This window comes from Streptomyces sp. KR80 (assembly GCF_052245555.1).
Classification (GTDB): Bacteria; Actinomycetota; Actinomycetes; order Streptomycetales; family Streptomycetaceae; genus Streptomyces.
The window spans coordinates 56,879-112,651 of record NZ_JBQQCD010000006.1; the positions used below are offsets into that span (position 1 = coordinate 56,879).

The window sequence follows — 55,773 nt, forward strand, 5'->3', positions numbered from 1 at the left end:
GACGCGGAGCTGATGAACGCCAAGCTCCTCAATGTGGAGTACGCGCTCGACTCGGCGCGCAATGCCATGGAAATCCACGCCGCCTGCGGGCTCTACACCGACCGCCCCATCGAACGCTATCTGCGCGACGCCTTCCACATCTTCGCCCCAGCCGGGACCTCGGACATCCAGCTCCTGCGCCTCGGCGAGTTGGCCATGGGAACGGCCAAGGGACAGTGGTCCGAGCGCCTCGCCGATCTCGTGCAGCTGGAGCCGGCCGGGCAGCCCGCGTAAGACCGAAGGAGTCGCGGGCACAGCACCGTGCCCGCGACTCCCTCACCGTGGCACCACACCCACGGCGACCACAGGACCGCGCCAACGCTCAGGCGCCCCTGGGACCTTCCCTGTCCGGAGGGGAACTCCCCACGCTTCAGATCAGCGCCGGAGTCCCAGATCCCGCTGATTGATCCCCTCGACCAGCTGGGCCGCCATCGACTTGATGGTCTCCAGACCCTGCCGCCCCCACGGCCGGGGCTCCTGGTCCACGACGCAGATCGTGCCGATCGCCATGCCCGTGTGGTCGATCAGCGGCGCACCGAGATAGGACCGGATGCCGATCTCGTCCACGACCGGATTCCCCGCGAACCGCGGATAGTCGCACACGTCCTCCAGAACCAGCGCCTTGCGCCGGACGATGACATGCGGGCAGTAGCCGTGATCCCGGGACATCACCCGGCCCGGCTGCGCCTGCTGCGGATCCAGCTCCACACCGGACTGGCCCTCGCCCGGTGTGTAGAGCCCCGCGAAGTACTGGCGGTTCTCGTCGATGAAGTTGACCATCGCGTACGGCGCCCCGGTGATTCGGGCCAGCTCCCGCGCGAAGTCGTCGAACTCCGGGACAGGGGTGTCTCCTATCCCGAGCTCGCGCAGCCTGGCTACCCGGGCCGGTGCGTCGCTGTCCTCGGGTGTGAGGAGCAGATAGCTCGTCGGGTCGAACTGCGTGTAGGGGATGGGGGCGGACATGGGAGCTCCGTTCGACAGCGGATTCGGTTGCGCCGACCGGTGGCCTGCGCAGCGGGGCGGGTTACGCCACCGGCGTGCCGGGGGCAGAACTGAGCAGGTGCTGTACCAGTGCCACCAGCACCTGGGTGCCGGAGTTGCACTGCCGTGCGTCACACATCACGACGGGCACATCGGGTTTGAGGTCTATGGCCGCGCGGACCTCCTCGGCGTCGTAGTGGAACGCCCCGTCGAACTCGTTGACCGCCACGATGAAGCCGATACCACGCCGCTCGAAGAAGTCAACGGCCGCGAAACAGTGGTCCAGCCGACGGGTGTCCGCGAGGATGACGGCGCCGAGCGCGCCGTTGGACAGCTCGTCCCACATGAACCAGAACCGTTCCTGACCCGGCGTGCCGAACAGATAGAGCACGTGGTTCCGGTCCAGGGTGATCCGCCCGAAGTCCATCGCCACCGTGGTGGTCGTCTTGTCCTCGACGCCCTCCAGGCTGTCCGTACGAGCACTCACCTGGGTGAGTAACTCCTCGGTGCTCAGCGGATCGATTTCGCTCACCGCGCCGACGAAGGTGGTCTTGCCCACCCCGAAGCCGCCGGCTATGAGGATCTTCAGGGCGGTGGGAAAGGGGTCAGAGCCGTTTGCGAAGACCATGCAGCACCGCCTCCAGGAGGTCTCGGTCGGAAGGGGACGCCGTCGCGACGGGCCGCGGCGCACGGGTGGTGAGCGCGCCGCAGTCCACGAGATCGGACAGCAGGACTTTGGTGACAACGGCGGGGAGCCGGACGTGGGCGGCCACTTCGGCCACCGACATCGGCCCGCCGCACAGTCCCAGGACCTGGGCGTGGTCCGGGCCGAGGTCGTTCTTCGGCTGGCTGCCGGTCGACATCACCATGGTGAGAAGGTCGAAGTGCGCCGTGGGACGGGTGCGCCCATTGCTGACCGTGTACGGCCTGACTAATCGTCCGGCCGCGTCGTCCAGCCACATCCCGTCCCGCGCTTCCCCCATCCTCTACAGCCCTGTGTCGTGCGGGGCGCCGGGCGTTCGCGGGGCGCCCACCGCCTGGCGGGCGGGCGTGCCGAGGTACGGGCGGACGCTCTTGACCAGCATGGCCATCTCGTAGCCGAGCACGGCCGCATCCGCCTCGCGTTCGGCCAGGACGGCCAGGCAGGCGCCGGACCCGGCGGTGGAGACGAACAGCAGCGTGGTGTCGAGTTCCACGACCACCTGCCGTACCTCTCCGCCGTCGCCGAAGCGCATTCCGGCGCTGCGGGCGAGGGAGTACAGGCCGGAGGCCAGGGCTGCCATGTGGTCGGCAGCATCGGTCTCAAGGCCGTGTACGGCCTTGACCAGTCCGTCGGAGGACAGCAACAGCGCGTTGCGGGTGTGAGGTACGCGCTGGACGAGGCCGGTCAGGAGCCAGGACAAATCCGTGGTCTGGCCGGTACGCATGTCGCTCACCATGGGGGCGATCTTCTCCTTGGGGGTGAGGTGTAAGAGCCTGCGGTTAGCGAGAGCTGTCGGCGGGACTCTCGTCGGGTGTGTCCGGAGTTTCGGCCCGATCGACGCCCCGCCGGAACGCAGCCATCAGATCCGGGTCGTGTTCCGACTCCTGCTCGTCCCCCGTCGTTCGAGTGCGAACGGTCGGTTCGTCCCGGAGCTCCGGGACGATGTGCTCCTGGCGCCGCCGGCGCGGCAGTTCGGGTCGCTCCCCTCGAGCGTCGGCAGGGTGGGCGGGGACGCCGTCGCGGGGGGCGAGTAGCTCCCCGGGACCGATGGATGTCCGCGCCGGTTCCGCTGCGCGCGCGTGCTGCTGGGGTATCGGGGCGGGCATGGCGAGCGGCTGCTGTGCTGCCGCGGGCGGCTGCACCGCGCGGCGCTCCGGGTGCTGCGCGGAGGCCACGGCGGCAGGCTGGGGGCCGGGCACCGCGGCGGGCTGCGGCTGAGCGGTGCGCTGGGCCGGGGACGGGTCCTCGTCGCCGAGCAGCCCGTGCGGCACTACGAGAACGGCCTGGACGCCGCCGTAGATGTTGCTCTGCAGCTGGACGACGATGCCGTGGCGGCGGGCCAGGGCGGAGACCACGAACAGACCGATGCGCCCGTCCTGCAGCAGTTGGGCGACGTCGATGTGGTCGGGGTCGGACAGCAGCGCGTTCATCCGCATCTGGTCCTGCCGGGGCATGCCGAGACCGCGGTCCTCAACCTCGATGGCAAGTCCCGCCGACACCCGCTGCGCCCGCAGCAGCACCTGGGTCTGGGGGGCGGAGAACACCGTCGCGTTCTCGACGAGTTCGGCCAGCAGGTGGATGACGTCCGCGACCGCGTGGCCGCGTAGCGTGCCCTCGATCGGCGGCACGAGCTTGACCCGCGAGTACTGCTCGACCTCGGCGATCGAGGAGCGCAGCACCTCTGTCATGGTGACCGGACGGCTCCACTGGCGGCGGGAGATGGCGCCGCCGAGCACCGCCAGGTTCTCGGCGTGCCGCCGGATGCGGGTCGCGAGGTGGTCCACATGGAACAGACCCTTGAGCAGATCCGGGTCCTCCACCTCGTTCTCCAACTCGTCGAGGAGCTCGATCTCGCGGTGGACCAGGGACTGCAGCCGCCGAGCGAGATTGACGAAGACCTCGACCTTCTCCTCGCTGCCTGCGGAACTGCCCCGGAGGAGCTGTGCCGCCTGGACCAGGGCGGCCTCGGCCTGGTGCTGTGCCTGCGTGAGCTCGTGGTTGAGCAGGTCCAGGGCGTCGCCCCCGGGAGGGGGAAGCGGGGCGGGCGGCCGCGACGGGATCCGCTCTCCCTGGCCCAGCCGCCGCAACAGATCGTGGAGCTCCGACTGACCGCGGGCGGCGGCCCGGCGCAGGGCCGCGTACCGCCGCGCCATGATGCGCGCCTCGGCGTCGCCCGCCGCGGCGCCACCCAGCAGGGCGCCGAGCCCGAGGACGGCGGCTCCGACCAGGACTCCCCAGGTCGTACCGTCCGCGTGGCCCTCCTGGGACCGCAGGATGAAGATCATGACGGCGAACGACAGCACCGAGACGAGCAGCCCGGGGAGCAAGGCGAGGCGTATCAGCCGGCGCCTGGTCGCGGTGTCGGCTGCCGACTCGTGGCCCGGTAACCTGCCGTGCCTCTTCCCCGACGGCGCCGCGGCATACCGTCCGGGCTCCGGGTGCGCGGCATAGGTAGGGGGTTCAGGCATCGGAGTCCTCTCCAATCAGCCAGTACGGACACGGCGGCGCGCACCGCAGGCTAGCCGTCAACACACGTACATGAACGGGTAGTTGTTGGCTTCGCTACCCTACGCCACCCTCATTAGGGGGACGTAATCGCACAGGGATCTGGGGTGCATCGAATTTCGGTTCGCGGGTCTGCCCACCGGACGGCGGGTCGACGACCGCCGGAGCGGTCGAGCCGTGCGGTGTGGGGTGCAGGTCAGGAGGGTACTCGTTGCCGGTCCTGACCGGGGAGGGTTCGACATGGATCACGATCAGTTGTGCGAGCTCGGCCAGCAGCTTCGCGTGGACGCCGTACGGGCCGCCGATGCCGCCGGTTCCGGTCACCCCACGTCGTCGATGTCGGCGGCGGATCTGGTGGCCGTCCTGCTGGCGAACCATCTGCGCTACTCCTTCGACCGGCCGGACCACCCCGGCAACGACCATCTGGTCTTCTCCAAGGGCCATGCATCACCGCTGCTCTACGCCCTCTACAAGGCCGCGGGCGCGGTCCCCGACGACGAACTGCTCGAATTCCGCAAGCACGGCAGCCGGCTGGAGGGGCATCCGACCCCCTGCCTTCCCTGGGTCGACACGGCCACCGGCTCCCTCGGACAGGGGCTCCCGGTCGGTGTCGGCCTGGCCCTGGCCGGCAAACGGCTCGATCACCTGCCGTACCACGTCTGGGTGCTGTGCGGGGACAGCGAGATGGCCGAGGGCTCGGTGTGGGAGGCGGTGGAGCACGCCGGACACGAGCGGCTGGACAACCTCACCGCCGTGATCGACGTCAACCGGCTCGGCCAGCGCGGTCCCACCCGCCACGAGTGGGACCTGGGCGCCTATGCCCGGCGGATCCAGGCCTTCGGATGGCACACCGTCGAGATCGACGGCCATGACGTCGACGCGATCGACGAGGCCTACGCCGAGGCCCGGTCCACGGCGCTGCGGCCCACTGCGATCATCGCCCGCACGGTGAAGGGCCGGGGCGTCGCGGCGGTGGAGGACCGCGAGGGCTTCCACGGCAAGCCGTTGCCGGACGCCGCGGAGGCCGTCGCCGAGCTGGGCGGCATCCGCGATCTGCGCGTCGAACCGCACGCCCCGCCCCAGGTCCGTGACCCCCGGCGCGTCATGAGCGTTCTCGAGCTGCCGCGCTTCGACATCGGGAGCAAGGCCGCGACGCGTACGGCGTTCGGGCAGGCGCTGGCGGCCCTCGGTGCGGCGCGCGGCGATGTGGTGGTCCTCGACGGCGAAGTCGGGGACTCCACCCGGTCCGAGTTCTTCGCCAAGGACCACCCCGACCGGTATCTCGAGTGCTACATCGCCGAGCAGCAGCTCGTCGCCGCCGCGGTGGGTGTGCAGGTGCGCGGCTGGGTGCCGTACGTCGCCACCTTCGCCGCGTTCCTCACCCGCGCCCACGACTTTCTGCGCATGGCCTCGGTGAGCCGCGCCCACCTCGTGGTGGTCGGCTCGCACGGAGGAGTGTCCATCGGCGAGGACGGGCCGTCCCAGATGGGGCTGGAGGACCTAGCGCTCTTCCGTGCCGTGCACGGCAGCACCGTGCTCTACCCGTGCGACGCCAACCAGACCGCCCGGCTGACCGCCGCACTGGCCGATCGGCCGGGGATCGGCTATCTCCGCACCACCCGCGGCGACACCCCGGTCATCTACGGGCCCGATGAGGAGTTCCCGATCGGTGGCAGCAGGCTGCTGCGCTCGTCGGAGGAGGACCGGGTCACCCTGGTCGCCGCCGGGGTGACCGTCCACGAGGCGCTGGCCGCGGCGGGGCGGCTCGCCGAGGAGGGGCTGCCGGCCCGGGTGATCGACCTGTACTCGCTCAAACCGGCGGACACCACGGCGCTTCGCAGGGCCGCCGAGGTCACGGGATGCGTGGTCACCGTCGAGGACCACCACCCCGAGGGCGGGCTGGGCGACGCGGTGGCCGAGGCCTTCGCCGACGGCCGGCCCGCGCCCCGGACGACCCGGCTCGCCGTGCGGACGATGCCGGCCTCGGCCACCCCTGACCAGCAGCTGCACGCGGCAGACATCGACGCGGACGCCATCGTGGCGGCCGCCCGTCGCTTGGTCAGGACGGCGGCCTGAGCGCGGGCGCCGGCCGGGCCTACCGCCGGGCTGGCGGGAAGTCAGGTCTGTGGAGCCGGTGTAAGACCGATGGGCGGCACACCGTCCCTCGCCGTTAGTTCGGGTCGGCGATCGGCTGTGAAGCAGAAAGCTCAACCCGCGAGGGGAATCTCCCTGCTTCAGCCGGGAGGGAAGTCAACGGGTCAGGTAGCCGACCAGGAAGAACACGGCGAACAAGAGGACCAGGACCACCAGCGCGATCAACGGCCCGGGTCCCCAGCCCTTGACCGGGTTGTACGTCTCCCGCGGTCCCGCACCGGAGAGGCTGTCCTCGCCCGGTGGGGTCTCCCCGGGCGGCACACCCACCGGTTCGGGCCGCTCGGGCGCCTCGCCCGGTTCGGGCGAGCCTGGCACCTCGCCTGGCTCGGGCCTGCCGGGTGCCTCACCTGGTTCCGGCCGACCGGTCGCACCGCTGGGCTCCGACGGACCGGGAGTGGGTCCGGGCTTCGGCTCCGGTTCCGGCCCCCGTTCCGGATACTTGTCGGTCATGGCTGCCGAGTGCGCCCCGGACACCGTTTTCACACCTCACGGGCCACGGAATTTCGGCAGCGGGGCGCCTCCCTGGGGGTACCCCCACCCAGCGGTAGCTAGGGGAGGCAGCTGGGGGAGTACCCCCAGGGGGAGCACGGGCGCCCGGCCGCGGGGCAGGTGTCGAGGGGCCGCCGACGGGACACCCGGCTGGTGGCGGGCGGAATCCGCACTCATCCGAGGCGGTGGTGATCATGCGCTACGACGAGCTGACCGGACAGGTGCAGATCCGGGCACAGCTGCCCGACCGGCAGGCGGCGGAGCGGGCCGTACGGGCCACCCTCGAGACGCTCGCCGAGCGGATCCCCGGCGGCCTGGCCGATCACCTGGCGGCGCAGCTGCCCATTGAGGCGGGGGAGGCGCTCCGCCGGATCACCGTTGCCCACGAGGGCTCGCCGCAGCAGCGCGCGTACTGGCGCGACCACGGTGAACGGTTCGACATCACGGGCTTCGCGGGGCGGATCGCCTGGCGCGCAGGTGTCTCCGAGGAGGTCGCGCTGCAGGATGCGGCGGTCATGTTCGAGGTGCTGGACGCCGCGGTGAGTCCCGGACTGATGCACCGGCTCCACCGCGCGCTGCCCAGTGACATCCGGGCGCTGCTGCCGGAGGAGCGGGCCACCGAGGAAGCGGGCGAGGAGACGACGGGCTGAGGACGGGCTGAGCGAGCGCCCAAGGCGGGCACGGCTCGGCGGGCGCGCGACGCGCAGCCTTAGCGGCCCCGCCGTCGCATGCGCTCATTCCTGCGCCGGTGCTGTACGACCGTCAGGTCCGCCAGGGCCAGCAGGGACATCACGGCGCACACGATCGCGACCGCCCCCAGCGCACCGGAACTGGGAGAGCTGCCCGCATCGGACCGGGCCGCCCACCACGCGAAGAGCACCGCCCCCGCCAGGAACAGCGGTGTGTAGATCGCCGACAGCAGCAGCCTCAGCCCGAGCGCGCTGCGCGCGGTCATCGGCTCCGTGCCGGTGCGCGGGCGGCGGCGACCGGAGAGGCCGGAGCGCGACCGGGGCGCGGGAGAATGAGAGTCCTCCTGCCCACCGGCACCACCCGGGACGGGGTAGCGGCCGTCGTCACTCATGGTGGCCTCCTCCGGAGGGGCGGACCGACACCACCTCACCTGCTGCTTCCAGGGTAGGTCCGCGGTCTTCGGGCACGCCGCCACCCAGCCTGGCGTCTCCTCGCCGCCCGCTCAGCCGGTGGGCGGCGGCGCGTCCTGAGGGCCCGTGCCCCACCCGGACGGCTCGGCGCCGACGCGGAACGCCAGGTTGCGCCCGGCCCGGATGTCCTCGGTCGTGATCCACGTCTTCGCCAGGTCCCGTCCGCCGAGCGTCACCGACCGCACATGGCGGCGCGTGCTGTTCGTTCCCGGTGCCGAGATCCGGAAGCGGCCGCTCGGGTACCACCGGCGATCCAGCGCGACATCCACCTGCTCGAACACGGGCGTGGACAGACCCCAGACGTCCGTGCCCGGGAAGACCGGGAACACGCCCATCGAGGACAGCACCATCCACGACGACATGGTCCCCAGATCGTCGTTGCCCGTGACGCCGTCGGGAGCATCGGTGAACAGCGTGAGCGCCGCGTGCACGACATCGGTCGTCTTCCCGGGATGCCCGGTGGACAGATAGGTGTACGGGGCGATGAGGTCCGGCTCATTCTGCGGGTTGTACTTGTCGGCGTTGTAGTAGTCGTACGGGCCGGCCACCCACACCTCGCGCGCGGTGCCCTCCGGGTCCTTGCGCAGCCGCTCGTACGCGAAGAAGGAGTCCAGCCGCCGCTCCGTCGCCTCCCGGCCGCCGATGAGGGAGATCAGCCCCGGCATATCCTGCGGCACCAGCCACATGTACTGCCAGGACGTGCCCTCGTGGAATCCCGTGCCCTGCGCCGGGTCGGGTGATTCGGTGAACGCGCCCTGGGCGTCCCGGGCCCGGAAGAAGCCCGTGGCGGGGTCGAAGATCCTGCGGTAGTTCCGGGCCCGGGCCGCGTACCGCTCGGCGTCGTCCCGATGGCCCAGCTCCCGTGCCATCTCCGCCAGCCCCGCGTCGGCCAGCGCGTACTCCAAGGTCGCGGAGGCGCCGTGGTGGAAGTCGGAGTCACCGGGCTTGTCCTTGGGGCGTCCCGGCAGGTGGGGGACGTAACCGTGCTCGAGGTACTGGCGGTTGCCCTCCCGGCCCACGTACGGGGAGTCGGCGGGCGGCACGCCGTCGGCGTTCTTCCGCAGCACTCGGTAGGTCTCCTCCTCATGGCCCGCCAGCAGCCCCTGGCGGTAGGCGCCGGTCAGGAACGGCGTCACGGGGTCGCCGGTCATGATGTTCGTCTCGGCGGTGGCGTAGGCCCACTTGGGCAGCCAGCCGCCCTGCTCGTCGACCGTGAGCAGGGACAGCGCCATGTCCCGCGACTCCTGGGGCGCGAGCAGGGCCAGCAGCTGGGCCTGGGTCCGGTACGTGTCCCACAGCGACCAGTTCTGGTAGTACGTGAAGCCCCGGGCCCGGTGCATCTTCCGGTCCCAGCCGGTGTAGCGGCCGTCCGTGTCCTGGCCGACGTTGGGGTGCAGCAGCGCCCGGTAGAGCGCCGAGTAGAACGTACGCCGTCGCTGCTCGCTCCCGCCGCGCACCCGGATCCGGCCGAGCCGCCGCTCCCACGCCCGGCGTGCGGCCTCGGCCGTCTCGTCGAAGGAGCCCCTCCCCTCGGCGGCGAGGTTCCGCGCCGCACCGTCCGGGTCGACGTAGCTGATCGCGGTCACGGCCTCGACGTCCCGGTCGCCCCGGGTCGTGTCGAACCGGACGTACGCCCCGCGGCGGCCGGCGCCCACGGAGGAGCCGCTGCCCGCGCTCACCCGGTCGCCGTTCCATGTGCCGTGGGAGGTGAACGGGCGGTCGAACCGGGTGATGGTGTGGACCGTGTACGGCCCGCTCTCCTGGCAGAAGCCGCTGCCGGTGACCGTGGCGGCGACGGTGCGGTCGTCCAGAACGCGCACCCGGCTTTCGGTGACCCGGTGCAGCGCCTGACCGGCGTTGAGCAGGACGTTGGCCTTGTCGGTGGCCGGGAAGGTGTACCGCTGCCGGCCGGTGCGCCGGGTCGCCGTCAACTCGGCGGTGATGCCGCCGTAGTCGGCGAGCTGGACCTTGTAGTAGCCGGGGGAGGCGGTCTCCCGGTCGTGGCTGAAGGCCGCCGCGTAAGCCGCGTTGTCGGTCCTGGCGATGTCCCCCGTGGTGGGCATGATGGGCAGGTCGCCACCGATCGCGCAGCCCACGCCCGCCAGGTGGACGGCCGAGAACCCGCGGATCCGCGAGTCGTCCCAGTCGTAGCCCGTGGTGTGTCCCGTGTCGGGGGAGAGCTGGACCATGCCGAACGGAACGGCGGCGCCCGGGAACGTATTGCCCTCGTTGCGCGTGCCGATGAAGGGGTTGACGAGGCTCGTCAGCGCGGCCGGGCCGGTGTGCTCCATGCGCTCCGCGGCGGCGGGTGCGGCGGTGCTTCCGCCGAGCGTGCCGGCGAGCAGGACCCCTGTCATGGCCGCCCGGAGCGGGACGCGCCCGGGTGCGCGTCCGCCGCGCTCGATGCCTGCCATATGCGGTCTCCATCCGACAGGACGGATAAAGAGGGCGACGTTGTCTTCAAGCCGTGCCAGGCTGGCTGTCCCCGAGGTCGAAGTCAAGGACCGGGACCTGGTCGGACCTGGCCGGAAGACCGCCGCGAGCGGTTCAGTGCGGTCGTACGGGGAACCCGGCGCGCGAAGCGTTCCCGCCGACTCTGGGAAAGGACCATGAGCCGACCCCGCATCGTGATCGTCGGAGCCGGATTCGCCGGTTACCGGACCGCGCGCACGCTGTCCCGGCTGGCCCGTGGCGCGGCCGAGATCGTGCTGATCAATCCCAACGACTACTTCCTTTACGTGCCGTTGCTGCCCGAGGTGGCGACCGGCGTCCTGGAGCCCCGCCGGGCGACCGTGTCGCTCACCGGCACCCTGCCCGAGGTCCGCCTCGTCCTCGGCGAAGTGCACCGGATCGACCTCGACCGGCGCCGGGTCGGCCTCACCGACCCCGAAGGCAGCCCACATGACCTCGGGTACGACCGGCTGGTCCTGGCGGCCGGCAGCGTCAACAAGCTGCTGCCCGTGCCCGGTGTCACCGAGCACGCGCACGGCTTCCGCAGCCTGCCCGAGGCTCTGTACCTGCGCGACCACATCACCCGTCAGCTGGAGCTGGCCGCTGCCACGGACGACCCCGGCGAGCGCGCCGAGCGCTGTACCTTCGTCGTGGTCGGGGCCGGCTACACCGGCACCGAAGTCGCCGCCCACGGCAAGCTGTTCACCGACGAACTCGCCCGGCAGAATTCGGTCCTCCGCGACCGGGAACCGCCGCGCTGGTTGCTGCTCGACCTCGCCCCCCGGGTCCTCCCCGAACTCGCCGAGCACATGTCCCACACCGCCACCCGCGTCCTCGTCCGGCGCGGCGTGGAGGTGGGCACAGGCACCTCGGTGGAGGAGGCGGCCAAGGAGGGCGTCCACCTCACCGACGGCCGGTTCGTCCCCACCCGCTCCCTGATCTGGTGTGTCGGGGTGCGGCCCGATCCGCTCGTCGCCGACCTGGGGCTGCCCACGGAGCAGGGGCGGCTGATTGTCGACGAGTACCTCGCCGTCCCGGGGCATCCGGAGGTACTGGCCTGCGGGGACGCCGCGGCGGTGCCCGATCTGTCACAGCCCGGCCGGATCACGCCGATGACCGCCCAGCACGCCTGGCGCCAGGGCAGGAGGGCCGCCTGCAACATCGCCGCCTCGTACGGGCAGGGCGAGCGGCGCCCGTACCTCGCTCGCGACCTCGGCTTCGCTGTCGATCTCGGCGGGTTCCAGGCCGCGGCGAACCCACGGGGGATTCCGCTCTCCGGTCCGGCCGCGAAGGCGGTGACCCGCGGCTACCACCTGTTGGCCATGCCCGGGAACCGGGTGCGGACCGGTGCGGACTGGGTGCTGGACGCGGTACTGCCCCGCCAGGCGGCGCACCTCGGGCTGGTCCCCGCCCACGCGGTGCCTTTGGAGAACACGGCGCCGGAGACGCCGGTGCTGCGCGACCGGTAGCGGGGCAGCACCGGTAGCGGTGATCGGTGCGGCAGCGTCGGGCAGTTCCGCGCGACGGGGCGCGGAGCGTGCGGTGCCGGGGCAGACTGGGGGCATGCCGGAGCTGCCGGAGGTCGAAGCCCTCACCGGATTTCTTGACCGAACCCTGGTCGGGCGGCCGGTTGCGCGCGTCGTACCGGTCGCCGTGAGCGTCCTCAAGACCTACGATCCGCCGGTCACCGCGCTCGAGGGACTGACGTTCACCGCCGCCGCCCGGCACGGCAAGTTCCTCGACCTCACCGCCGACGGGCTGCATCTGGTCATTCACCTCGCCCGGGCCGGCTGGCTGCAGTGGAAGGACAGCCTGCCGGCGGCCCCGCCCCGTCCGGGCAAGGGGCCGCTCGCTCTGCGTTTGCGGCTCGCGGGGCCCGAGGGAGCCGGATTCGACCTGACCGAGGCGGGCACGCAGAAGCGCCTCGCGGTGTACGTGGTGCGCGATGTGGCCGAGGTGCCCGGCATCGCGCGGCTCGGCCCGGACCCGCTGGCGGACGACTTCACCCCCGAGGTCTTCGCGGGCCTGCTGCGCGACGAGCGCCGTCAGATCAAGGGTGTGCTGCGGGACCAGAGCGTGATCGCGGGGATCGGGAACGCCTACTCGGACGAGATTCTGCACGCGGCACGCATGTCGCCGTACAAGCTCGCGGCGAGCCTCACCGAGGAGGAGACCGGGCGGCTGTACGAGGCACTGGGTGCCACGCTGCGTGAGGCCGTCGAGCGGTCCCGCGGGCTCGCGACCGGGAAGCTGAAGGCCGAGAAGAAGAGCGGGCTGCGGGTGCACGGCCGCACGGGACAGCCGTGCCCCGTCTGTGGGGACACGATCCGCGAGGTGTCCTTCAGCGATTCGTCACTGCAGTACTGCCCCACCTGCCAGACAGGCGGGAAACCCCTCGCGGACCGTCGGTTGTCCCGGCTGCTGAAGTAGCTCCGCGGCCTCCGGACAGGACCTAGACCTGCGGCTCCCTCTCACCCTGGGCCGCCTCGGCCTTCGCCAGCTCCGACCGCCGGTAGGAGTAGCCGAAGTAGATGACGAGCCCGACCACGAACCACACCGCGAACCGCAGCCAGGTCTCCCAGTGCAGATACGTGATCAGCCAGATCGATGCGACGACGCCCACCGCCGGGAGGAACGGCATCCAGGGGCAGTGGAACTGGCGCGGCAGGTCGGGGCGCCGATAGCGCAGCACGATCACCGAGGTGCACACCACGGCGAAGGCGAGCAGAATCCCGATGTTGGTGAGCTCCGCGGCCTCCCCGATCTTCACGAAACCGGCGATCCCGGCGGATGCCACGCCCACGATCCAGGTCACACGCGTCGGCACGCGCCGGGTCGGGTGCGTCTTGGCGAACCAGTGCGGCAGCAGCCCGTCGCGGCTCATCGAGAACCACACCCGCGTCACCCCGAGCATGAAGGTGAACATCACCGTGAGGATGCCGATGATCGCGCCGACCGCGATCACATCCGCGATCCCGCTCAGTCCCACCGACTGGAAGGCCGTCGAGAAGCCGCTCTCCTTGTCGATGTCCGTGTAGTGCTGCATCCCGGTCAGCACAAGACAGGCCAGTACGTACAGCACCATCGAGATGGCGAGCGAATAGATGATCGCCTTGGGCATGTGCCGCTGCGCGTCCTTGGACTCCTCGGCCGCGGTGCTCATGGCGTCGTAGCCGAAGACCGCGAAGAAGACCACGGCCGCGCCCGTGAACGCGCCTCCGACGCCGTACGGGAAGAAGGGGCTGTAGTTGCTGGTCTTCACGTGGAAGAAGCCCACGACGATGACCAGCAGCACCACCAGGACCTTCAGGACCACCACGGCCGTCTCGAATCGGGCGGCGTTCTTGATGCCGAGGTTGAGCAGATAGGCGACGAAGAGACAGAGGATGACCGCGATGAGGTCCACTCTGTGGCCTTCGCCCGTGCCCGGCGCACCGAGCATCCAGGTGGGCAGCTCGGCTCCCAGGTCGTTGAGCAGGAAGTTGAAGTACCCGGAGATGCCGATGGCGACGACCGCGACGATGGCCGTGTACTCCAGCAGCAGGTCCCAGCCGATGAACCAGCCGCCCAGTTCACCCAGCACCGCATAGCCGTAGGTGTATGCGGATCCGGCCTTCGGGATCAGGCCCGCGAACTCCGCGTACGAGAAGGCGGCCGCCGCGCTCGCGACGCCCGCGATGAGGAACGACACCAGGACGGCCGGTCCGGCCGTGCCGTTCGCGACCGTGCCGGCCAGGGCGAAGATGCCGGCTCCGATGATCCCGCCGATACCGATGGCGGTGAGCTGCCACAGGCCCAGGGTGCGGGTGAGCTGCTCGTTCGCGGCCCCCTCGGGCTCCTGGATGTGCTCGATCGGCTTGCGGCGCAGTACGCCGCGTCCCTGCCCCAGACTCCGTCCCGGGGGATCCCCACTCACGGTCATGGTGTGCTCCCTCCGTCGACGACAGACGGCGGCCCATGATGGCGTAGGTCACACAGCCGCGGAAGATGCCGTTCCGAAAAAGGGGGCAGACGTATCCGAAGGGGTACCTGAGTGAAATCTTATGGGTTCTTGAAGATCTCGCCCGAACGATGATCGGAATCGACCGGAGGAATAAGGTCAATGCCCGTCGACCGAGCGATCGGGTCGGCGGACCCCCCCCCACCCCCCGGAGGACGATCACCATGAGCCCCCGTCATCGCCGACGTCCGGCATCCCACCGGCGCCGATCCGGTCGCGCCACCGGACTGCCGATGCGGCGGCTGGCGCTGGCAGCGGGTGCGCTCACGGTCGTCGCAGGTGTCGGTGCCGGTGTAGCGGTGATGGATCCGGGGGTCGACGGCGCAGTGGTGGCCGAGGACGGACCCGCCTCGGACCGCGTCGCTTCCTCGGCGTCCCCCATGGCCGAGGACGCGACGCCCACCTCTGCCTCCCCGTCGGCGACGAAGCGTCCCTCCCCCCGGCGTACGAAGGCCTCCGCCAAGCCGAGTCCGCGGCGGACGGCCAAGAAGACGGAGTCGCGGACGCCCACGGCCACGCGCACGCCGACGGTCCCGCGGAGCGCTCCGGCGCCTACCCGGGCCCCGGCCGCCACGGGTGAAGCCGCACGCATCGTCCAACTCGTCAACCAGGAGCGGTCGAAGGCCGGCTGCAGCCCGCTGACCACCAACAAGAAGTTGACCGCGGCCGCTCAGAAGTACACCGATGTCATGGCCGACACGGGTGTGCTCTCCCACACCGGTCCCGACGGCTCGCAGGTGAGCGATCGTGTGGAGCGGGAGGGCTACGTCTGGTCCGCGGTCGGCGAGAACATAGCGCAGGGGCAGCCGGACGCCGAGGCCGTGATGGACGCCTGGATGAACAGCCAGGGTCACCGCGAGAACATACTCAACTGCAGCTTCCGGGAGATAGGCATCGGGGTCCACAAGGGCGACGGCGGCCCCTGGTGGACCCAGGACTTTGGCACCAGCCGATAGTCAGCTTCGGGCTCCCTGTCCGCGCATCGCCGCATTTCTGCTGATGTGCGCCGTTTCGCCCCATCGCCTCTCTACGGTTGCTCGGCAGGCGACTTCTGCGTCGGCGCCCTGTGCGAGGACACCTTCCGCCACGCGCGGCGCGCGCGCCGGGACGCGCGTCCCAAGCCCCGCTGCAGTTCTGGGGCCAGGCCGAGGGTCACGCGTACGTGCGCACCCCCCATCGGCCCGCGGTCGATCGCCACTTCTCCTCGTGTGGCGCGGGCCGCGCGGTGCGCAATGTCCAGGCCGAGACCGGTCGAACCACCCACGCTCACCCCCCGGGCGAGCGCACTGTCCGGATCCGCGATCCCGGGCCCTGCGTCGTCGACCACCAGCACCACCGCCTGAGCGGTCCGCTCCACGCGCACCGAAAAGTCCGTTTCCTGTGGGGTGTGTTGGAAGACGTTGCCGATCAGGGCGTCCACCACCGCCGCGAGATCGTCCTGCGCCAGGAGGACGGGGGTCGGCTCGGCGGTGGCGAGAAGCCGGCAGGACCGCCCCTGTTGCTTGGCCAGTACCGACCAGAACTCCACCCGGCCCCGTACGACCTCCGAGACCTCACAGCGCTCGTCCGGTCCCGCCCAGGCCGCGGCGCGACTGCCGGACTTCTCCGGCCCGGCGGTGACCCCGCCGAGCGGCCCGGTGGAGAGTGGTGTGCGCGCTGCCGAGATGATCGAGTCGAGCTCCGCCTCCAGGTGGGTGATCGCCGCCGTGATCCGCTCCGAGCCCGGCGTCGAACCCATCCGCTCGGCCTCCAGGCGCAGCGCGGTCATGGGGGTTCGCAGCCGGTGCGAGAGGTCGGCAACCAGCTCCCGCTCCATTGCCAGCAGTTGCGCGACCCGGTCCGCCATGGAGTTGAACGCGTTGCCCGCCTCCTGGAGCTCCGGTGGACCGGCCGGCTCGACCCGGACCTGCAGGTCGCCCGAGCCGAGGGCGTTCGAGGCCTGCGACAGGCTCCGCGAGGACCGTACGACGCGCGCGCCGAGCCGGTCCGCGACCACGACCGACCCGGCCACCAGCCCTACGGCCAGCAGCGACATCACGACCCAGGACAGGGTGACGCCCCGGTCGAGGTCCTTGCGCGGCACGAACGACTCGACGACCGCGACCCGGTTCTCCGCGAGGATCACGGGCTGGAGGAACAGCCAGCCGTCCCGAGTGTCGAGCGCCCGGGTCTCCCGGTCGCGCTCGGCCCGGTCCAGGGCGTCCGCAGGCGCGTGCTCGGCGCCGATGACATCCCCGTCCGGCAGGTGCACGCCCAGCCGGTCTCCGGAGTCCAGGCCGGAGACGGCCTGCTGCACATCCGAGGGGCGGGTGGTGAGCGCCAGCACGGGTGCCAGGGCGGCCGCTCGCTGCTCGGCCTCCGTCGTCGCACGACTCCGGGCCTCGGACTGGACAAGAAGGGCAAGTGGTATCAGAAAGGACAGTGCCACCATGGACGTCACCGCGAGCGCGACCCCCGCGAGGGCACGTCTCATCGCGGCGCCACCAGTTTGATGCCGATGCCCCGCACGGTGTGCAGATAGCGCGGCTGGGCAGCACGTTCGCCCAGTTTGCGGCGGAGTGCCGAGAGATGGACGTCGATGGTCTGATCCTCCACATACGGCTGGCGCCAGACGTCCGCGAGGAGCTGCCGCCGGGAGACCACCTGGTCGGCATGGGTCGCCAGATAGGCGAGCAGATCGAATTCGCGGCGGGTCAGCCGTAGTTCCTGCCCGGCCAGGTGCGCGGTCCTGGCCAGCGGATCGACCACCAGCTCCCCGACCTGTACGGCTCGGAGCGCCGCCGCGGGGACCGCGCCCGTCTGGGGGCCGCCCGCCGGTTCGGAGCCCGCCGTGTACGGCACAGTTCCGCGCTGGGAGGTACGCCGGAGCACAGCTCCGAGGCGGGCGGCCAACTGCCCGCCGGAGAAGGGCTTGACCAGGTAGTCGTCCGCGCCCGCATTGAGGAGCTTGATGACCTCCGCGTCGTCGTCGCGGGCGGTGGCGACCAGCACCGGCACCTGCGAGATGCCCCGCAGCATGCGCAGGACGTCCGTGCCGTCCAGGTCGGGCAGGCCGAGGTCGAGCACGACGACGTCCGGCGGGCGCTGCGTCACCTCGCGCAGCGCCTCGAACCCCTGCGAGGCACTGTGCACGACGTGGCCGTGAGCGGAGAGCACTTCGATGAGTGCGCTGCGTATCACAGGGTCGTCCTCGACGAGAAGCACGGATGCCATGGGCAAGCACGGTAGCCGGTCCGTCAGTATGGTGTCGTGTCCCGGTACCTGCGCAACCTGCTCATATGGCTGTCCTGCACCGCCGTCAGCGTCACGTCGGTGATTCTCACCGTGCATTTCGTGGTGGGTTCGACCAGGCCGACCCCGCCGGTGGCCCACTCGGCGCCCACGGTCTTCTCCTCGCCGTCCGGACAGGCGGGCAAGAACGGCAGATCGCCGACGCCCAGCCCGTCGGCGACCTCGCGGCCGCCGACCACCAAGCCCTCGACGAGCCCGACCCCCACCCGTACCGCAACGCCCACCCGGCCAGCTCCCTCGCGGTCCGCCGGGGCGGCAGGTGGCGGGTCAGGGGGGACCGGGTCCGGGTTCGGCGAATGCCGAGAGGGCGGCTCGGGGGTGCACACCGTCAATTCGGCCGGGGGGCAGGCCTCGATCCGCTGGGGCGACAACGGGGTGTGCCTGGTCTCGGCGATCCCGACCCGGGGCTTCACGGTCCGGACCTCTCAGCGCGAGCCCACGACGCTGAGCGTGACCTTCACCGGCGACCGCCAGGAGTCCGTGATCACGGCGACGACCACCCCGCAGGACAAGGCGACCGTCCGCGAGCGGTCCTGGTAGGCGGGTCATCCCTCTCCCGCGGCGTGCGGAAACAGGCTGAGGAAGGGGCCTGCCGAGTCGATGGCGCCACGCCCCAGCGGTGCGTCGAAGTGCCAGATCAGAAACAGCAGAAAGGCGATCAGTGCGCTGAACAGGCCGGCCATGAGGAGTTCGCGCCCCGAGCGGCGGATCTGCAGGGTGAAGATCATCCCGACGGCCGCCAGACCCCCTGCGATCAGACCGAACCACACCACCCCCGGCATGGTCGCCCCGGAACTCTCCTCCCGCGCGCTGCGCGCGTCGTCGGCCGCGGCCAACTGGTCGACCATGGGCTGGTACGTCTGGTTCTCGATCTCGGTGCTCGGCGTATGGCCGGAGACATCGCGTCGGACCCGGGCGAGCAGGGCGGCCCCTCGCTCCGTCAGTCCATCGTGCTCGGCCATGGACGGCCACTCGACGGTGACCACGTGTCCGACGTACGCGTCGATGTCCTGGCGGATGCGCTGGCGCACCGGCTCCGGATAGACCTGGGCCCGGACGCTCACCTCGTGCAGCGCCTGTGCCTCGGTCCGGACCGCGTCCTCCGCCGCGCCGCGCGCCTCCCAGACCCCGGCGATCGCCAGACCGAGCACGATCGCATAGACCACGCCGATCATCATCGTCATGTACTCGAGCACGTCGGGGGTCTGAGAGGGGTCGTCGTCCTCGCCGACGCGTCGGTGATTGAGCAGCACGATCGTGAGAACGACGCCGCAGGTGGCGGCCATCGCGAGGGACAGCACGAGCCATCCGGACAAGACGCATCACTCGCTTCCACGTCGGGTCGATGAGGTCGTTGGGCCATGGGCGCGTTCGGGCCGTCCGGATCAGGAACGGCGCGAGCGTGGGCGCAGAGCCGCGGCGGCGAGCACCGCGGGCGCGGTGATCAGCAAGAGGTGGCTCACTACGGACGGCCCACCCGCGGGCTTCTCCCGGTCCCGTGTCGTATGGACCCGCGACAGGGGTACGGGGTGGGCCCGCTCAGGGGGCGGTCGGGGGCTCGGCGGCGGTTCGGGCGGTGTGGGCGGCTTCCGAGGTTCGGGGGGTTCGGGCGCCGGGGTGGGAGCCGGCGCCGGGGGAGGAGGCGGCGGGTCGGGACGGGCCGGACGCGGCGTCGGTGCCGCCTTCGGGCATGTCACGCGGAGCGTGGCGCCGCCGGGCCCTGCGGAGGCCACGAGATCCGGCGAGTCCCCTGGGCAAAGCTCCAGTTCGGCGACCGAGCCTCCGGCGGGCGCCGTGGCCCGCATCCCGGGCGCCTGCGTCGGCAGCGGTACCTCAACTTGGGGATCCGACGCCGGCACCGTGACCCGCACATCCGGTCCTTCCCACGCCGATGCGGAGTCCCCGACTCCCCCCACCGCCACCCCGGCGGCCCCCATCCCGAGACCCGCGCCGACGGCGACAACCCCCAACCGGTGCCATACGTTCACGCGGAAGATCGTGCGCAGCGCACGGGGCTTTCAGCCGCGACGAGCGATGGATTACCACCGACGGGTGGATCTCGGCCGTTCCGGGTTTGGGTCATGCCGCCCCGCCTGCCGATGCTCTCTTGACGGTGCCACCCGGGTACGCCGTACGGTCCCTCACGGAACGTCAGCCGGGCGTTTTCGTCGCTGAGTTCGGCCCTTGGGCCGCACACCACTTGCGTGCGGTGTGCGCGCGTCCGCGAGCCGCGCTCCATGGTGATGCTCCTGAGTCCCAAAGGCCCTCGGATGTACGGGTCTTGAGCGATACACCGAAGGGGATCTCGATCAACGACCCGCCAACTCCACTGCAGACGGGTGCACTTGCCTACGGTTCATGTCAAGAACGGACCGAAGATTTCCGTTTGAGGTTCCCTTGTTCACTGCCGAGTCAGTAGCCTCGGCTTGAGACACCGGCATGCTCATGGCCGGACCAACCATGGCAGAGAGCTGGAGACCATTGATGGAGCGTCCATCCTGGGCCCCCCAGGGCATCGACCTTTCCGTGCCGAGCGTTTCCCGGATCTACGACTACTATCTGGGTGGCTCGCACAACTTCGAGGTCGACCGGGAGGCCGCGCGCCGGGCGATCGAGATCATGCCGGGTCTGCCGAAGATCATGCAGGCCAATCGGGCGTTCATGCGCCGCGCCGTCCGGTACGCCGTGGACCAGGGCGTCGACCAGTTCCTGGATATCGGCTCCGGCATACCCACCTTCGGCAACGTGCATGAAGTCGCCCAGACCGCGAGACCCGGGGCCCGCGTCGTCTATGTGGACAACGATCCCGTCGCCGTGGCGCACAGCCGCGCCGTGCTGGAGGGCAACAAGGACGCCGGCATCGCCGCCGCCGATCTGCGCAAGCCGCACCAGATCCTCGACAGCCCCGAGGTGACCCGGCTGCTCGACCTCGACCGGCCCGTGGCCCTGCTCCTCGTCGCCGTCCTGCACTTCATGACCGAGGAGGACCAACCCGAGGCCGCTGTCGCGGAACTGCGCGACGCTCTCGCCCCCGGCAGCCTCGTGGTGCTGACCCACGCCTCGACCGAGGGCTCGCCGGCGCCCGAGCAGGCGACCAAGGTCGTCGAGGTTGTGTACACCAAGGCCAGCTCGCCGTTGGTGATGCGTTCCCGTACCCAGGTCCAACGGTTCTTCGACGGCTTCGAACTGGTCGAGCCGGGGCTGGTCGCCATGCCGCACTGGCGTCCGGAGAGCCCGCTGGAGCAGGAGGACCCGATCGTCTTCGGCGGCTACGCGGGCGTGGGGCACAAGGCGTGACCAGAGGGCCGGATGCGTCCGGGCATCCCGAGAGCGACGGGCTGGAGGACCGGCTGCGTCGCTTCGCGCGAATATGGAGCCGGGCGATCTACCCTGCCACCGCGACCTCGATGACCCGCGAGGAGTTCGAGGACTACCTGGTGCCGTTCGCCCGTCGGCTCAGCGACGCGCTCGCCGCACACCCCTTCGACCCGGCCCCCGCCGCCGACGTCGGGACCGCCCTGATCGACGCCCACTGCACCGACCCGGGCGCGCTGTCCCACTCGCTCGGGGTGGTCGACTCGTATCTGGTGCTGTACTGCGCGTCCGGCGACCCGTTGCCGGCCGAGGAGGGCCGGGCCCGTTGCGCCCGGCTGCAGCACGCCATCGCTGCCGGGTTCGCGCGCGCCTTGCGGGAGCGGACCCTCGCCGAGCAGGAGGCGATCTCCCAGGCCGCCCTGAGGGCACAGACGGACGCCGAGCGCGCGCTGTACGCGAGCGAGGCGCGGTTCCGGGCGGTGTTCGAGGGCGCCGCCGTCGGCATCGGGATATCGGACATGGACGGGAACGTCCTCGACGTCAACGCGGCGCTGACGCAGATGTTCGGCGGCTTGGAGCACCATGTGCGCAGCCGCAAGGTCCACGAATGGGCCCATCCGGAGGATGCGCCCGGCACGTGGGATCTGCAGGGCGAGCTGGCCCGCGGAGAGCGTGACCACTACCGGATCGAGAAGCCGTACTACCGCAACGACGGCACCGTCCTGTGGACCAATCTCACGGTGTCCCTGTTGCGGGACCCGGTCGGCCAGCCGCAGTACATGCTCGCCCTGATGGAGGACGTCACCGAACGGCGGTTGCTGCACGAGCAGTTGCGCTTCGAGGCGACCCATGACGCGCTCACCGGGCTGCCGAACCGCACGCTCTTCTTCGAACGTCTGCAGGCGGCGCTCGCCCAGCGCGCCGGCGTCGCGCGCTTCGGTCTGTGCTACCTCGACCTCGACGGCTTCAAGACGGTCAACGACAGCCTCGGCCACGCCGTCGGCGACCGGTTGCTGGTGGCCGTCGCCGAGCGGCTGCAGAGGTGCGCCACGTCCCCCGGTCAGCTGATCGCCCGGATCGGCGGGGACGAGTTCGGGGCGCTGATGGTGGATCCGAAGACACCGGAGGACGTGACCGCCTTCGCGCACCGGATCCTCGAAGTGCTCGCCGAGCCGGTGGAGCTGGACGGGCGTGAGCTGTCCGTCCGGGGCAGCATCGGCATCGTCGACGGGCCGGCGGGGGAACTCGGCCCGGCAGAGGTGCTGCGCAGCGCCGACATCACGATGTACCGGGCCAAGGCGTCGGGCGGCAACCAGTACGAGCACGCCGACCCCGAGGCCGACCTGCGCGCCATCACCCAGCACGGCCTGACGAACAGTCTGCCGACGGCGCTGGAGCGCGGCGAGTTCTTCATCGAGTACCAGCCGCTCGTACGGCTGAGCGACGGGACTGTCCGCGGTGCGGAGGCGCTGGTGCGCTGGTGCCATCCGCTGCGCGGAGTGCTCGGCCCGGATCAGTTCATTCCGCTGGCGGAGAACACCGGGCTGATCGTGCCGCTCGGCCGCTGGGTCCTGGCGCAGGCCGTACAGCAGGCCCGGAACTGGAAGTTCGGGCCCGAACGAGGGACGGTGCGGGTCAACGTCAACCTCTCGCCGTTCCAGCTCCGGGACCCGGGTCTGGTCCGGGACACCGTGAACGTGCTGCAGGAGGCCGGGCTGGAGCCCAGCGCCCTGTGCCTGGAGGTCACCGAGAGCGCGCTGATCGGCGCCGACGAATCGTTGATCAAGCCGCTGCGGGAGCTCGCCGACCTGGGCGTGGACATCGCCCTGGACGACTTCGGCACCGGATACTCCAACCTCGCCAATCTGCGCCGGATGCCGCTCAGCACACTCAAGCTGGACCGGTCCTTCACCCAGGGCATGCTGCGCGATCCGGCGGACCCGGTCGACATCAAGATCGTGGAGGGAGTCGTGTCGCTCGCCCACACGCTGAATCTGGCGGTCACGGTGGAGGGCGTGGAGACCGGCGCTCAGGTCGAACACCTGCGCGGGCTGGGCTGTGACACGGCCCAGGGCTGGTACTACGCCCGTCCCGGCCCGCCGGAGCGGCTGCACGCGCTGTCGCTGGTGGACGCCTCGTGACGGACGGTCCCCGCCCTGGACCGGTCAGTTCGTCAGCGGGTCGAGATGCAGTGGCCGCACCTTGCCCTCGAGCATCGAGCCCAGCCCCCGTACGGCGCAGGTGTCCGGCCGCTCGGCGGTCTGCGCCGGCATGCCGGTGGCGCGGCTGAGCAGCGTGTCTAGCCCCGGCAGCAGCGCGCTGCCGCCGGCCACCATGATGCCCCGGTCGGACAGATCGGCGACCAGATCCGGCGGGCAGCGCCGGAGCACCACGCGGATGCCGTCGAGCAGTGCCGTCAGTGCGTTGACGATGGCCCGTCGCACCTCCGCGGTGTCGACGGTGACCGAGCGGGCCAGCCCGGTCGCGACATCGCGGCCGTGCACCTCGGCCAGGTCCGTCGTGTCCTCGGCGGCGCTCAGTACGAGGTGCAGCGGACGCACGGCCGGGCTCGGCAGCATCAGTTCGTGCTCGCTGCGCAGATGCTCCATGACCGCGTGGTCGATGGAGTTGCCACCCACCGGGATGTTCTCCGCCGCGACGATCGACCCCAGCGAGAGCACCGCGACCTGGCTCGTCGCCGCACCGCACACCACGATCATGGTGGCCTCGGGCTGTTCCACCGGCAGTCCGCACCCCACGGCGGCGCAGATGAGCGCGTCGGCCAGTTCCACCCGCCGGGCCCCGAGCGCCGTCAGTGTCTCCACGGCCGCACGCTGCGTCAGCGGCTCGCTGTCGTGCGGGGTGCAGGCCGCGATCCGCAGCGCGGGCTTGCGGCGCCAGGCCTTGCGGAGCTTGTCACCGATGAGCTGGCGGAGCATCCGTTGCGCCATGTCGATGTCCACGACGGTGCCACCGGAGACGGGGCGGACCACGCGGATGTACTCGGGCGTGCGGCCTGTCATCCGCTCGGCCAGCTCGCCCACCGCCAGCAGCGCCCCGGAGCGGGTGTTCACGGCGGCCACACTGGGCTCGTCGACGACCAGTCCGGTGTCCTTGACGTACACCCTGGTTCTGGCGGCACCGAGGTCGACGGCAACCGAGCAACGGCGCAAGTGCTCAAGGCTAACTGGCACGTGAGTCTCCCCTGGGGGACGAAGCGAAGGGCGGGGGTCGGCGCCGCCTTTTACCAGGTTGCCCTTTTTAATCCTTATATGCCCGTAATGCTGGGCTGCGCGAGCTGTGGACAGCCCGATCGGACGTATGCCGCCCGGACGGTTCTCAGGACCCCGGCTTCTGGGAGTCCTCCAGCCGGAATCCGACCTTGAGTCCCACCTGGACGTGCTCGATGTGGCCCTCCACGAGGTGCCCTCGAATCTCCGTCACCTCGAACCAGTCCAGATAGCGCAACGTCTGGGCGGCGCGTTGGATCCCGTTGCGGATCGCGGCGTCCACACCCTCGTGCGACGACCCGACGATCTCGGTCACCCGGTAGGTGTGATCGGTCATGACGGTCTCCCTGCTGCAGTGGGGCGGCCCCCCTTCCACGTCCAACCGTGCCCCAGTCATTCAGCCACCGCACATCCGCCCAACCCGAAACGGTCACGTTCGCGCCAGCCGGCGCGGTCAAGAAGGAGACATGACGACTTCACCACCGCTCGCCCCGGCTCCCGCCCCCACCGTCACCCGCCCTCGCTACACGGTCTCCCTCGCGCGCGACGAGCACGACGTACGGGCCGCGCAGCGGCTGCGCCACGAGGTCTTCGCCGGTGAGATGGGAGCACTGCTCGCCACCACCGAGCCGGGCCTCGACATCGACTCCTTCGACGCCTACTGCGACCACCTGCTGGTACGGGAGGAGGGCACCGGGACCGTCGTCGGCACCTACCGGCTGTTGCCGCCCAAGCGCGCAGCCGTCGCCGGACGGCTCTACGCCGAAACCGAGTTCGACATCAGCCGGCACGCCGGCATCCGTGCCGACCTCGTCGAGGTCGGCCGCTCCTGCGTCCACCCCGACCACCGCGACGGCGCCGTCATCTCCCTCATGTGGGCCGGCATCGCCCGCTACATGACCGACACGGGGCACAACTGGCTCGCCGGCTGCTGCTCCATCCCCCTTGCCGACGGCGGAGCGCTCGCCGCCGGCGTCTGGGACACCGTCTCCGCCAAGCACCTCTCGCCCGAGGAGTACCGCGTCACCCCGCACCTGCCCTGGTACCCCACCAGCGCGGTCCCCGAAGGGCGCACCCCGCTCCCGCCGCTGCTCCGCGGCTATCTGCGGCTCGGCGCCTGGGTCTGCGGGGAGCCCGCCCACGACCCGGACTTCGGCGTGGCCGACCTCTATGTGCTCCTCTCCCTGCGGCGCACCGACCCGCGCTACCTCCGCCACTTCCTCTCCCTCACCTCCGCACCATGAGTCACTCCGTGAGCGCTCCGGTCGGCCCCTGGCTGCCCAGCGCGCCGTGCACGCCTCAGCTCTGCCTGGACGATCCGGTGCCGTGTGTGCCAGTTCTGCGCAGGATCTTCCGGTACGCGGCGGGCCTGGTGGTCCTGCTCTGCGGGATCGTGCTCTCCCCGCTCGCCCGGCAGTGCTCCACGATCCGCCGGGACCGGCTGACCGCCCTCTGGTGCCGCTCGGTGGTCGCGGCCTTCGGCGTCCGCGTACGGATCACCGGCGGCGCGGCGGTACGGCCGGCCGGCGGAGCGCTCGTCGTGGCCAATCACGTGTCGTGGCTGGACATCCCACTGGTCGCCGCCGTACGGCCTGGCCGGATGCTGGCCAAGATTGAGGTCGCGGCCTACCCGGTCCTGGGACCGCTTGCAGCCCGTGGCGCCACGATCTTCCTCGACCGCGACCGGCTGCGCGCCCTTCCCGGAACCGTCGCCGAGATGGCCGCCGCGATGCGCTCCGGCTCCACCGTGGTGGTCTTCCCCGAGGGAAGCACGTGGTGCGGCCGGCAGCATGGGCGCTTCCGTAACGCCGCGTTCCAGGCGGCGCTCGACGCGAGAGTGCCCGTCCAGCCGGTCCGGATCCGCTACCGGCTGGACGACCGGCGGCCGACGGCGATGGCGGCCTTCATCGGCGAGGACACGCTGCTCGACTCGTTGCGCAGGGTGGTCGCCGCCCGCGGCCTCGTCGCCGAGGTGACCGTCCTGCCGGCCATCGGCCCGGACACGTACGCCGACCGGGGCGCGCTGGCCCGCGCCGCGCGGGCGGCGGTGGCCGGCGACGGGCAGGACACCGCACCCCGGAGCCGGGTCCCGGCACCGCGGACCCGCTCCTCAGCGGGGCGCGCCCCGGCTCGCACGAGGGCGGGAATGCAGGGTCGGTGACCAGGCGTTGGACCGATATGGCCGGGCCGCCGTGCGCCGGGCCCCGAATCGACGACGAGGGAGCGCTGCCGTGCCCGCCCAGCACACCGTGGAAGCGGTTCCCGGTACCGAGGTCGTCACGGTTACGATCGACGGGCAGGTGGTCGCCGAGTCCAGCCGGCCGGTGCTGATGTACGAGACGGGTCTGCCGGTCCGCTACTACCTCCCTCCCGAGGATGTGGCGATGCACCTGTTGGAGCCCACCGACACACACACGTTCTGCCCCTACAAGGGTCGGGCCTCGTACTGGTCGTACCGGGGCGGCGACGGCCGGGTCGTGACGGATGTGGCGTGGGCCTACCCGGACCCGCTGCCGGAGGTCGCCCTGATCAAGGGCCGGCTGTCCTTCTACGACACCTGGGCCGACGTCATCGTCGAACGGCCGGTGGACCGGACGTAACGGCTAGTCGGACGGGAAGGCGAGGGAGAGCGCGAACCGTCCGGCGCCGTCCGTCCACCAGTGGCGCAGATCCAGCCCCGCGGCCGCCAGCTCGTCCCGGACGCCGTCCTGCCGGAACTTCGCCGAGACCTCGGTCCGCAGCTCCTCACCCGCGTCGAAGCCGACCGCCAGGTCGAGAGCCGGGATCTTGGCGGTCACCGCGGTGCGGGCGCGCAGTCGCATCTCGATCCACTCGTGTTCGGAATCCCACACCGCCACGTGGTCGAAGTCATCGGGGTCGAAGTCGGCGCCCAGTTCGCGGTTGAGGACGGACAGCACGTTCTTGTTGAAGGCCGCAGTGACCCCGGCCGTGTCGTCGTACGCCGCCACCAGCGCGCTCTCGTCCTTGACCAGGTCGGTGCCCAACAGCAGTGCGTCGCCCGGGGAGAGCAGGGCGCGGACGGCGCCGAGGAAGGTCAGGCGCTCGGCGGGCAGCAGATTGCCGATCGTGCCGCCGAGGAACGCGACCAGTCGCGGACCCGGGGCATCCGGAAGCACCAGCCCGTTCTGGAAGTCGGCGACCAGGGCGTGCACGGCCAGGTCCGGATGGTCGGCGAGCAGGGCCTGGCCGGCCTGGGTGAGCGCCGACTCGCTGACGTCCACGGGGACGTACGTCCGCAGGTCGGCGAGGGCTCCGATGAGGTGGCGGGTCTTCTCGGAGGATCCGGAGCCGAGCTCGACGAGGGTACGGGCGCCGGTGGCGGCGGCGATCGCGGGAGCCCGCTCGATGAGGATCTCCCGCTCGGCGCGGGTGGGGTAGTACTCCGGCAGCCGGGTGATCTCCTCGAAGAGATCGCTGCCGCGAGCGTCGTAGAACCACTTGGGCGGCAGCTGTTTGGGGTCGGTGCCGAGGCCGCGCAGGACGTCCCGCCGCAGGGCGGAGGACATGGCGTCGGCGGGGAGGGTGCGGGTGAGGAGATACGGGCTCACGTGCAAGGCTCCTTGAGAGGGGTCAGGAGGACTTCGGCGCGGGTGGCGCTGAGCAGGGTGCGGTCGGGGACCTCCGTCCAACGGGCGTCGTCGTCGTACGGCTCGGACGCGACGGCCATGGCGCCCCGGGGGCGGTCGGCCAGATACCAGAGGGTGTCGCCCCAGGTGGTCGCGAAGGCCGAGCCGCCGTCGACGAGCAGCAGGTTCAGCCGCGAGCCGGGCGCGGCCTCGGCGAGCGCGGCGGTGGTGTCGGCGAGCGCCCGGCCGGGGTCGTCGCCCGAACGCAGCCGGTGCAGCACCAACGACCAGACGAACGCGGAGTCGTTGCGCGCCTCCAGCGTCAGCAGGTCGAGGGCCGGGAGGCCGGCCACGAGCGGCGCGGCGGACCGGGGCCAGTCCCGCAGCGCGCCGTTGTGGCTGAACAGCCATGGCCCGCCGGCGAACGGTGCGGCCGCCGCCTCCCCGTCCGCCCCGGCCTCGGTGGCATCGCGCACGGCGGCGAGCAGGGCGGTGGTACGGACGACCCGGGCGAGGTCGGCGAACGACGGATCGGCCCAGATCGGCCCTGCCCTTCGGTAGCGCGCGGGCACCGGGTCGGCGGGGGCGTACCACCCCACGCCGAAGCCGTCGGCGTTGACGGTCCCGTACCGCTGCCGGCGTGGCGCCCAAGACTGCCGGAAGAGCGCGTGCTCCGGCTGAACGACGATCTCGCCGATCGCCACCTCGGGCCCGAGATATGCGATGTGCCGGCACATCAGCGCCCCACAACCGGATGCGGCGCGTTCATGCCGATTCCGGGGCGGCGGTGCGGGCCGTGCGGAAGCCCGCGAAGATCTGGCGGCGGATCGGGAGGTCCCAGTTGCGGAAGGTGCCGCGGCAGGCGACCGGGTCGACCGCGAAGGAGCCACCGCGCAGCACCTTGTACGCGCTGCCGAAGAAGACTTCCGAGTACTCGGGATACGGGAACGCCGCGAAGCCCGGGTACGGCAGGAAGTCGCTCGCGGTCCACTCCCACACATCGCCCATCAGCTGCCGTACGCCCAGCCGTGACGCACCCTCCGGATAGCTCCCGACGGGCGCGGGCTGCAGATGGCGCTGGCCGAGGTTCGCGTGCTCGGGGGCGGGGTCGGCGTCGCCCCACGGGTAGCGCAGGGAGCGGCCGGTGACCGGGTCGTGGCGGGCCGCCTTCTCCCACTCCGCCTCGGTGGGCAGCCGGCGTCCCGCCCACCGGGCGTACGCGTCGGCCTCGTACCAACTCACGTGCACCACCGGCTCGTTCGGGGGCACGGGCTCGGTGACCCCGAACCGCCGCCGTAGCCACTGCGTGCCCTCGCGGCGCCAGAACAGCGGTGCGGCCAGCCCGTGTTCGCGGATGTGCGCCCAGCCCTCCGGAGCCCACCAGCGCGGGTCGTCGTAGCCGCCGTCCGCCACGAAGCAGGCGTACGCGCCGTTGCTGACCGGCACGGTGTCGATGTGGAAGCTCGGTACATCCCGGGTGTGGGCGGGGCGCTCGTTGTCCAGCGCCCATGGTTCGGTGGAGGTGCCCATGGTGAACGGGCCGCCTGGGACGAGGACTTCGGACGGCAGGGCGGCGGCATCCGCGGGCGCGGAGCCGGGCGGGGGAGCGGTGAGCGCCGCAGGGCCGCGGCGCAGCTGGTGCGTGATGAGCATCGTCTCGTCGTGCTGCTGCTCGTGCTGGGCGATCATCCCGAACGCGAACCCGGCGTCCACCAGGGGACTGCCCTGCAGCGGGGCGGCCTCCAGGATGTCCAGCACCCGGTTGCGCACGTCGGCGACGTAGTGGCGCGCCTCGGCCGGCGGCAGCAGCGGCAGGGAAGGCCGCTCCGCGCGGGGGTGCTCGAAGGCGTCGTACACCTTGTCGATGTCGGGACGCAGCGCTTCACGCCCGCCCACGGCCCGCAGCAGCCACAGCTCTTCCTGGTTGCCGATGTGCGCCAGGTCCCAGACCAGGGGGGACATCAGAGGCGAGTGCTGGGCGGTGAGGTCGGGTTCCTCGACGCAGGTGGTGAGGGTGCTGGTGCGCTCCCGGGCGGCGGTGAGGGCGTGGAGGGCGCGCTGCCGGAGCGCCTCGACGGGATCTCCCGCGGGCTCGGTCGAGGGGCCGGTGTCGGTCATGAGCGGCTTTCCTTCCCGGTCAGGGAGTCGAGCAGGTCGTCGGCGGGACATCGCCCGCGGGCGACGTAACGGTCCGCGAAGTCGGCGACGGAGGCCTGGAGTTCGGCCGGTGCCCCGAGCCGGGGCAGTGCCTCCTGGGCTGCCGCGAAACCGAGGACGGCGGCGGCGTGCAGTTCGGGGTCGGCCAGGGCGTGGCGGGCGGCGGCCCGCCACAGCGGATTGCGGGGCGCGGGCTCGCAGCCGGCCGTCTCGGCGAGCGGTTTGACCGCCCGGTAGACGGCTTCGGAGGCCTCCGGATCGTCGAAGAGGGCGGCGGTGACGGCCAGGGGAACGAGCCAGCCGTCCTCGCCCGGCTGGGCGTCGATCATGCGCAGTTCCAGGTGGCCGCGCGGTCGGACCGGGGGGAAGAGAGTGGTCAGGTGGTAGTCGAGATCGTCGAGGTCGGGCGGCCGGGGACGCCCGGTGCGTATCCACTCCCGGAAGGTGAGCCCGCGCGGGACGGTCCACGGACCGTTGTCATGGCGCACACACATGACGGGCGCGTCGAGGACGTACGCCGCCCAGTCCGCCCGGGGGTCCAGAACCTCGAGCGGGGCCAGGGACCGGCCGGGGTCGAGCTTCGCCCACACGGCCTGCCGGGTGGACTTCCAGCCGGTGGGCCGTCCTTCGCGCAGCGGAGAGTTCGCGAACGCCGCCACCAGGACCGCGCCCAGCAGATGGGCGAGCCGCCAGCGTCGCCCGAGGCCGAGCGGGCCGGGCTCGTCGTACCCCGCGTCCAGGCACACCTGGACGGACGCGGACGAGCACATCATCGCCCGGCCGGCCGGGCCGAGCCGGTCGAAATAGGCCTCCATGGCGGCGTACCGCGGGTCGGTGAGCACCCTGCGCGGGGGACGGCACAGGTCGTGGCCCTGACCGAGCAGGGCGAGGCCGTGCGCATGCAGCGTGTCCCGGACGAGAGCGAGGTCTTCGGCGGCGGCTGCCACGCAGGCGGTGAGGGAGTCGGCCGGCGGGGGGCTGAGTTCGAGTTGGCCGCCGGGTTCGAAGGTGAGGGGTGACCGCAGGGGCAGGTGGCGCAGAGCGCCGACGGCTGCGGAGTGCCGGTCGGGTTCGACGGGGAGCGAGGGATCGTGGAGATCGGATACGAGCCATTCCAGTTCGACGCCCAGCCGGCGGGGTGGGCCGGTCTTGAAACAGATGCCGTGGACATGGGCTTGGGCCACGCCCTCGGTGAGCGACGCCCGGACACGGTTCTTCCGCTCTTTGTGAAGCACGGCCGGAACCTCCCGTCGAAGGGACCTGTCGAGATTCGGCCAGATCACGGCCGAGTTGCTCCGTACCACCTAAACGGCTGCGGGACGCGTCCTCAAGGGCGCGTGGGACTTCCGGATACCGGACAGTCACCACCAGTCAGGCGGGGCTGGTCAATTCCGTGCCTTCTGGAAGCGTGCCCTGGCCCGGGGTTTCCCGCAAACCGGCCGGGCACACCTGCCGCGGTTCCCGGTCGTACGAGCCGCTCGTCGCCGGGAGCTCCGGTGTGCGCAAACGGAAATCTCCGGACGCATCCTCGGACGGAGCATTCAGGCCAGCGATGCCCGCGCGATGGCGCCGGGCTCGGGCCCTGCTCGCGTGACCGCCACGCCGTCGGAGGCCCAGATGCCCGAATGGCCGGCGGCCTGGGCGAAGCCGCCACCGGTCGACCCGGCGAAACTGGCCACCGCGACCCAGATGCCGTGGTCGGTGGCGATACGACGGGCGCGCTCGTCCTGCAGGGCAGACTCGTCCGCGGACTTCACGGTGCCGGCGACGTAGGCGTCGATCCCCAGGGCGGAGGTGTCGGTCGCGTGCTGCGCAACGCCGGTGTCCTTGCAGATGGCAAGGCCGAGCCGCCAGTCATCGACGGTGTGCACGGCCGGCCCGGCGCCCGGAGCGAACCGCTCGGATTCCGCCGCGCCCAACCACATCTTGCGGTACGCCACGGTAGAGCCGGTGCCGTCGACGGCCAGCGTCGCGATGTACGGCCGACCGGCATCGCCCCGAACCGGGGCGCCCACCAGGGCTGTTGCCTCCGCGTCGGCGCAGGCCTCGACGATGGGCGACAGGCGCGGGTCGTCGGCCGTGATCGCCGCGGCATCCAGCTCGTAGCCGGTCAGGGAGAGTTCGGGGAAGACCACCACTCGGGCGCCCGCGGAGCGCACGGTCGCCCCATGCGTCGCCGCGTTCGTCGCGATGTCATGCGACACGCAGTACGGCTGGGCAACGGCGATGACGAGCGGGTCACGCATGCGAACTCCCCCAGGTTCGGCGACCGATGTGCTCGGGGAGTCAACGCAGAGTGACGGTGGGACGTTCCCGGGACGGGCAGGGGGTGCGCCCCTGGCTACGCCGGGGGACACCCACCCAGGCGAAGCTCTGGGGGAGGGTGGCGGTGGTGTCAGACGACCGCCGCGCTGCGTCCGCTGTCGCCGCCGTGGTCGCGACCCGTGCCGCCGAGGCCGGGCCACTGCTCGTACCAGCGCCGGTCCGCCTCGAGCTGTGCCGCAAGAGAGATCAGCAGCGGCTCGCTGTTCCCGGGCCCGAGCAGCTGCGCGCCCAGCGGGAGGCCGTCCTCGGTGAAGCCCGCGGGAACATTGACCCCCGGCCAGCCGAGGACGTTCCACGGCCAGGCGTACGGGCATGCCGCGATCATCGCCCGGTCGGTGCGCCAGCCCGAGAGCGCGATCATCGTTCCGACGCGGGGCGGCGGCAAGGCCGTCGTCGGGGTGAGGACGACGTCGAAACGCCGGAAGATCGCCCCCACGCGCGCGTGGAGCCCGGCCTCGGCGGCGCGGGCGATGCGCAGTGGACCACCGCCGAGGAGCCGGCCGAGCCGCGCAGCGCTGCGCGTCCGGGGGTCCAGCAGCGCCTGGTCGGGCACGCGGGTACACCAGTCCCGGACCCCGGCCGTCGCGCGGGGCAGGAAGGTCAGCCCCACCGGCCCGTACTTCGGATCCGCCTCGGTCACCTCGTGCCCCAGGGCGGCCAACCGTTCGGCGACGTCGGTGACCGCGGACCGCACCCGCGGATGCAGCGACTTCGGCGTGCCGGTGAAGGCCGGGCGCAGCGACAGGGCGATCCGCAGCCTCCCCGGGTCACGCCCCGCCGCCGGAAGCATCCGCAGCGGCGGCGGCTGGTGCAGGTCGCCCGGATGGCTGCCGCTCGCCGCGTCCAGCAGAAGGGCGGCGTCCGCGACGGTGCGGGCGAGCGGCCCGATGCCCGTGATGCCGTTGAACGCCTCCTCGTCGGGCCACGAGGAGATCCGGCCCCGCTGCGGTTTCACGCCGACCAGGTGTGTCCAGGCGGCGGGAATCCGGACCGAGCCCGCGCCGTCCGAGCCGAGCGCCGCGGGCACCAGCCCGGCGGCGACGGCGGCCGCGGCCCCGCCGGAGGATCCGCCCGGTGTGTAGTCCAAGTGCCAGGGGTTGCGGGTGTCGCCGAAGGCGGGACCCTCGGTGAACGGCCACTGGCCGAGCTCCGGGGTGTTCGTCTTGCCGACGACGACGGCTCCTGCGACCCGCAGTCGGCGGACGGCCTCGCTGTCGGTGGTCTTCACCGGGAAGTCGCCGGGACAACCGAAGGCCGTCGGCTCGCCCCCCACATCCATGTCGTCCTTGACGGCGACCGGCACGCCAAGCAGCGGGAGGCGCTCACCGGCCGCCAGACTGCGGTCTGCCGCGTCGGCTTCCGCGAGGGCGGCATCCACGCGGATCCGGCGGAAGGCGTTCAGCGTGGGCTGAGCGGCTTCGATGCGCGCGAGGGATCGCTCCACCAGTTGGCGAGAGGTCACCTCGCCGTCCGCGAGCGCGCGGACCTGCTCCGCCAGACCTTGGGACAGTGGACGGGACACCCTGCCGCACCTCGTCTCCGACGTCTTTCGTTCGAACGAACAGTATCGCCAGAACGGCGTTCGCACGACGGATTTCAGGCAGCCGTCCGGGCCCGCCGCCCTCCCCAGAGCTTCGCCTGGGTGGGGGTCCCCGGCGTAGCCAGGGGGCGTACCCCCAGTCCCCGTCCGGTGGTGGCGGGCGCATCCCAGGGTCGGCCCCGCCTCGGCGGCACGCTGGAGGCGGCGGCTGTTCAGCCGGTCAGGACGCGGGCACGGCAGTCCGACGGGGCGCCCCAGGCGGTGCGCAGCGCACGGGCTTTGAGGAGCCAGAGCGACAGATCGTGTTCCGCGGTGTAGCCGATCGCGCCGTGCAGCTGGAGCGCGGTCCGGGCCGCGTCGTACGCCGCTTCGCATGCGGCTACCTTGGCAGCGGCGACCTCCCTGCCCGCATCCGGCGCCTCCGCGGCCAGCGCGATCGCCGCCCCGTACAGCAGTGGCCGAGCGAACTCCAGCCGCACGAGGGTGTCCGCCAGCCGGTGCTTGACCGCCTGGAACGAGCCGATCGGGCTGCCGAACTGGGCGCGCTGCTTCGCGTAGGCCACCGTCCGCTCGAGCAGTGTGAGGCCCGCGCCGAGCGCCTGGGCGGCGGTGGCGAACGCGGCCCAGGCGGCGGCGTGCGCCACGGCATCCCGTACCGCGGGCCCGGCCGCCGCCGACCGGCCTCCTTCTGCGAGCCGGGCGAGCCGACGGGCCGGATCGAGCGACCGCTGGACGGGACCATGACCCGGCGCCAGCCACAGCTCCTCGCCCGACACCGCGAAGAGGACGTCCGCGGCGTCGGCGTCGAGCGCGTACGGCCCGTGACCCGGCAGGCACAACGTGGTCACCGCCTGCCCCGACGCGATCCGCCCGAGCCACTCCTTGGCGAGGGCCGTATCCCCGCGATCAGCCAGATGGCCCAGGAGTACGGCCGACGCGACCGTCTCGGCCACCGGACCCGGGACCGCGTGACGCCCCAACTGGACACAGGCAACGGCCAGTTCCACCGGTCGCGGTCCGAGGCCGTCGTACGTCCCGGGTACGGCCAGGGCGAAGACCCCGGCCTCGGCGAGGCGCCCCCACACCGCGCGGCCCGGAGCGTGCTCCCCGGATGCCCAGGCCCGTACGACCCCGGGGGTGTCCGCCGCGGTCAGCATCCGGTCGAGCGTGCGGTCGAACGCGATCTGCTCCGGGTCCAGGAGGAACCTCACCGTCGTCCCTTCGGCAGGCCGAGCAGCCGCTCGGCGACGATGTCGCGCTGGATCTCGTTCGTGCCCGCGTAGATCGGCCCGGCGAGGGAGAACACATACCCCTCCGCCCATCTGCCCCGCTCCGGCGCGTCCCCTGCCTCGTCCGACAGCTCCCCGTACGGCCCGAGCAGGTCGAGGGCGGTCTCGTGCAGGGCGACATCGAGCTCGGACCAGAAGAGCTTGTTGAGGCTCGACTCGGCGCCGGTCGATCCGCCCTCGGCGAGGCGAGCAGCGGCAGCGCAGGTGAACAGCCGATAGGCCCGAGCGCCGATCACCGCATCGGCCACGCGGTCGCGCAGGGCCGTGTCGTGGGGATCGGCCCGCTCGCGCCACAGGGCCACCAGTCGCGCCGCGGCTGCGGTGAAGCGGCCGGGGCTGCGCAGCGTCAGCCCGCGTTCGTTCCCGGCCGTGCTCATGGCCACCCGCCAGCCCTGTCCGGGCTCGCCGATGACGTCCTCGTCCGGCACGAAGACACCGTCGAGGAAGAGTTCGGCGAAGGCGGGTTTGCCGTCGAGGCGGCCGATGGCCCGCACGGTCACGCCCGGCGCGTTGAGCGGGAACATCACATACGTCAGTCCGTGGTGCGGACGGGCTTGCTCACCCTGGGCCCGATGGCTGCGGAAGAGACCGAAGGCCCGGTCGGCGAAGGCGGCCCGCGACGACCACGTCTTCTGTCCGTGCAGCAGCCAGCCGCCGTCGGTCCGTTCCGCCGTCGAGCGGAGGGCGGCGAGGTCGGAGCCCGCCTCGGGCTCGGACCAGGCCTGGGCCCAGATCACGTCGCCGCTCGCCATCGGCGGCAGGACGCGGGCGCGCTGCTCGGGGGTGCCGTGCTCGAAGAGGGTGGGGGCGAGGAGGCTGATGCCGTTCTGGCCGACTCGGCCCGGGGCCCCGGCCGCGTAGTACTCCTCCTCGAAGATCAGCCACTCCAGGAGCGACGCGTCCCGGCCGCCGTACTCCGCCGGCCAGGAGACCACCGACCAGCGGTCCGCGAAGAGGGTGCGTTCCCATGCGCGGTGGGCGGCGAACCCCTCCTCGGTCTCCAGGGAGGGGAGGGGAGTGGCGGGTACATGCTCGGCCAACCAGGCCCGGGCCTGCTCCCGGAAGGCTTCCTCCTCGGGGGTGTGGTCCAGGTCCATGGCGCCCCGACTCCTTCCCTAACAAGTGTTTGGTAGGTTACCGTGCTGCCGTGACGGACGACAAGGCGCGCTACGTTCCCGGCCATGGCCTGCTCACCGGGCGTACGGCCGTGATCACCGCGGCCGCGGGCACCGGGATCGGCGGTGCGACCGCCCGCCGATTCCTGGAGGAGGGCGCCCGGATCGTCATCGGCGACGCCCATGCCCGCCGGACGAAGGAGACCGCCGAGGCGCTCGCCGAGGAGTTCGGGCCGGAGCGGGTCGCGGGAGCCGTGTGCGACGTCACCGACGAGAGTGGTGTCGCGGGGCTGTTCGATCTCGCCGAGGAGTGCCACGGCCGCCTCGACATCGTGGTCAACAACGCCGGTCTCGGCGGCACCGCGGACCTCACCGAGATGACCGACGAGCAGTGGCACCGGGTCGTCGACGTCACCCTGAACGGCACGTTCCGCTGCACTCGCGCGGCTCTGCGCCGGATGAAGGCGGCCGGTTCCGGCGGCGTCGTGGTCAACAACGCCTCGGTCGTCGGCTGGCGCGCCCAGCGCGGACAGGCCCACTACGCCGCGGCCAAGGCCGGGGTCATGGCGCTCACCCGGTGCGCCGCCGTCGAGGCCGCCGATTACGGGGTCCGGGTCAACGCGGTCTCCCCGAGCCTCGCCACGCACCCGCACCTGGTGAAGGTGACCACTCCGGAGCTGCTCGCCGAACTCACCGAGCGCGAGGCGTTCGGGCGGCACGCCGAGCCCTGGGAGATCGCGAACGTCATCGTCTTCCTCGCGAGCGACTACTCCTCGTACATGACCGGGGAGACGGTGTCGGTCAGCAGTCAGCGGGCGTGAGGCGACAATGGCGGCGTGCCGAAGAACAGCAGGAAAACCGAGATGAGCGCCTCGCCCGACCGGCGCCGGGAGCTCCTGGACACCGCAGCCGAGGTGTTCGCCGCGCACGGCTACAACGCCACCACCGTGCGAAGGATCGCCGACGAGGCCGGGATGCTCGCGGGCAGCCTCTACTACCACTTCGACTCCAAGGAGTCGATGCTCGACGAGATCCTCTCCACGTTCCTGGACGAGCTGTGGGCGGGGTACGACGCCGTGCTCGCGGCCGGGCTCGGGCCGAGGGAGACCATCGAGGCACTCGTCACCGAATCCTTCCGGGAGATCGATCGGCACCGCGCCGCCGTGGCGATCTACCAGAAGGAGTCTCGGCACCTGTCCGCCCAGCCGCGGTTCCACTACCTCGCGGAATCGCAGCAGAGGTTCGAGAAGGCGTGGCTGGGGACGCTGGAGCGCGGCGTCGCCGCCCGGGCCTTCCGCGCGGACCTCGACGTCCGGCTCACCTACCGGTTCGTGCGCGACACCGTCTGGGTCGCCGCCTCCTGGTACCGGCCGGGCGGGCAGCACAGTCCCGAGGAGATCGCCCGCCAGTATCTGTCGATGGTGCTCGACGGCATCGCCGTACGGGACTGACGTCAGGTCGACTCAGCACGATGTAGACATGAAGACATAGGGACCCGCGGAGGAGCACTCATGGCCGAGGCGTACATCGTCGAAGCGGTACGGACCCCCGTCGGCAAGCGGAACGGCGGGCTCTCCGCCGTCCATCCGGCCGACCTGGGAGCGCACGTTCTCACCTCCCTCGTCGAGCGCTCGGGTGTCGACCCCGCCGCCGTCGAAGACGTCGTCTTCGGCTGCCTGGACACGGTCGGACCGCAGGCGGGCGACATCGCGCGGACGTGCTGGCTGGCTGCCGGGCTCCCCGAGGAGGTGCCCGGTGTGACCGTCGACCGGCAGTGCGGCTCCTCGCAGCAGGCCCTGCACTTCGCCGCCCAGGGGGTCCTGTCGGGCACCCAGGATCTGGTGGTCGCGGGCGGCGTGCAGAACATGTCGCAGGTGCCGATCGCCTTCGCCAGCCGCCAAGCCACCGTGCCGCTGGGTCTGAGCGAAGGGCCGTTCGCCGGATCCGAGGGCTGGCGGGCCCGCTACGGCGACCAGCCCGTCAGCCAGTTCTACGGAGCCGAGCTGATCGCCGAGAAGTGGGGTATCTCGCGGCGCGCCATGGAGGAGTACGCGCTGCGCTCCCACCAGCGGGCGGTGCGCGCGATCGACGAGGGCCGCTTCGACCGCGAGCTGGCGCCATACGCAGAGGTGGCCACCGACGAAGGACCGCGCCGCGACACCTCGCTGGAAAAGATGGCCGCGCTGCAGCCCGTCGTCGAGGGCGGGCGGCTGACCGCCGCTGTCTCCTCCCAGGTTTCCGACGGCGCGTCGGCTCTGCTGATTGCGAGCGAACGCGCCGTACGGGAGCACGGCCTGACCCCACGCGCCCGCGTCCACCACCTCTCCGCACGCGGCGAGGACCCCATCCGGATGCTCACCGCGCCCATCCCGGCGACCGCCTTCGCGCTCAAGAAGACCGGTCTGACGCTGGACGACATCGACCTGGTGGAGATCAACGAGGCCTTCGCTCCGGTCGTACTGGCCTGGCTCGAGGAGACCGGCACCGACCCGGAGAAGGTGAACGTCAACGGCGGGGCGATCGCGCTCGGGCACCCGCTGGGTGCCACCGGCACCAAGCTGACCACCACCCTGCTGCACGAGTTGGAGCGCACCGGCGGCCGGTACGGCCTGCAGACCATGTGCGAGGGCGGTGGTCAGGCGAATGTGACGATCATCGAGCGGCTTTAGGCCCTGTCCGGCCGATCATGCCGGGCTCGCGTGCCCTGGCACCGCACCTCGCCGCGTTGTCGTCGGTCGCCGATGGCCCCCAGCTACCGCTGGGAGGTGCCCCCACCGCATGGACTCCCTCCTCCGCCTTGCGATGCTCCCCCAGCTATCGCTGGGAGGTGCCCCCTGCACCAGACCCCGCTCACTGATCCGGCCTGATCGACCGGACAGGACCTAGCGGCCTCGGGCGCCGGGCGGGGACTCGTCCAGGAAGATCTTGGTGACGATCGTGCCGTCCGCAGTCAGATAGCCGTGCAGCAGGCCCTGACTGCTGTGCGGCGCGGCGAACTCCCCGTCGGGCCCCAGCGCGATCACGCCGCCGTCGCCCCCGAGCCGGGGCAGACGCTCGATCAGGACCTCGCGCGCCGCGGAGGTCACGTCCATGTCGTCGAACTCGATCAGATTCGAGATCGTCGCGGTCGCGGCGCCCCGGATGAAGACCTCGCCCTGACCCGTGGCGCTGGCCGCCACCGTGTCGTTCTTGGCGTATGTACCGGCTCCGATGATGGGGGAGTCACCGACCCTGCCCGCCAACTTGTTGGTCAAGCCGCCAGTTGACGTGGCCGCGGCCAGGTCGCGGCGACGGTCGACGGCGACGGCTCCCACCGTCCCCATCGCCTGTTCGTCCTCGGCACGCGAGGCCTTGGTCTGGGGACGCCCCGGATTCTTGGCCTTCATGAGGGCATCCCAGCGCCGCTGCGTCCAGTAGTAGTCCTGGGTGACCGGCTTCAGGCCGTGGCGCTCGGCGAAGTCGTCGGCTCCCTCTCCGACCATCAGCACGTGCCGGGACTTCTCCATCACCAGCCGGGCGGCCGAGATCGGATTGCGCACGTTGCGAACCGCGGCAACCGCGCCGGCGGCCTGATCCGAGCCACGCATGATCGACGCGTCCAGCTCATGGCCCGCGTCCTCGTTGAACACCGCGCCCTTGCCCGCGTTGAACAGTTCATTGTCCTCCAGCGCGCGCACCGCGGCCTCGACGGCGTCCACGCTGCTGCCACCGCCGCGCAGCACCTTCTGCCCGGCACGCAGGGCGCCCGCCAGCCCGTCCCGATAGGCCTTCTCCTTCTCGGGGCTGGTCTCCTCGCGTATCAGAGCGCTGCCCGCACCGCCGTGCACCGCCAGCACGACGCCTCTGGTGTCGGGCCGGGAGGTCCCGCTCGAGCGGGCCGAACCAGCCGACGTGGGACCGCCGCTGTCAGGCACGGTGAACAGTCCCAGCGCCACCGTCGCCACGGCGGCGAACACCGGAACCAGCTGTAACCTCGAACGCAGCCACATGAGTTGTCTCCCCTCTGTCTGTGGGCACGCTAGGCACTCCACCACGGGCGGCCCAAGGCCGTTTCACGCCGCGCGGCCTCACCTGAAGAGGGGCAGTCGCTCCAGGACGCCGGATGCCTCGGCCATGATCCGCTCGATCAGTTCCGCGCAGGACGGCAGATCGTCGATCAGCCCCACCACTTGACCGGATGCCATCACCCCGAGATCGGTGCGGCCGTCCACCATGGACGCCTTCAGCATCATCGGAGTGTTGGCGGCCAGCAGAACCTGACTCCAAGTCAGTTCCTTGCCGTGCTTCAGGGCCAGACCGTCGCGCACCATACGAGCCCAGCCGAGGCCAGAGAGCTTCCGGAACGCCGCGGCGTGCCGTACGGCCTGCAGCAGCGCGGCCGTTCGGCCCGAGCGCTCCAGCGAGTGGACCAGTTCGCTGCGCAGCATGCGGTGTGGCAGGCCGTCGACCTTCCTGGTCACGGTGACGTCCTGGACCGACGCCGCCAGATAGCGCGCCTTCACCGGGTCCGGGACCGTGCTGTCCGACGTGAGCAGGAAGCGGGTACCCATGGCGACCCCCGCGGCGCCGTAGGCCAGCGCGGCGACCAGACCGCGTCCGTCGCAGAAGCCGCCCGCCGCGACGACCGGGATGTCCACGGCGTCGACGACCTGGGGGAGCAGCACGGTGGTGGCGACCTCGCCGGTGTGGCCGCCGCCCTCGCCGCCCTGGACCACGACCGCGTCCGCGCCCCAGGAGGCGACCTTCTCGGCGTGCCGCCGCGCCCCGATCGAGGGGATCACGACGACGCCCGCGTCCTTGAGGCGGGCGATCAGGTCGCGGGAGGGCGCGAGGGCGAAGGAGGCGACCTGCACGCCCTCGTCGACCAGGATGCGGATGCGCTCGTCTGCATCGCCCGTGTCCGCCCGGAGATTGACGCCGAACGGCGCCTGAGTACGGGACTTGACCTCGCGCACGGCCGACCGCAGCTGATCGGGCGTCATGGTCGCCGAGCCGAGGATGCCCAGGGCGCCCGCGTTCGCGACCGCCGAGACCAGCCGTGGCCCGGCCACCCACCCCATGCCGGTCTGCACGATCGGGTGCCGGATGCCCACCAGTTTCGTGAGCGGAGTCTCGACGGTGGGCGCGCTCATGCCCGAACCTCGCGGTCGCGCAGCCCCTTCGGGTCGATGACCTCCCGGATCAGCCGCAGTTCATGGGCGGTCGGCTGCCGGGTGGCCGGGACCTCGTCCGGAATGCTCAGCGGGAAGCCGGTGGCCTCCGTGACCTGTTCGACCGTCACGCCGGGGTGCAGGGAGGCGAGGCGCATGCAGTGGTCCGGGGTCTCGAAGTCCAGGACGGCGAGATCGGTGACGACGCGGCGGAGGTGGTGGAAGCGGGTCGCGGACGGTCCGGCGGCCGCCGCGCGGTCGTATCCGACACCGCACACCATGTCGACCCGCTCCACGAAGACCCTCGGCGAGTGCCGGGGCACCCAGTAACTGGTGGGGTTGTTGAGGGTGTTGGCCGGTGCTCCACGCACGCCGAGCAGCTGACGGGCCGGCCGCGCCCAGTCACCGATGCACGAGATGTTCTGGTTGCCGTACCGGTCGAGCTGGCTCGCGCCCATCATCACGTGCCGCTTGCCGCCCATGACCATGGTCAGATGCCGGCGGTACGGCAGCCAGCCCTCGACCACCTCCGCCGTGCCGCCCATCCCCGGGACATCGCCCATCAGCAGGGCTTCCCCGTCGGTCAGCAACAGGTCGGGGGAGAAGGTGAGTTTCGCCAGCCGGGCGCCGATCGCGGGCACCGTGCCCATGGGGCTGGCGAGGATCTCGCCGTCGCCCCGCCAGGCCTCCGCGCAGGCGATCACGCAGTGTTCGGCCCGGGTCGCGGCCGTCGTGGTCCCGGACGTCATCGCTGCTCCTCGTGCCATGCCGCCACGGCGGACTGATACGCGTGCTCGGTGCCGGCCAGGAAGCGGTCGGTGAAGCCCCGCCAGTGGGCGGGGTCGGCGGCCGCGGCGGCGTAGGCCGCTTGGAAGGGCTCGTCGCGGGCGTAATCAGGGGCGCACGAGGTGAAGTGCGCGCCGTTCGGGGTCTCGATCACACCGGTGACCGCATGTCGCTGGACCAGCAGCGTCTGTGGGCCGCCCGCCTCCATCAACTTCGCCGTGTCGACGATGCGTTCGCAGGAGACGTACGCCGTGTCGGCGGCCTCGCAGAAGAGGTCGTCGAAGTACGGGTCGGGGCCGAGGTACTGGCCGTTGCCCTGCGCATCGGCGCGGTTGAGGTGGACGAGAGCGGCGTCCAGCCGGAGAGCGGGCACGGCGACCAGCTCCTCGCCGTCCTCGTAGGGCGAAACCACCGTTCGCAGCCCGGGGTTGACCCGCATCACATCCGAACCGAGCCCCGCCCGCACCGGCAGGAACGGCAGGCGGTTCGCGGCGGCGGTCAGGCCCCACAGGAACATCGCCTCGTCCAGCTCCACCAGCTCGAAGGCGCCGCGCTGCCGTGCTGCCCGGAAGTGCGGTTCGAGCGGGATCGAGTCGAGCGTGGCGAAAGCCGCGATCAGCTTGCGGATCTTGCCGGCCGCGGCCAGGAGCCCGATGTCCGGACCGCCGTACGACACCACCGTCAGATCGGTGAGGCCGGAGCGCAGCAGAGCCCGGACGAGCGCCATCGGCTTGCGCCGCGATCCCCAGCCGCCGATGCCGATCGTCATGCCGTTCTCCAGCCGGCCGACGACCTCCTCGGCGGTCATGGTCTTGTCCCTGCTCACGACTGCCCCTTCTGCGAGATGAACGCGTCGCGGTGCCGGTCGGAGACTCCGCTGAGATTGGCCTCGAAGGTGAATCCCTGCTCGAAGCGGTAGCTGCGGCGTACGTCGATCGGATCGATGCCGTTGATCGCGGCCTTGGCCAGCCGCAGCAGGTGGCCGTCCTTGGCCGCGATCTCACCCGCCAACTCCAAGGCGGAGCCGAGGAGTCGGGCGCGCGGGACGACCTCCCACACCGAGCCGTGCCGGTGCAGTTCCCCGGCGGTGGCCGTGCGCGAGGTGTAGTACAGGGCCCGCATCAGGTGCTGGGGCACCAGCCGAGCGAGGTGGGTGGCCGCGCCGAGCGCGCCGCGGTCCAGCTCGGGCAGCCCGAAGGTGGCGTCGTCGGAGGCCACGATCGCGTCGGCGTTCCCCACCAATCCGATGCCGCCGCCCAGACAGAAGCCGTGCACGGCCGCGACCACCGGAACCTCGCACTCGTAGACGGCCGCGAACGCTTCGGAGCAGCCGTGATTGGCGCCGATGAGCGCGGCATGGCCCGCGCTGCGCTGGATCTCCTTGATGTCGACCCCGGCGTTGAACCCCCGGCCCTCTGCGGCCAGGACGACACAGCGCACCTCCGGGTCGCGGCCTGCGGCGCGTACCGCATCGGCCAGGTCGAACCAGCCCTGCACGGGCAGGGCGTTGACGGGCGGGTAGTCGATGGTGACGACGGCGATGCCCTGGGTCGGGACTGCGGTGGAGACACCCATGAGCGGATCAGCTACCTTTCCACCTAACGTTTGTTAGGCGACCGTAGCAGCGGTCCGCCCGCTGCGGGAGGTGCGCGTGAGCATCATGGTGGATCTGGCGGGGCGCGTGGCCGTCGTCACCGGCGGCACCCGCGGAGTCGGCGCGGGGATCGCCCGCGCCTTTCTCAAGGCCGGGGCGGAGGTCGTCGTCTGTGCGCGCAGGCCACCGGAGGAGCCCGTGGAAGCGGCGGGCCGCACGGCGGAGTTCGCCTCCCTCGACCTGCGTGACCCGGATGCCGTACGGGACTTCTTCGGGCAGCTCGAGGACGCGCACGGCCGCCTCGATGTGCTGGTCAACAACGCCGGCGGGACGCCGTACCGACTGCTCGGCGAGGCCGGTCCCGCACGCCATGCCCGGGTACTCGAACTCAACCTCACCGCCCCGCTGACCGCATCCCTCGCCGCGTACGAGGTGATGCGGAAGCAGCGGACGCCCAGCTCGATCATCATGATCGGGAGCGTGAGCGGATCCCGTCCGTCGCCGGGGACGGCGGCTTACGGCGCAGCCAAGGCCGGGTTGGAGAGCCTCGCGCGGTCCATGGCCGTGGAGTGGGCACCGGCCGTACGAGTCAACACCCTGGTTCTCGGCATGGTGCGCACCGAACTCGCGCATCTGCACTACGGGGACGAGAGCGGACTCGCGGCCGTCGGGCGGACGGTGCCGCTGGGGCGGCTCGCCGAGCCCCACGAGGTCGGTGACGCCGCGGTGTTTCTCGCCTCGGACCATGCCGCGTACCTCACCGGCGCGAGCCTGCTCGTCCACGGCGGAGGTGAGCGGCCCGCCTTCCTCGACGCCGCGACCGTCAACAACAGTGACTCCGCTCCGGACCACCACTGAAGGCCGGCGCATGGAGGCACGGAGCCAAGGGGCCAGGGAACCAAGGAGCTGGGAATGAGCGGAATCTGCAGTGAGCGCGTCGTCGTCGTGACGGGAGCGGGACGGGGGCTGGGGCGGGCCCATGCGCTCGCCTTCGCCGCCGAGGGAGCCAGGGTCGTGGTGAACGACCTCGGTGTCGGTCTCGACGGCGAAGGCGCCTCCATGGGGCCGGCCCAGAAGGTGGTGGACGAGATCAAGGCGCGCGGCGGCCAGGCGGTCGCCCATGCCGGCGACATCGCCACGAGCGACGGCGCGGCCTCGCTGATCGCCGCCGCGCTCGACGCATTCGGCCGCCTGGACACCCTGGTCAACAATGCGGGCTTCCTCCGGGACCGGATGCTCGTGAACCTCGACGAGGACGACTGGGACGCCGTCATGCGGGTGCATCTCAAAGGGCACTTCCTGCCGCTCAAGCACGCTGCCGCCCACTGGCGCGCCGAGGCCAAGGCGGGACGCCCGCCTCAGGCACGGGTGGTCAACACCAGTTCGGGCGCGGGTCTGAACGGCAGCCTCGGCCAGGGCAACTACTCGGCGGCCAAGGCAGGGATCCTCGGCCTCACCCTCGTGGCCGCCGCGGAGATGGGCCGGTACGGCGTGCAGGTCAACGCCATCGCCCCTGCCGCGCGGACCCGCATGACCGAGCAGACCTTCGCCGCCGCCATGGCGGCCCCGGAGGGCGCGGACGCCTTCGACGCGATGGCCCCGGAGAACGTCTCCCCGCTGGTGGTCTGGCTCGGATCCGCCGCGTCCGCAGGGGTGACGGGCCGGGTCTTCGAGGCCGAGGGCGGCCGGATCACCGTCATGGAGGGCTGGCGCCCGGGGCCCACCGCGGACAAGGGCGCCCGCTGGACCCCTGCGGAGGCGGGCGAGGCCGCCGCGAAACTCCTGGCTCGCGCGGCGGCCCCGCAGCCGGTTCACGGGGCCCGGCAGGACCCGTGATCTCCCCGGCCGTCTCGGCTCGCTGACCCGTGTCGGTCCGGTTCCGCCCGGGTCAGTCCGAGACGGCCTCGGACCAGCCCTCCGCGATCGTCTTCTTGGCCTTGTTGACCTGTGCCTCGGTCGGGAACTTCGGCGTGCCCTCGACCTGCGGCAGCCAGGCCGCCGCGACCTCGTGCAGCGTCCCTTCCTCTTCCATGGCGGGCATCAGGACCGGGCGGGCGTAGCCGTCGAGCCGGATGTTCTGGCCTTCGACGCTGTTGAGGTACTCCTGCCACAGGCGGGCGGCCGCGGGGTGCGGGGCCGTCTTGTTGATCGCCTGCGAGTAGTACTCGGCGTAGACGCCGTCGGAGGGGACGGTGACCTGCCACCTGATGCCCTTGCTGCGGAACTGGTCGGCGTAGCTGGCGTTGAGGTAGTCCCAGTCGATGGTGATCGGCGTCTCGCCGTTCTCGACGGTGAGCGGGGTCGACTGCACGGGGTTGAAGTTGCCGACCTTCTTGAGTTCTTCGAAGAAGTCCAGACCGGGCTGGATGTCGTCCAGGGAGCCGTTGTTCGCGAGGGCGGCGGCGTATACCCCGGAGAAGGCGGCGCCCGCCTCGGTGGGGTCACCGTTGAGCGCGACTTTGCCCTTGTACTCGGGCTTGAGAAGGTCGGCGAAGGTCTCGGGGCACACCTCGACTCGATCCGCGTTGCAGCCGATCGAGATGTAGCCGCCGTAGTCGTTGTGCCAGCGGGCCTTCGGGTCCTTCTGGTTCGCCGGGATCTTGTCGAACCCGGCGGGCCGGTACGGAGCGAGCAGACCCTCGCGGGCGGCGGACTGCGCGAAGGAGCGGCCGACGTCGACCACGTCGGGGGCGGTCTCCCGGCCCTCATGGGCCTTGATCGCTTCTATCTCGTCCTGGCTGGTGCCGTCCGGCTGGGCGACCTTGACCTCGATCCCGTACTTGTTGGTGAAGCCGTCGATGATGGCGCCGTAGTTCGCCCAGTCACGGGGAAGTGCGATCGCGTTGAGCGTACCTTCCTTCTTGGCCGCGGAGACCAGGGCGTCCATGCCGCCCGCTTCTTCCACGGAGGCGGCGGCCTTCAGGTCCTCATTGGCCACGGTCGGGATGGTGTCGCAGGCGCTGAGTGAGAGGGCCGCAAGAACGAAGCATCCGCCGATGGCGGTCGTACGAGCGCGATGCGCAGTCACAGAAGCTCCTGGAGTGGAGAGACGGTATGAACGACTCCGGCATTAGCCAAGGCTTCCATGACACTCAAGGGAAGAGTAGACCAATGTCAGGATGCGATTGACCAACTGGGTCGACACGGCCTGCGAGCAGAACGTCGACACAGCGTTGTCGTGACGTCTGCTCATGCGCGTGGGATGAAACGGATTTTTCCCCATCGCCGCTGGTAGCTGTGTCGCCGCTGGGCATCCGCAGATCCGCGGGCGGCTCTCGCCGTCGGCGCGAATGGGATGATCGGCCGCAACTCGGTCGACCACCGGACCGCGTGTGCCCCGGACTTGGTCGGCCACCCACCTGTCCCGGTCACCCCCGTCGCCTTCGGTATCCGATGAACGACGCCGCGGCGATGATCCGGCCCACGGACGGGGCGGGCCGTATCGGTGGTGACGACGCTGCTCGGGCACACCGCGGCGGGCGAAGGCCGGTGACCTCCGCCCGCCACACCACCCCACCCCGAGTGGCTATCCCACCTGGTGGCCGATCTCCACGTCCTCGAGGATGCCGAGCGCGTCGGGCACGAGGACGGCCGCCGAGAAGTAGGCGCTCACCAGGTAGGAGATGATCGCCTTCTCATTGATGCCCATGAACCGCACGTTCAGCCCGGGCTGGATCTCGTCGGGGATGCCCGTCTGGTGCAGGGCCACGACACCCTGGTCGGCCTCGCCCGTACGCATCGCGAGGATGGAGCTGGTCCGCCCCCCGTTGATCGGGATCTTGTTGCAGGGCAGCAGCGGGATGCCCCGCCAGGCGCGCACGTGCTGGCCCTGGAAGTCCACCCCCGTCGGGTAGATGCCCCGGCGGTTGCACTCCCGCCCGAAGGCCGCGATGGCGCTCGGGTGCGCCAGCAGGAACTGGGTCTTCCGGCGGCGGGAGATCAGCTCGTCCAGGTCGTCGGGCGTGGGCGGCCCGGTACGGGTGTGGATCCGCTGCTTGAGATCGGCGTTGTGCAGCAGCCCGAACTCGCGGTTGTTGATGAGCTCGTGCTCCTGGCGCTCACGGAGGGCCTCGACGGTGAGCCGCAACTGCTCCTCGACCTGGCTCATCGGGTTGTTGTAGAGGTCGGCCACCCGGGTGTGCACCCGAAGCACGGTCTGGGCGACGCTGAGCTCGTACTCGCGGGGGGCCAGCTCGTAGTCGACGAAGGTGCCCGGCAGCTCGGGCTCGCCGACGTGCCCGGAGGCGAGGTCGATGTTCGCCTCGCCATGCTTGTTCTGCGGACGGCGCGGAGCCGTCCGGAATTCTTCGAGGTGCGCCCGCAGCGTCCGGGACCGGCCGGTGACCGCCTCCAGCGCCTGCCGCGACAGGGTGAGGACGGAGCAGGAGGTCACCGCCTTCACGGTGAACGGCCAGTCACCGCCGTCGCCCGTCAGCACGTCCTGGCCCACGTAGTCGCCGTCGGCCAGCACGGCGAGGACCGTCGGCGCGCCGTACTTGCCCGTGCCGAGCTTGTCGGCCTTTCCATGGGCGATGAGGACGACCTCGTCGGCCGGGCGGCCGGCCTCCACGATCGGATATCCGGCGGCGACCTCCCGCTGGACGAAGCGGTCGGCCAGCGCCGCGAGGACCTCACCGTCGTCGAAGGCGCGCAGCTGCGGCAGTTCACGCAGCTCCGTGGGGATCACCCGGATCTCCGCGCCGGTGGTGACGAACTCGACGCGCCCGTCCCCCAGGGTGTGGGTCAGCCGCCGGTTCACCCGGTAGGTGCCTGCGCTGACCTGAACCCAGGGCAGCACCCGCAGCAGCCAGCGGGAGGAGATGCCTTGCATCTGGGGAACGGACTTGGTGGTCGTCGCCAGATTCCGCGCGGCGGCCGTGGCAAGGCTCTGCTGCGGCTGTCCGTCCGCGGAGACGGAACTCGTTTCCATCGATGTGGTCATCGGAGAACTTCACCCATTCCTATGCGATATGAGCCGCGATACGAGCCGCGGAGGTGCCATTCCCGTGGGCTTCCGGTCAGCGGTCAGCGGACGGCCGGTGCGCTCTGTTGCGCGGTGTGGAGATAACGGCCACTCGCCGAGTACCGGCGGTCCTGTCAGTTGCCGATTTCGACGTCTTCGAGAATTCCGAGGGCATCCGGTACGAGTGCGGCCGCCGAATAGTACGCGCTCACCAGATAGGAAATGATGGCCTTTTCGTTGATGCCCATGAAGCGCACCGAAAGGCCTGGCTGATATTCGTCCTCGATTCCGGTGCGGTGAAGTCCGATCACTCCCTGGTCCGCCTCGCCCGTGCGGAGCACCAGGATCGAGCTGGTGCGGGCCTTGGTGACGGGGATCTTGTCGCACGGGAAGATCGGAACGCCCCGCCAGGCCGGAACGGAGTGCCCCTGGTGGTCGGTGGAGTCCGGGTAGACACCGCGCCGGTTGCACTCCCGGCCGATGGCCGCGATCGCCTTCGGATGGGCGAGGATGAGCCCCGGCTTCTTCCAGACGGTGGCCAGCAACTCGTCGAGGTCGTCCGGAGTGGGTGGCCCCGTGCGGGTCTGGATGCGCTGCCTGAGGTCGGCGTTGTGCAGCAGTCCGAACTCGCGATTGTTGACCAGCTCGTGCTCCTGCCGTTCCCGCAGCGCCTCGATGGTGAGCCGGAGCTGCTGCTCCACCTGGTTCATCGGGTCGTTGTAGAGATCGGCGACTCGGCTGTGAACGCGCAGGACGGTCTGGGCGACACTCAGCTCGTACTCGCGCGGCGCCAGTTCGTAGTCGACGAACGTGCCGTCGATCTCCGGCTCCCCGGTGTGGCCGGAGGCCATGCCGATATCCGCCTCGCCGTGCTCGTTCTGTCGCTGATGTGGGATCCCGGCACGGCGCTCGACATGGCTGCGCAGCTCCGGAGAGCCCTCGGCCACCTCCTCGAAGTCCTGGCGGCGCAGCGCCAGCACGGTGCAGGGCGTCACCGCCTTGAGTGTGTGGTCCCAGGTGCCGTCCGGAGCCCTCAGGGCCTGGTCGCCGGAGTGGTCGCCACCGGCCAGCACCCCCACGACCGTCGGCTCCCCGTACTTGCCGGTGACCAGCTGGGTCACCTTGCCGTGCGCGATGAGGTAGACGTGGTCGGCGGGGCGTCCCGCCTCGGCGATCACCTCACCGGCCGCGTAATCGCGCTGGACGAAGCGGTCGGCGAGAGCGTGCAGAACCTCGCCGCCGCTGAAGCCCCGCAGCAGCGGCAGTTCGCCCAACTCGGGTGGGATGACCTGGACCGCCGTCCCCGTCGTGGCGAACTCGATACGACCGTCACCCACCCGGTAGCTCAGCCGCCGGTTCACCCGGTACGAGCCTCCTGGCACATTGACCCAGGGCAGCAGACGCAGCAGCCACCGGGAGGTGATGCCCTGCATCTGCGGTACGGACTTGGTCGTCGTCGCCAAATTGCGCGCAGCCGCCGTGCCCAGGCTCAACTGCGGCTGACCGTCCTCTGCGGTAGAAGTCGGATTCACCGACGTGGTCATGAAGGACGCCACCCATCTGAAGTCCGGAGATTGTGTCGGGTGAGGAATTCCTCGGCACCCGGCAGCGAAAGTATCAGCGCGGAAAGGATCTCTGGAATCGCTCAAAAGGGTAGGGTTAATCTGCTGATTGCCAGGAAATGCCGTGTGCGAGGCGGTGCGACCGCGGGGTCAGAAAGACGAGAGCGGCGGCTGCACCGGGCCCGGGCCCAGCGTGGTGGTGCCCGGCGCCGCGCGGTGGCCGAGACCCGTGCGGTACGCGTCGAGCGCCGCCTCGATTCGGCCCTCACGGCGCAGCAGGTCCCCCAGCAGGCGGCAGATGTCGGCCAGGTCCCCGGCCGCGCCCGAGTTCTCCAGCAGCGACAGCGCTTCGCAGTAGTGTCGTTCGGCGTCCTCGACTGCGCCGTCCTCCTCGGCGATCAGGCCCAGGAGCCGGTGGGCGCCGGCCGCGTGCACCGCACCGCGCTCCGGTCCGAGCCCGGCTCCCAGTGCGTCGAGCGTCCGCGCCAGCAGGTCCGCGGCCTCCTCGCGCCTGCCGCGCCGCCGCAGCACGTCCGCCAGCTCCACCTCGACCTGTGCCGTAAACAGCTGCGCTCGCCCCGAGGCCAGCATCTCCCTGGCGGTGCGCAGTTCGGACTCCGCCGCCTCCAGGTCGCCGTCCTGGGCGCGGACATAGCCGCGCATCCAGTGGCAGTGTGCCAGCTCCGTGCGGATCTGCAGCTGCCGGTAGAGCTCCTCGGCCTTGCTGAGCGAGGCGTCCGCCTCCGCCGACCGGCCCTCGGCGATCATGGCCCGTGCGACCCCTCGGTGCATCCGCGCGACCAGGGCCGGGTCGCTGACGCCGGGGGCGAGGGAGAGCGCGAACTCGGCGCTCTGCGCGGCCCTGGCGTAGGCGCCCATGTCCATGTACGGGGCGATGGCCGCGCTGTGCAGCAGGACCAGCGCGTCCGGGTCGTGCAGCCCGCTCCGGTTCAGCTCCTCGATCGCGGACTCCAGCAGGTAGCACGCGTAGCGGAGTTCACCGGCGAGCAGATGGGCGACGGCCCGGCCGCGTACCGCCGCGGCGCGGCGCGGCAGCGGCTCCCCGGCCAGCAGCTCCTCGGCCGCCTCGTAGCTGTCCCGGGCCTCGATGAGTTCTCCGAGGTCCAGAGCGCAGTCGCCGAGCGCGATCAGCCCGTTCGCCCGCTCCTCGTCGAGTCCGTGCTCCTCCGCCGTGGCCACCACGTCCCGTACGGCATCGGCCGCTTCGGCGGCCGCTCCCGACCAGAGCAGCTGACGAGCGTCGGTGAGCCGCAGGTGCAGCTCCGTGGCGAGGTGGGTGGGGCGGCCGGTCGCGAGCTCGTCGGGGCTGACGCCGAGGCGCTCCGCGAGGTGGCGCAGCGCCGTCTCGGACGGCCGGACCCTGCCGGACTCGAGGGTGGAGATATACGCCGCGGTGTACACCGGCTCCGCCAACTGTCGCTGCGTCATGCCCCGGTCGAGACGCAGCCGTTGAATCCTGACACCGACCCCGGCGTCCGCCGCCGTGCGCGCCGCGCTCCCGCTGCTCGCCATCGGTCAAGTCCCCCTTAGGCCCTGTCCGGCCCATCAGCCGGGCTGGCTCGCCCCGCGCCTCCACTGGCTTGATCCGCGATTAAGGCTAGTTAACTATGGCCTTAATGGCCATGGGTGTGGACCGCTGAAACGACAGGCACGGGAGCCCAGTTGACCCGCTACCGCCAGCCCGGCCTGGTGCTCACCGACCACCACTTCGAGGTCCCTGTGGACCACGCCGAATATGTCGACACGGGCCATGCGCTGCACACCGCCCGCCCCATCGGGGGCTGCGCACCTGGATCACCGACGAGTGCGAGCACGACCGTGTGCAGCAGCGGCCCCCGGATGGTCGACCGGCTGCTCGCCCTGGCAGGCGCGGTCTCCTGACGCTGCCTCACCAGGCCTTTGTGGCAAGCACATTGCCGTCCAGCGCGGTACGCCGTAGGTTGACTCGCCGATTAAGCGCGCTTAATTCGGCGCTTATTGCATCGTCCGCCCCCCACACGGAGGATCGAAATGCACATAGGCAGAGTCAGCGCGGCAGCCGGCGTCGTCCTCGCCACACTCCTCACCGCCACCTCCATAGCGGCCGCCTCGGGCTCAGGGGCGGCCGCGCCGGTGCCCGGGTCCGCACCGGACCCGGAGACCCACCGCGTCGAGTACTTCTCCTCGCCCACCGCCCACCCCCGCCCCGTCGAGGTCCCCGCCGCCACGCCCAGGCGTCTGGCGGGCGGCTCCGCCCGGATCGCGGGGGACGGCGACGTCACCCCGATCGTCGAGAACGGGCCGACCGCCGACAAACTCGATGTCGTCGTCATCGGCGACGGCTACACCGAGAGCGAGCTCACCCGGTTCCACACCGACGCCAAGGAGAAGTGGCACGAGATCACCGGCGTCGAGCCGTACACCAGGTATCAGAACCTCTTCAACGTCTGGGCGGTCGACGCGGTTTCCCGTGAGTCCGGTGTCTCCGGCGATCCCTCCCGGGACGTCGTCAAGGACACCGCCCTGGACACGTACTTCTGGTGCGATGGTCTGGAGCGCCTGCTCTGCGTCGACACGGACAAGGTGGAGCGTTACGCAGCCCGTGCTCCGGAGGCGGATCTCGTGATCGTGGTCGCCAACAGCGCCAAGTACGGCGGCGCCGGCTACAACGATGTCGTCTCCCCGCTGGGCTACGACGGCATCGCCACCGTCTCCGGCGGCAACGAACAGTCCGGCCAGGTCGCGGTGCACGAGACCGGCCACTCTCTCGGCAAGCTCGCCGACGAGTACTTCTACGACGAGTACGGGGAGTACACCGGCGCCGAGCCCGCCGAGGTGAACACCTCGACGTACACCGCCGCGGAGCTCGCCGACCGGCGGGCCAAGTGGTACCGCTGGCTCGGCGAGTCCACCCCGGACGGCGGCACCATCGGCGCCTTCGAAGGCGCGGGATACTATCCGCGGGGCCTGTACCGGCCGAGCGAGAACTCGATCATGCGAACCCTGGGCCGGGAGTTCAACGTCGTCGGGCGCGAAGCCATGATCGCAGGCTTCTACCGGCACGCCGACCTCCTCGCCACGAGCACGAGTACGGACCGCCGGCTCGCCCGCAAGGACAGCGTCACGGTCCGCGTGCCCCGGCCGACGGGCGCCGAGCACCCGATCACCCTGCGCTGGTACCTCGACGGCAAGGAGATCAGGAGCCTGCGCGAGGCCCGGACCGTCGCCCTGACCAGGATCCTTCGGCCGAACGATCGCCGGACGCACCGGCTCACGGCGACCGCTCACGATCCGACCCGCGCGGTGCGGGAACCTGCGCTGCGCGCCGCGCTGAAGGACTCCCTTACGTGGACCGTGGGCCGCTGACCAGGGTTGACCAGGGTTGACCAGGGCTGACCAGGGCTGACCAGGGCTGACCAGGGCTGACCAGGGCTCCAAGGGGACCCTGGCGCAGGCGACAGGGAAAAGGTGGCGACGGCCTCTTCCGTCAGGCGAGCGACCGCTTAGTATGTGGCACGGCGCGGGGAGTCCGTCGCCGCTGTCGACGGTCCGTGGGAGGCCACCCGATGAAGGCTTGGCGTGTGCACGAGAACGGCGAACCCCGCGAGGTGATGCGTCTCGAAGAGGTGCCGGACCCGGAAGCCGGGCCGGGACAGCTGTTGCTGCGGGTGCGGGCGGCCAACGTCAACTTTCCCGACGCGCTGCTGTGCCGAGGGCACTACCAGATCCGTCCGCCGCTGCCCTTCACCCCCGGCGTGGAGATCTGCGGTGAGGTCGTCGCCGTGGGCGACGGCGTTGACGCGGAAGTGGGGGCGCGAGTGCTGGCTCAGCCCCCGCCGCCCGCCGGCGGATTCGCCGAGTTCGCCGTGGCCGACGCCGTCGGGGTGCGGCCCGCACCCGAGTCCCTCGACGACGCGGAGGCCGCCGCCCTGCACATCGGCTATCAGACCGGCTGGTTCGGACTGCACCGGCGGGCGCACCTCCAGGCGGGGGAGACCCTGCTCGTGCATGCGGCGGCGGGCGGCGTGGGCAGCGCCGCCGTACAGCTCGGGAAGGCCGCCGGGGCGTTCGTCGTCGGCGTCGTCGGCGGCTCCGGCAAGGTCCGCACGGCTCGGGAGCTGGGCTGTGACCTGGTCATCGACCGGCGTACGGACGACATCGTGGCGGCGGTCAAGGAGGCCACCGGAGGCCGGGGTGCTGATGTCGTGTACGACCCGGTCGGCGGCGACGCCTACGCCAAGTCCGTCAAGTGCATCGCCTTCGAGGGCCGGCTGCTCGTCGTCGGTTTCGCAAGCGGGGTGATCCCCAGCCCCGCCCTCAACCATGCGCTGGTGAAGAACTACTCCGTCGTCGGCCTGCACTGGGGGCCTCTACAACAGCCACGACCCGGCCGCCGTCCGCGCCTGCCACGAGGAGCTCACCAAGCTCGCCGCCCAAGGCGCCATCAAGCCGCTGGTCAGCGAACGGGTGCCGCTGGACGGCGCGGCAGACGCCGTCCAGCGGGTCGCCGACGGCACCACCACCGGCCGCGTCGTCGTCACCCTCACCTGACTCACGGACGAAGGAGCCGAGCCATGGCACGTACCGAGGCCGGACCGGCCACGGCGGCACCCGCCGTCGACGCCGCGGAGCTGCGCCGCCGCGTCGGCGCCCTGTTCGCCGACCACGACCCCGCTACCACGGACCGCGACACCTTCCTTCGGGCCCGCTTCGACGCCGGGCTCGCCTGGGTGCACTACCCGGTCGGACTGGGCGGGCTCGACGCCCCACGCGCCCTGCAGACCGTCGTGGATGCGGAGCTCGAGGCCGCGGGAGCACCCGACAACGACCCGCGCCGCATCGGCATCGGGCTCGGCATGGCGGCCCCCACCATCCTCCGGTACGGCACCGAGGAGCAGAAGCGGCGATTCCTGCGGCCGTTGTGGCTGGGCGAGGAGGTGTGGTGTCAGCTGTTCAGCGAGCCCGGAGCCGGCTCCGACCTCGCCGCCCTCGGCACCCGGGCGGTACGCGACGGGGAGCACTGGGTGGTCGACGGGCAGAAGGTCTGGACGTCCAGCGCCCACCTCGCCCACTGGGCCATCCTCATCGCCCGCACCGACCCGGACGTACCCAAGCACCGCGGCATCACGTACTTCATCTGCGACATGACCGACCCCGGCGTCGAGGTCCGGCCGCTGCGGCAGATCACCGGTGAGGCCGAGTTCAACGAGGTCTTCCTCACCGGCGTACGGATCCCCGACAGCCACCGGCTCGGGGAGGTCGGGGACGGCTGGCAGGTCGCCCAGACCACGCTGATGAACGAACGGGTCGCGATCGGCGGCGGCCGGGTGCCGCGCGAGGGCGGTCTGATCGGGATCATCGCCGAAACCTGGCGCGAGCGGCCCGAG

51 protein-coding genes and 2 pseudogenes (2 of these 53 only partly in view) are annotated in these 55,773 nt (G+C 71.2%); 21 read left to right on the forward strand and 32 right to left on the reverse strand.

Annotation, left to right across the window (positions count from 1 at the left end; genetic code table 11):
- Positions 1-273: the final stretch of an acyl-CoA dehydrogenase family protein gene (locus tag ACTWQI_RS11375; protein WP_443269693.1), read on the forward strand. Its footprint begins 933 nt before the window's first position; only the last 273 of its 1,206 coding nucleotides appear in the window; the start codon falls outside the window, past its left edge; the stop codon is at positions 271-273.
- 141 nt (positions 274-414) lie between these two features.
- Here the strand turns inward: ACTWQI_RS11375 and ACTWQI_RS11380 are convergent, their stop codons facing one another.
- From ACTWQI_RS11380 to ACTWQI_RS11400, 5 genes are all read right to left on the reverse strand, one after another.
- Complete coding sequence (locus tag ACTWQI_RS11380; RefSeq protein WP_443269694.1) at positions 415-1,002, reverse strand: GAF domain-containing protein; 588 nt, start codon at positions 1,000-1,002, stop codon at positions 415-417.
- A 61-nt stretch (positions 1,003-1,063) separates the two neighbouring features.
- Positions 1,064-1,648, reverse strand: coding sequence for a GTP-binding protein (locus ACTWQI_RS11385; RefSeq protein WP_443269695.1), 585 nt, complete (start codon positions 1,646-1,648; stop codon positions 1,064-1,066).
- A complete protein-coding gene (locus ACTWQI_RS11390) occupies positions 1,626-2,003 on the reverse strand; it encodes a DUF742 domain-containing protein (RefSeq protein WP_443269696.1) in 378 nt (125 codons plus the stop codon). Before ACTWQI_RS11390 ends, ACTWQI_RS11385 begins: the two co-directional genes overlap by 23 nt.
- Positions 2,004-2,006: 3 nt before the next feature.
- Positions 2,007-2,459 carry a roadblock/LC7 domain-containing protein gene (locus ACTWQI_RS11395; RefSeq protein WP_443269697.1) on the reverse strand — a complete coding sequence of 151 codons (453 nt, stop codon included), beginning with the start codon at positions 2,457-2,459 and terminating at the stop codon, positions 2,007-2,009.
- A 43-nt stretch (positions 2,460-2,502) separates the two neighbouring features.
- Positions 2,503-4,191 carry an ATP-binding protein gene (locus ACTWQI_RS11400; RefSeq protein ID WP_443269698.1) on the reverse strand — a complete coding sequence of 563 codons (1,689 nt, stop codon included), beginning with the start codon at positions 4,189-4,191 and terminating at the stop codon, positions 2,503-2,505.
- Between the two features lie 277 nt (positions 4,192-4,468).
- Here ACTWQI_RS11400 and ACTWQI_RS11405 point away from each other — a divergent pair, with 277 nt between their 5' ends.
- Positions 4,469-6,304, forward strand: a complete 1,836-nt coding sequence (locus tag ACTWQI_RS11405; protein ID WP_443269699.1) for a transketolase — start codon at positions 4,469-4,471, stop codon at positions 6,302-6,304.
- Between the two features lie 174 nt (positions 6,305-6,478).
- Here the strand turns inward: ACTWQI_RS11405 and ACTWQI_RS11410 are convergent, their stop codons facing one another.
- Positions 6,479-6,832: a DUF6480 family protein gene (locus ACTWQI_RS11410; RefSeq protein ID WP_443269700.1), complete on the reverse strand. Its 354-nt coding sequence runs from the start codon at positions 6,830-6,832 to the stop codon at positions 6,479-6,481.
- Between the two features lie 233 nt (positions 6,833-7,065).
- Here ACTWQI_RS11410 and ACTWQI_RS11415 point away from each other — a divergent pair, with 233 nt between their 5' ends.
- Entirely contained in the window at positions 7,066-7,521 is a 456-nt protein-coding gene (locus ACTWQI_RS11415; protein WP_443269701.1) for a DUF2267 domain-containing protein, read from the forward strand.
- 59 nt (positions 7,522-7,580) lie between these two features.
- On the opposite strand, the gene ACTWQI_RS11420 is transcribed toward ACTWQI_RS11415, so the two are convergent.
- Both ACTWQI_RS11420 and ACTWQI_RS11425 read right to left on the reverse strand, forming a co-directional pair.
- Positions 7,581-7,952: a DUF6343 family protein gene (locus ACTWQI_RS11420; RefSeq protein WP_443269702.1), complete on the reverse strand. Its 372-nt coding sequence runs from the start codon at positions 7,950-7,952 to the stop codon at positions 7,581-7,583.
- 111 nt (positions 7,953-8,063) lie between these two features.
- Positions 8,064-10,445 (reverse strand): GH92 family glycosyl hydrolase, encoded by a 2,382-nt coding sequence (locus tag ACTWQI_RS11425; protein WP_443269703.1) that lies wholly within the window; start codon positions 10,443-10,445, stop codon positions 8,064-8,066.
- A 195-nt stretch (positions 10,446-10,640) separates the two neighbouring features.
- Between ACTWQI_RS11425 and ACTWQI_RS11430 the strand changes: the two genes are divergently transcribed.
- Together ACTWQI_RS11430 and ACTWQI_RS11435 are read left to right on the forward strand one after the other, a co-directional pair.
- On the forward strand, positions 10,641-11,951 hold the full coding sequence (locus ACTWQI_RS11430; RefSeq protein ID WP_443269704.1) for an NAD(P)/FAD-dependent oxidoreductase: 1,311 nt from the start codon (positions 10,641-10,643) through the stop codon (positions 11,949-11,951).
- A gap of 94 nt (positions 11,952-12,045) precedes the next feature.
- On the forward strand, positions 12,046-12,912 hold the full coding sequence (locus ACTWQI_RS11435) for an Fpg/Nei family DNA glycosylase (protein ID WP_443269705.1): 867 nt from the start codon (positions 12,046-12,048) through the stop codon (positions 12,910-12,912).
- 22 nt (positions 12,913-12,934) lie between these two features.
- Here ACTWQI_RS11435 and ACTWQI_RS11440 read toward each other — a convergent pair whose 3' ends face one another.
- A complete protein-coding gene (locus tag ACTWQI_RS11440) occupies positions 12,935-14,404 on the reverse strand; it encodes an amino acid permease (protein WP_443269706.1) in 1,470 nt (489 codons plus the stop codon).
- 242 nt (positions 14,405-14,646) lie between these two features.
- On the opposite strand from ACTWQI_RS11440, the gene ACTWQI_RS11445 reads away from it, so the two are divergent.
- Positions 14,647-15,438 (forward strand): CAP domain-containing protein, encoded by a 792-nt coding sequence (locus ACTWQI_RS11445; RefSeq protein WP_443269707.1) that lies wholly within the window; start codon positions 14,647-14,649, stop codon positions 15,436-15,438.
- A gap of 71 nt (positions 15,439-15,509) precedes the next feature.
- Here ACTWQI_RS11445 and ACTWQI_RS11450 read toward each other — a convergent pair whose 3' ends face one another.
- The 3 genes from ACTWQI_RS11450 to ACTWQI_RS11460 are packed head-to-tail and all read right to left on the reverse strand — an operon-like array spanning position 15,510 to position 17,997.
- On the reverse strand, positions 15,510-16,955 hold the full coding sequence (locus tag ACTWQI_RS11450; RefSeq protein WP_443269708.1) for an ATP-binding protein: 1,446 nt from the start codon (positions 16,953-16,955) through the stop codon (positions 15,510-15,512).
- Positions 16,952-17,695 (reverse strand): response regulator transcription factor, encoded by a 744-nt coding sequence (locus ACTWQI_RS11455; protein WP_443269709.1) that lies wholly within the window; start codon positions 17,693-17,695, stop codon positions 16,952-16,954. Before ACTWQI_RS11455 ends, ACTWQI_RS11450 begins: the two co-directional genes overlap by 4 nt.
- A 23-nt stretch (positions 17,696-17,718) precedes the next feature.
- The gene (locus tag ACTWQI_RS11460; RefSeq protein ID WP_443269710.1) at positions 17,719-17,997 is read right to left on the reverse strand and encodes a hypothetical protein; all 279 of its coding nucleotides are present in this window, start codon (positions 17,995-17,997) and stop codon (positions 17,719-17,721) included.
- 94 nt (positions 17,998-18,091) lie between these two features.
- On the opposite strand from ACTWQI_RS11460, the gene ACTWQI_RS11465 reads away from it, so the two are divergent.
- Positions 18,092-18,313 (forward strand): hypothetical protein, encoded by a 222-nt coding sequence (locus ACTWQI_RS11465; RefSeq protein WP_443269711.1) that lies wholly within the window; start codon positions 18,092-18,094, stop codon positions 18,311-18,313.
- Between the two features lie 5 nt (positions 18,314-18,318).
- On the opposite strand, the gene ACTWQI_RS11470 is transcribed toward ACTWQI_RS11465, so the two are convergent.
- Positions 18,319-19,089: a bestrophin-like domain gene (locus tag ACTWQI_RS11470; RefSeq protein ID WP_443269712.1), complete on the reverse strand. Its 771-nt coding sequence runs from the start codon at positions 19,087-19,089 to the stop codon at positions 18,319-18,321.
- Between the two features lie 1,168 nt (positions 19,090-20,257).
- Between ACTWQI_RS11470 and ACTWQI_RS11475 the strand changes: the two genes are divergently transcribed.
- Positions 20,258-21,070, forward strand: coding sequence for an SAM-dependent methyltransferase (locus ACTWQI_RS11475; RefSeq protein WP_443269713.1), 813 nt, complete (start codon positions 20,258-20,260; stop codon positions 21,068-21,070).
- On the forward strand, positions 21,067-23,229 hold the full coding sequence (locus ACTWQI_RS11480; RefSeq protein ID WP_443269714.1) for a putative bifunctional diguanylate cyclase/phosphodiesterase: 2,163 nt from the start codon (positions 21,067-21,069) through the stop codon (positions 23,227-23,229). Before ACTWQI_RS11475 ends, ACTWQI_RS11480 begins: the two co-directional genes overlap by 4 nt.
- Before the next feature lie 24 nt (positions 23,230-23,253).
- On the opposite strand, the gene ACTWQI_RS11485 is transcribed toward ACTWQI_RS11480, so the two are convergent.
- Entirely contained in the window at positions 23,254-24,282 is a 1,029-nt protein-coding gene (locus ACTWQI_RS11485; protein WP_443269715.1) for a rod shape-determining protein, read from the reverse strand.
- Between the two features lie 145 nt (positions 24,283-24,427).
- Positions 24,428-24,655, reverse strand: a complete 228-nt coding sequence (locus ACTWQI_RS11490; RefSeq protein WP_443269716.1) for a dodecin — start codon at positions 24,653-24,655, stop codon at positions 24,428-24,430.
- Positions 24,656-24,785: 130 nt separating this feature from the next.
- On the opposite strand from ACTWQI_RS11490, the gene ACTWQI_RS11495 reads away from it, so the two are divergent.
- The 3 genes from ACTWQI_RS11495 to ACTWQI_RS11505 all read left to right on the forward strand — a co-directional run bounded on the left by ACTWQI_RS11495 (position 24,786) and on the right by ACTWQI_RS11505 (position 26,918).
- Positions 24,786-25,562, forward strand: coding sequence for a GNAT family N-acetyltransferase (locus tag ACTWQI_RS11495; protein ID WP_443269717.1), 777 nt, complete (start codon positions 24,786-24,788; stop codon positions 25,560-25,562).
- A complete protein-coding gene (locus ACTWQI_RS11500; protein ID WP_443269718.1) occupies positions 25,559-26,479 on the forward strand; it encodes a lysophospholipid acyltransferase family protein in 921 nt (306 codons plus the stop codon). The genes ACTWQI_RS11495 and ACTWQI_RS11500 overlap by 4 nt, the downstream gene beginning before the upstream one ends.
- Before the next feature lie 70 nt (positions 26,480-26,549).
- Complete coding sequence (locus tag ACTWQI_RS11505; protein ID WP_443269719.1) at positions 26,550-26,918, forward strand: DUF427 domain-containing protein; 369 nt, start codon at positions 26,550-26,552, stop codon at positions 26,916-26,918.
- Positions 26,919-26,921: 3 nt separating this feature from the next.
- Here the strand turns inward: ACTWQI_RS11505 and egtD are convergent, their stop codons facing one another.
- From egtD to ACTWQI_RS11545, 8 genes are all read right to left on the reverse strand, one after another.
- Positions 26,922-27,887, reverse strand: coding sequence for an L-histidine N(alpha)-methyltransferase (gene egtD, locus ACTWQI_RS11510; RefSeq protein ID WP_443269720.1), 966 nt, complete (start codon positions 27,885-27,887; stop codon positions 26,922-26,924).
- Positions 27,884-28,642, reverse strand: coding sequence for an ergothioneine biosynthesis protein EgtC (gene egtC / locus ACTWQI_RS11515; RefSeq protein ID WP_443269721.1), 759 nt, complete (start codon positions 28,640-28,642; stop codon positions 27,884-27,886). The genes egtD and egtC overlap by 4 nt, the downstream gene beginning before the upstream one ends.
- A 28-nt stretch (positions 28,643-28,670) precedes the next feature.
- The gene (gene egtB / locus ACTWQI_RS11520; protein ID WP_443269722.1) at positions 28,671-30,023 is read right to left on the reverse strand and encodes an ergothioneine biosynthesis protein EgtB; all 1,353 of its coding nucleotides are present in this window, start codon (positions 30,021-30,023) and stop codon (positions 28,671-28,673) included.
- Positions 30,020-31,246 carry an ergothioneine biosynthesis glutamate--cysteine ligase EgtA gene (gene egtA, locus ACTWQI_RS11525; RefSeq protein WP_443269911.1) on the reverse strand — a complete coding sequence of 409 codons (1,227 nt, stop codon included), beginning with the start codon at positions 31,244-31,246 and terminating at the stop codon, positions 30,020-30,022. The genes egtB and egtA overlap by 4 nt, the downstream gene beginning before the upstream one ends.
- 357 nt (positions 31,247-31,603) lie before the next feature.
- Positions 31,604-32,308: a carbon-nitrogen hydrolase family protein gene (locus ACTWQI_RS11530; protein ID WP_443269723.1), complete on the reverse strand. Its 705-nt coding sequence runs from the start codon at positions 32,306-32,308 to the stop codon at positions 31,604-31,606.
- Positions 32,309-32,457: 149 nt separating this feature from the next.
- Positions 32,458-33,909 carry an amidase gene (locus ACTWQI_RS11535; RefSeq protein WP_443269724.1) on the reverse strand — a complete coding sequence of 484 codons (1,452 nt, stop codon included), beginning with the start codon at positions 33,907-33,909 and terminating at the stop codon, positions 32,458-32,460.
- Between the two features lie 230 nt (positions 33,910-34,139).
- A complete protein-coding gene (locus tag ACTWQI_RS11540) occupies positions 34,140-35,138 on the reverse strand; it encodes an acyl-CoA dehydrogenase family protein (protein ID WP_443269725.1) in 999 nt (332 codons plus the stop codon).
- Positions 35,135-36,313, reverse strand: a complete 1,179-nt coding sequence (locus ACTWQI_RS11545; RefSeq protein WP_443269726.1) for an acyl-CoA dehydrogenase family protein — start codon at positions 36,311-36,313, stop codon at positions 35,135-35,137. Before ACTWQI_RS11545 ends, ACTWQI_RS11540 begins: the two co-directional genes overlap by 4 nt.
- 50 nt (positions 36,314-36,363) lie before the next feature.
- Here ACTWQI_RS11545 and ACTWQI_RS11550 point away from each other — a divergent pair, with 50 nt between their 5' ends.
- Genes ACTWQI_RS11550 through ACTWQI_RS11560 form a run of 3 tightly spaced genes read left to right on the forward strand, consistent with a single transcriptional unit; the run spans position 36,364 to position 39,000 of the window.
- A complete protein-coding gene (locus tag ACTWQI_RS11550) occupies positions 36,364-37,152 on the forward strand; it encodes an SDR family oxidoreductase (RefSeq protein ID WP_443269727.1) in 789 nt (262 codons plus the stop codon).
- A 42-nt stretch (positions 37,153-37,194) separates the two neighbouring features.
- The gene (locus tag ACTWQI_RS11555; RefSeq protein WP_443269912.1) at positions 37,195-37,782 is read left to right on the forward strand and encodes a TetR/AcrR family transcriptional regulator; all 588 of its coding nucleotides are present in this window, start codon (positions 37,195-37,197) and stop codon (positions 37,780-37,782) included.
- A gap of 60 nt (positions 37,783-37,842) precedes the next feature.
- Positions 37,843-39,000 (forward strand): acetyl-CoA C-acetyltransferase, encoded by a 1,158-nt coding sequence (locus ACTWQI_RS11560; RefSeq protein WP_443269728.1) that lies wholly within the window; start codon positions 37,843-37,845, stop codon positions 38,998-39,000.
- Positions 39,001-39,213: 213 nt separating this feature from the next.
- Here the strand turns inward: ACTWQI_RS11560 and ACTWQI_RS11565 are convergent, their stop codons facing one another.
- The 5 genes from ACTWQI_RS11565 to ACTWQI_RS11585 all read right to left on the reverse strand — a co-directional run bounded on the left by ACTWQI_RS11565 (position 39,214) and on the right by ACTWQI_RS11585 (position 43,842).
- A complete protein-coding gene (locus ACTWQI_RS11565; RefSeq protein ID WP_443269729.1) occupies positions 39,214-40,320 on the reverse strand; it encodes an isoaspartyl peptidase/L-asparaginase family protein in 1,107 nt (368 codons plus the stop codon).
- A gap of 78 nt (positions 40,321-40,398) precedes the next feature.
- Positions 40,399-41,463 carry an NAD(P)H-dependent flavin oxidoreductase gene (locus ACTWQI_RS11570; RefSeq protein ID WP_443269730.1) on the reverse strand — a complete coding sequence of 355 codons (1,065 nt, stop codon included), beginning with the start codon at positions 41,461-41,463 and terminating at the stop codon, positions 40,399-40,401.
- On the reverse strand, positions 41,460-42,230 hold the full coding sequence (locus ACTWQI_RS11575) for a CoA-transferase subunit beta (RefSeq protein WP_443269731.1): 771 nt from the start codon (positions 42,228-42,230) through the stop codon (positions 41,460-41,462). Before ACTWQI_RS11575 ends, ACTWQI_RS11570 begins: the two co-directional genes overlap by 4 nt.
- Complete coding sequence (locus ACTWQI_RS11580) at positions 42,227-43,075, reverse strand: CoA transferase subunit A (protein WP_443269913.1); 849 nt, start codon at positions 43,073-43,075, stop codon at positions 42,227-42,229. Before ACTWQI_RS11580 ends, ACTWQI_RS11575 begins: the two co-directional genes overlap by 4 nt.
- 14 nt (positions 43,076-43,089) lie before the next feature.
- Complete coding sequence (locus tag ACTWQI_RS11585; protein ID WP_443269732.1) at positions 43,090-43,842, reverse strand: enoyl-CoA hydratase family protein; 753 nt, start codon at positions 43,840-43,842, stop codon at positions 43,090-43,092.
- Positions 43,843-43,927: 85 nt separating this feature from the next.
- Here ACTWQI_RS11585 and ACTWQI_RS11590 point away from each other — a divergent pair, with 85 nt between their 5' ends.
- Together ACTWQI_RS11590 and ACTWQI_RS11595 are read left to right on the forward strand one after the other, a co-directional pair.
- Positions 43,928-44,719, forward strand: coding sequence for an SDR family oxidoreductase (locus tag ACTWQI_RS11590; RefSeq protein ID WP_443269914.1), 792 nt, complete (start codon positions 43,928-43,930; stop codon positions 44,717-44,719).
- A 54-nt stretch (positions 44,720-44,773) separates the two neighbouring features.
- Positions 44,774-45,697, forward strand: a complete 924-nt coding sequence (locus tag ACTWQI_RS11595; RefSeq protein ID WP_443269733.1) for an SDR family oxidoreductase — start codon at positions 44,774-44,776, stop codon at positions 45,695-45,697.
- 52 nt (positions 45,698-45,749) lie between these two features.
- Here the strand turns inward: ACTWQI_RS11595 and ACTWQI_RS11600 are convergent, their stop codons facing one another.
- From ACTWQI_RS11600 to ACTWQI_RS11615, 4 genes are all read right to left on the reverse strand, one after another.
- The gene (locus tag ACTWQI_RS11600; protein WP_443269734.1) at positions 45,750-46,889 is read right to left on the reverse strand and encodes an ABC transporter substrate-binding protein; all 1,140 of its coding nucleotides are present in this window, start codon (positions 46,887-46,889) and stop codon (positions 45,750-45,752) included.
- A 498-nt stretch (positions 46,890-47,387) separates the two neighbouring features.
- Complete coding sequence (locus tag ACTWQI_RS11605) at positions 47,388-48,803, reverse strand: family 2B encapsulin nanocompartment shell protein (RefSeq protein WP_443269735.1); 1,416 nt, start codon at positions 48,801-48,803, stop codon at positions 47,388-47,390.
- A 155-nt stretch (positions 48,804-48,958) separates the two neighbouring features.
- A complete protein-coding gene (locus ACTWQI_RS11610) occupies positions 48,959-50,368 on the reverse strand; it encodes a family 2B encapsulin nanocompartment shell protein (RefSeq protein WP_443269736.1) in 1,410 nt (469 codons plus the stop codon).
- Positions 50,369-50,536: 168 nt separating this feature from the next.
- A complete protein-coding gene (locus tag ACTWQI_RS11615; protein WP_443269737.1) occupies positions 50,537-51,919 on the reverse strand; it encodes a helix-turn-helix domain-containing protein in 1,383 nt (460 codons plus the stop codon).
- Between the two features lie 198 nt (positions 51,920-52,117).
- Here ACTWQI_RS11615 and ACTWQI_RS11620 point away from each other — a divergent pair.
- The 4 genes and pseudogenes from ACTWQI_RS11620 to ACTWQI_RS11635 all read left to right on the forward strand — a co-directional run.
- Positions 52,118-52,288: pseudogene (locus ACTWQI_RS11620) on the forward strand (alpha/beta hydrolase); the annotation flags it as partial.
- 129 nt (positions 52,289-52,417) lie between these two features.
- Complete coding sequence (locus tag ACTWQI_RS11625; RefSeq protein WP_443269738.1) at positions 52,418-53,752, forward strand: M64 family metallopeptidase; 1,335 nt, start codon at positions 52,418-52,420, stop codon at positions 53,750-53,752.
- Positions 53,753-53,952: 200 nt separating this feature from the next.
- Positions 53,953-54,937, forward strand: a pseudogene (locus ACTWQI_RS11630) (NADPH:quinone oxidoreductase family protein).
- Positions 54,938-54,960: 23 nt separating this feature from the next.
- Positions 54,961-55,773, forward strand: the 5' portion of a protein-coding gene (locus ACTWQI_RS11635; protein ID WP_443269739.1) for an acyl-CoA dehydrogenase family protein. Its footprint extends 408 nt past the window's final position; only the first 813 of its 1,221 coding nucleotides appear in the window; it begins with the start codon at positions 54,961-54,963; its stop codon lies off the right edge, out of view.

What these genes read in the sequence shown, in the direction of transcription:
- egtB (WP_443269722.1), bottom strand. Translation starts at nt 30,023, where the DNA reads ATGACCGACACCGGCCCCTCGACCGAGCCCGCGGGAGATCCCGTCGAG.
- ACTWQI_RS11395 (WP_443269697.1), bottom strand. Translation starts at nt 2,459, where the DNA reads ATGGTGAGCGACATGCGTACCGGCCAGACCACGGATTTGTCCTGGCTC.
- ACTWQI_RS11565 (WP_443269729.1), bottom strand. Translation starts at nt 40,320, where the DNA reads ATGTGGCTGCGTTCGAGGTTACAGCTGGTTCCGGTGTTCGCCGCCGTG.
- ACTWQI_RS11500 (WP_443269718.1), top strand. Translation starts at nt 25,559, where the DNA reads ATGAGTCACTCCGTGAGCGCTCCGGTCGGCCCCTGGCTGCCCAGCGCG.
- ACTWQI_RS11545 (WP_443269726.1), bottom strand. Translation starts at nt 36,313, where the DNA reads ATGGACCTGGACCACACCCCCGAGGAGGAAGCCTTCCGGGAGCAGGCC.
- ACTWQI_RS11610 (WP_443269736.1), bottom strand. Translation starts at nt 50,368, where the DNA reads ATGACCACGTCGGTGAATCCGACTTCTACCGCAGAGGACGGTCAGCCG.
- ACTWQI_RS11380 (WP_443269694.1), bottom strand. Translation starts at nt 1,002, where the DNA reads ATGTCCGCCCCCATCCCCTACACGCAGTTCGACCCGACGAGCTATCTG.
- ACTWQI_RS11495 (WP_443269717.1), top strand. Translation starts at nt 24,786, where the DNA reads ATGACGACTTCACCACCGCTCGCCCCGGCTCCCGCCCCCACCGTCACC.
- ACTWQI_RS11440 (WP_443269706.1), bottom strand. Translation starts at nt 14,404, where the DNA reads ATGACCGTGAGTGGGGATCCCCCGGGACGGAGTCTGGGGCAGGGACGC.
- ACTWQI_RS11580 (WP_443269913.1), bottom strand. Translation starts at nt 43,075, where the DNA reads ATGACCGCCGAGGAGGTCGTCGGCCGGCTGGAGAACGGCATGACGATC.
- ACTWQI_RS11425 (WP_443269703.1), bottom strand. Translation starts at nt 10,445, where the DNA reads ATGGCAGGCATCGAGCGCGGCGGACGCGCACCCGGGCGCGTCCCGCTC.
- ACTWQI_RS11555 (WP_443269912.1), top strand. Translation starts at nt 37,195, where the DNA reads ATGAGCGCCTCGCCCGACCGGCGCCGGGAGCTCCTGGACACCGCAGCC.
- ACTWQI_RS11450 (WP_443269708.1), bottom strand. Translation starts at nt 16,955, where the DNA reads ATGAGACGTGCCCTCGCGGGGGTCGCGCTCGCGGTGACGTCCATGGTG.
- ACTWQI_RS11405 (WP_443269699.1), top strand. Translation starts at nt 4,469, where the DNA reads ATGGATCACGATCAGTTGTGCGAGCTCGGCCAGCAGCTTCGCGTGGAC.
- ACTWQI_RS11625 (WP_443269738.1), top strand. Translation starts at nt 52,418, where the DNA reads ATGCACATAGGCAGAGTCAGCGCGGCAGCCGGCGTCGTCCTCGCCACA.
- ACTWQI_RS11455 (WP_443269709.1), bottom strand. Translation starts at nt 17,695, where the DNA reads ATGGCATCCGTGCTTCTCGTCGAGGACGACCCTGTGATACGCAGCGCA.
- ACTWQI_RS11415 (WP_443269701.1), top strand. Translation starts at nt 7,066, where the DNA reads ATGCGCTACGACGAGCTGACCGGACAGGTGCAGATCCGGGCACAGCTG.
- ACTWQI_RS11595 (WP_443269733.1), top strand. Translation starts at nt 44,774, where the DNA reads ATGAGCGGAATCTGCAGTGAGCGCGTCGTCGTCGTGACGGGAGCGGGA.
- ACTWQI_RS11615 (WP_443269737.1), bottom strand. Translation starts at nt 51,919, where the DNA reads ATGGCGAGCAGCGGGAGCGCGGCGCGCACGGCGGCGGACGCCGGGGTC.
- ACTWQI_RS11430 (WP_443269704.1), top strand. Translation starts at nt 10,641, where the DNA reads ATGAGCCGACCCCGCATCGTGATCGTCGGAGCCGGATTCGCCGGTTAC.
- ACTWQI_RS11445 (WP_443269707.1), top strand. Translation starts at nt 14,647, where the DNA reads ATGAGCCCCCGTCATCGCCGACGTCCGGCATCCCACCGGCGCCGATCC.
- ACTWQI_RS11390 (WP_443269696.1), bottom strand. Translation starts at nt 2,003, where the DNA reads ATGGGGGAAGCGCGGGACGGGATGTGGCTGGACGACGCGGCCGGACGA.
- ACTWQI_RS11585 (WP_443269732.1), bottom strand. Translation starts at nt 43,842, where the DNA reads ATGGGTGTCTCCACCGCAGTCCCGACCCAGGGCATCGCCGTCGTCACC.
- egtC (WP_443269721.1), bottom strand. Translation starts at nt 28,642, where the DNA reads ATGTGCCGGCACATCGCATATCTCGGGCCCGAGGTGGCGATCGGCGAG.
- ACTWQI_RS11385 (WP_443269695.1), bottom strand. Translation starts at nt 1,648, where the DNA reads ATGGTCTTCGCAAACGGCTCTGACCCCTTTCCCACCGCCCTGAAGATC.
- ACTWQI_RS11400 (WP_443269698.1), bottom strand. Translation starts at nt 4,191, where the DNA reads ATGCCTGAACCCCCTACCTATGCCGCGCACCCGGAGCCCGGACGGTAT.
- ACTWQI_RS11530 (WP_443269723.1), bottom strand. Translation starts at nt 32,308, where the DNA reads ATGCGTGACCCGCTCGTCATCGCCGTTGCCCAGCCGTACTGCGTGTCG.
- ACTWQI_RS11570 (WP_443269730.1), bottom strand. Translation starts at nt 41,463, where the DNA reads ATGAGCGCGCCCACCGTCGAGACTCCGCTCACGAAACTGGTGGGCATC.
- ACTWQI_RS11575 (WP_443269731.1), bottom strand. Translation starts at nt 42,230, where the DNA reads ATGACGTCCGGGACCACGACGGCCGCGACCCGGGCCGAACACTGCGTG.
- ACTWQI_RS11435 (WP_443269705.1), top strand. Translation starts at nt 12,046, where the DNA reads ATGCCGGAGCTGCCGGAGGTCGAAGCCCTCACCGGATTTCTTGACCGA.
- ACTWQI_RS11560 (WP_443269728.1), top strand. Translation starts at nt 37,843, where the DNA reads ATGGCCGAGGCGTACATCGTCGAAGCGGTACGGACCCCCGTCGGCAAG.
- ACTWQI_RS11410 (WP_443269700.1), bottom strand. Translation starts at nt 6,832, where the DNA reads ATGACCGACAAGTATCCGGAACGGGGGCCGGAACCGGAGCCGAAGCCC.
- ACTWQI_RS11605 (WP_443269735.1), bottom strand. Translation starts at nt 48,803, where the DNA reads ATGACCACATCGATGGAAACGAGTTCCGTCTCCGCGGACGGACAGCCG.
- ACTWQI_RS11590 (WP_443269914.1), top strand. Translation starts at nt 43,928, where the DNA reads ATGGTGGATCTGGCGGGGCGCGTGGCCGTCGTCACCGGCGGCACCCGC.
- ACTWQI_RS11420 (WP_443269702.1), bottom strand. Translation starts at nt 7,952, where the DNA reads ATGAGTGACGACGGCCGCTACCCCGTCCCGGGTGGTGCCGGTGGGCAG.
- ACTWQI_RS11490 (WP_443269716.1), bottom strand. Translation starts at nt 24,655, where the DNA reads ATGACCGATCACACCTACCGGGTGACCGAGATCGTCGGGTCGTCGCAC.
- ACTWQI_RS11475 (WP_443269713.1), top strand. Translation starts at nt 20,258, where the DNA reads ATGGAGCGTCCATCCTGGGCCCCCCAGGGCATCGACCTTTCCGTGCCG.